The organism is Nocardiopsis suaedae (assembly GCF_027706745.1).
GTDB classification, from domain to species: Bacteria; Actinomycetota; Actinomycetes; order Streptosporangiales; family Streptosporangiaceae; genus Nocardiopsis_A; species Nocardiopsis_A suaedae.
Window position 1 is genome coordinate 1 of record NZ_JAQFWP010000008.1, and the last position, 54918, is coordinate 54918.

The 54918-nt window shown below is 75.6% G+C and carries 51 protein-coding genes and 1 riboswitch (1 of these 52 only partly in view); of the genes, 17 read left to right on the top strand and 34 right to left on the bottom strand.

Going from position 1 to position 54918, the window contains the following annotated elements; genetic code table 11:
* Window positions 1-336: 336 nt before the first annotated feature.
* The 3 genes from O4U47_RS06040 to O4U47_RS06050 all read right to left on the bottom strand — a co-directional run bounded on the left by O4U47_RS06040 (window position 337) and on the right by O4U47_RS06050 (window position 5684).
* Window positions 337-1161, bottom strand: coding sequence for an SDR family NAD(P)-dependent oxidoreductase (locus tag O4U47_RS06040; RefSeq protein ID WP_270676560.1), 825 nt, complete (start codon window positions 1159-1161; stop codon window positions 337-339).
* The gene (locus O4U47_RS06045) at window positions 1158-1685 is read right to left on the bottom strand and encodes an isochorismatase family protein (protein WP_270676561.1); all 528 of its coding nucleotides are present in this window, start codon (window positions 1683-1685) and stop codon (window positions 1158-1160) included. Before O4U47_RS06045 ends, O4U47_RS06040 begins: the two co-directional genes overlap by 4 nt.
* Window positions 1686-2051: 366 nt before the next feature.
* Window positions 2052-5684, bottom strand: coding sequence for a TM0106 family RecB-like putative nuclease (locus O4U47_RS06050; RefSeq protein WP_270676562.1), 3633 nt, complete (start codon window positions 5682-5684; stop codon window positions 2052-2054).
* Between the two features lie 462 nt (window positions 5685-6146).
* Between O4U47_RS06050 and O4U47_RS06055 the strand changes: the two genes are divergently transcribed.
* A complete protein-coding gene (locus tag O4U47_RS06055; protein ID WP_270676563.1) occupies window positions 6147-6848 on the top strand; it encodes a septal ring lytic transglycosylase RlpA family protein in 702 nt (233 codons plus the stop codon).
* Window positions 6849-6945: 97 nt separating this feature from the next.
* On the opposite strand, the gene O4U47_RS06060 is transcribed toward O4U47_RS06055, so the two are convergent.
* The 5 genes from O4U47_RS06060 to nirB form a co-directional block, all read right to left on the bottom strand.
* Window positions 6946-8124, bottom strand: a complete 1179-nt coding sequence (locus tag O4U47_RS06060) for a protein-tyrosine phosphatase family protein (RefSeq protein WP_270676565.1) — start codon at window positions 8122-8124, stop codon at window positions 6946-6948.
* A gap of 2052 nt (window positions 8125-10176) precedes the next feature.
* Window positions 10177-10899, bottom strand: coding sequence for a sirohydrochlorin chelatase (locus O4U47_RS06065; RefSeq protein WP_270676568.1), 723 nt, complete (start codon window positions 10897-10899; stop codon window positions 10177-10179).
* Window positions 10900-11029: 130 nt separating this feature from the next.
* Entirely contained in the window at window positions 11030-12229 is a 1200-nt protein-coding gene (locus O4U47_RS06070) for a uroporphyrinogen-III synthase (protein WP_270676570.1), read from the bottom strand.
* On the bottom strand, window positions 12226-12612 hold the full coding sequence (gene nirD / locus O4U47_RS06075) for a nitrite reductase small subunit NirD (RefSeq protein WP_270676572.1): 387 nt from the start codon (window positions 12610-12612) through the stop codon (window positions 12226-12228). Before nirD ends, O4U47_RS06070 begins: the two co-directional genes overlap by 4 nt.
* Before the next feature lie 2 nt (window positions 12613-12614).
* Window positions 12615-15137 (bottom strand): nitrite reductase large subunit NirB, encoded by a 2523-nt coding sequence (nirB, locus tag O4U47_RS06080; RefSeq protein ID WP_270676573.1) that lies wholly within the window; start codon window positions 15135-15137, stop codon window positions 12615-12617.
* A 188-nt stretch (window positions 15138-15325) separates the two neighbouring features.
* Here nirB and O4U47_RS31250 point away from each other — a divergent pair, with 188 nt between their 5' ends.
* The gene (locus O4U47_RS31250; protein WP_408638936.1) at window positions 15326-15730 is read left to right on the top strand and encodes a hypothetical protein; all 405 of its coding nucleotides are present in this window, start codon (window positions 15326-15328) and stop codon (window positions 15728-15730) included.
* 33 nt (window positions 15731-15763) lie between these two features.
* Here O4U47_RS31250 and O4U47_RS06090 read toward each other — a convergent pair whose 3' ends face one another.
* The 5 genes from O4U47_RS06090 to O4U47_RS06110 form a co-directional block, all read right to left on the bottom strand.
* Entirely contained in the window at window positions 15764-17221 is a 1458-nt protein-coding gene (locus tag O4U47_RS06090; RefSeq protein ID WP_270676575.1) for an FAD-dependent oxidoreductase, read from the bottom strand.
* 64 nt (window positions 17222-17285) lie between these two features.
* Complete coding sequence (locus O4U47_RS06095; RefSeq protein WP_408638939.1) at window positions 17286-19361, bottom strand: molybdopterin oxidoreductase family protein; 2076 nt, start codon at window positions 19359-19361, stop codon at window positions 17286-17288.
* Window positions 19362-19438: 77 nt separating this feature from the next.
* Window positions 19439-20827, bottom strand: coding sequence for an MFS transporter (locus O4U47_RS06100; RefSeq protein ID WP_270676578.1), 1389 nt, complete (start codon window positions 20825-20827; stop codon window positions 19439-19441).
* A 150-nt stretch (window positions 20828-20977) separates the two neighbouring features.
* On the bottom strand, window positions 20978-21520 hold the full coding sequence (locus tag O4U47_RS06105) for a GNAT family N-acetyltransferase (protein WP_270676579.1): 543 nt from the start codon (window positions 21518-21520) through the stop codon (window positions 20978-20980).
* Between the two features lie 213 nt (window positions 21521-21733).
* Window positions 21734-22369: a TetR/AcrR family transcriptional regulator gene (locus tag O4U47_RS06110; RefSeq protein ID WP_270676581.1), complete on the bottom strand. Its 636-nt coding sequence runs from the start codon at window positions 22367-22369 to the stop codon at window positions 21734-21736.
* Window positions 22370-22498: 129 nt separating this feature from the next.
* Here O4U47_RS06110 and O4U47_RS06115 point away from each other — a divergent pair, with 129 nt between their 5' ends.
* Both O4U47_RS06115 and O4U47_RS06120 read left to right on the top strand, forming a co-directional pair.
* Window positions 22499-23458 carry a zinc-binding dehydrogenase gene (locus O4U47_RS06115; protein ID WP_270676582.1) on the top strand — a complete coding sequence of 320 codons (960 nt, stop codon included), beginning with the start codon at window positions 22499-22501 and terminating at the stop codon, window positions 23456-23458.
* Between the two features lie 227 nt (window positions 23459-23685).
* Complete coding sequence (locus tag O4U47_RS06120; RefSeq protein WP_270676583.1) at window positions 23686-23832, top strand: hypothetical protein; 147 nt, start codon at window positions 23686-23688, stop codon at window positions 23830-23832.
* 248 nt (window positions 23833-24080) lie between these two features.
* Here O4U47_RS06120 and O4U47_RS06125 read toward each other — a convergent pair whose 3' ends face one another.
* On the bottom strand, window positions 24081-24875 hold the full coding sequence (locus tag O4U47_RS06125) for an APH(3') family aminoglycoside O-phosphotransferase (RefSeq protein WP_270676584.1): 795 nt from the start codon (window positions 24873-24875) through the stop codon (window positions 24081-24083).
* A 126-nt stretch (window positions 24876-25001) separates the two neighbouring features.
* Between O4U47_RS06125 and O4U47_RS06130 the strand changes: the two genes are divergently transcribed.
* Together O4U47_RS06130 and O4U47_RS06135 are read left to right on the top strand one after the other, a co-directional pair.
* Complete coding sequence (locus O4U47_RS06130; RefSeq protein WP_270676585.1) at window positions 25002-25844, top strand: alpha/beta fold hydrolase; 843 nt, start codon at window positions 25002-25004, stop codon at window positions 25842-25844.
* 124 nt (window positions 25845-25968) lie between these two features.
* Window positions 25969-26769, top strand: coding sequence for an alpha/beta fold hydrolase (locus O4U47_RS06135; protein ID WP_270676588.1), 801 nt, complete (start codon window positions 25969-25971; stop codon window positions 26767-26769).
* A gap of 72 nt (window positions 26770-26841) precedes the next feature.
* On the opposite strand, the gene O4U47_RS06140 is transcribed toward O4U47_RS06135, so the two are convergent.
* The 3 genes from O4U47_RS06140 to O4U47_RS06150 are packed head-to-tail and all read right to left on the bottom strand — an operon-like array spanning window position 26842 to window position 29563.
* Complete coding sequence (locus O4U47_RS06140; RefSeq protein ID WP_270676589.1) at window positions 26842-27753, bottom strand: metal ABC transporter permease; 912 nt, start codon at window positions 27751-27753, stop codon at window positions 26842-26844.
* A complete protein-coding gene (locus O4U47_RS06145) occupies window positions 27741-28565 on the bottom strand; it encodes a metal ABC transporter ATP-binding protein (protein ID WP_270676590.1) in 825 nt (274 codons plus the stop codon). Before O4U47_RS06145 ends, O4U47_RS06140 begins: the two co-directional genes overlap by 13 nt.
* On the bottom strand, window positions 28562-29563 hold the full coding sequence (locus O4U47_RS06150; protein WP_270676592.1) for a metal ABC transporter substrate-binding protein: 1002 nt from the start codon (window positions 29561-29563) through the stop codon (window positions 28562-28564). Before O4U47_RS06150 ends, O4U47_RS06145 begins: the two co-directional genes overlap by 4 nt.
* Window positions 29564-29717: 154 nt before the next feature.
* On the opposite strand from O4U47_RS06150, the gene O4U47_RS06155 reads away from it, so the two are divergent.
* Entirely contained in the window at window positions 29718-30140 is a 423-nt protein-coding gene (locus tag O4U47_RS06155) for a hypothetical protein (protein WP_270676593.1), read from the top strand.
* A 112-nt stretch (window positions 30141-30252) separates the two neighbouring features.
* Here O4U47_RS06155 and O4U47_RS06160 read toward each other — a convergent pair whose 3' ends face one another.
* Window positions 30253-30537 (bottom strand): putative quinol monooxygenase, encoded by a 285-nt coding sequence (locus O4U47_RS06160; protein ID WP_270676594.1) that lies wholly within the window; start codon window positions 30535-30537, stop codon window positions 30253-30255.
* Window positions 30538-30723: 186 nt separating this feature from the next.
* Here O4U47_RS06160 and O4U47_RS06165 point away from each other — a divergent pair, with 186 nt between their 5' ends.
* Window positions 30724-31461 carry a (2Fe-2S)-binding protein gene (locus tag O4U47_RS06165; RefSeq protein WP_270676596.1) on the top strand — a complete coding sequence of 246 codons (738 nt, stop codon included), beginning with the start codon at window positions 30724-30726 and terminating at the stop codon, window positions 31459-31461.
* Between the two features lie 61 nt (window positions 31462-31522).
* On the opposite strand, the gene O4U47_RS06170 is transcribed toward O4U47_RS06165, so the two are convergent.
* From O4U47_RS06170 to O4U47_RS06180, 3 genes are read right to left on the bottom strand one after another with little or no spacing between them, the layout of a single operon-like run.
* Window positions 31523-32419, bottom strand: a complete 897-nt coding sequence (locus O4U47_RS06170; protein WP_270676597.1) for a carbohydrate ABC transporter permease — start codon at window positions 32417-32419, stop codon at window positions 31523-31525.
* Entirely contained in the window at window positions 32416-33369 is a 954-nt protein-coding gene (locus tag O4U47_RS06175) for a carbohydrate ABC transporter permease (protein ID WP_270676599.1), read from the bottom strand. The genes O4U47_RS06170 and O4U47_RS06175 overlap by 4 nt, the downstream gene beginning before the upstream one ends.
* Complete coding sequence (locus tag O4U47_RS06180; protein WP_270676601.1) at window positions 33366-34643, bottom strand: ABC transporter substrate-binding protein; 1278 nt, start codon at window positions 34641-34643, stop codon at window positions 33366-33368. The genes O4U47_RS06175 and O4U47_RS06180 overlap by 4 nt, the downstream gene beginning before the upstream one ends.
* 233 nt (window positions 34644-34876) lie before the next feature.
* On the opposite strand from O4U47_RS06180, the gene O4U47_RS06185 reads away from it, so the two are divergent.
* A complete protein-coding gene (locus tag O4U47_RS06185) occupies window positions 34877-35635 on the top strand; it encodes a MerR family transcriptional regulator (RefSeq protein ID WP_270676603.1) in 759 nt (252 codons plus the stop codon).
* A 75-nt stretch (window positions 35636-35710) separates the two neighbouring features.
* On the opposite strand, the gene O4U47_RS06190 is transcribed toward O4U47_RS06185, so the two are convergent.
* The 4 genes from O4U47_RS06190 to O4U47_RS06205 all read right to left on the bottom strand — a co-directional run bounded on the left by O4U47_RS06190 (window position 35711) and on the right by O4U47_RS06205 (window position 37895).
* On the bottom strand, window positions 35711-36100 hold the full coding sequence (locus O4U47_RS06190) for a VOC family protein (protein ID WP_270676605.1): 390 nt from the start codon (window positions 36098-36100) through the stop codon (window positions 35711-35713).
* 54 nt (window positions 36101-36154) lie between these two features.
* Window positions 36155-36316 carry a hypothetical protein gene (locus O4U47_RS06195; RefSeq protein WP_270676607.1) on the bottom strand — a complete coding sequence of 54 codons (162 nt, stop codon included), beginning with the start codon at window positions 36314-36316 and terminating at the stop codon, window positions 36155-36157.
* A 53-nt stretch (window positions 36317-36369) separates the two neighbouring features.
* Window positions 36370-37272, bottom strand: coding sequence for a hypothetical protein (locus O4U47_RS06200; RefSeq protein ID WP_270676609.1), 903 nt, complete (start codon window positions 37270-37272; stop codon window positions 36370-36372).
* Window positions 37273-37382: 110 nt separating this feature from the next.
* Window positions 37383-37895, bottom strand: coding sequence for a GNAT family N-acetyltransferase (locus O4U47_RS06205; protein ID WP_408638937.1), 513 nt, complete (start codon window positions 37893-37895; stop codon window positions 37383-37385).
* A 128-nt stretch (window positions 37896-38023) separates the two neighbouring features.
* On the opposite strand from O4U47_RS06205, the gene O4U47_RS06210 reads away from it, so the two are divergent.
* Window positions 38024-38434 carry a DUF6463 family protein gene (locus tag O4U47_RS06210; RefSeq protein ID WP_270676612.1) on the top strand — a complete coding sequence of 137 codons (411 nt, stop codon included), beginning with the start codon at window positions 38024-38026 and terminating at the stop codon, window positions 38432-38434.
* A 109-nt stretch (window positions 38435-38543) separates the two neighbouring features.
* Here the strand turns inward: O4U47_RS06210 and O4U47_RS06215 are convergent, their stop codons facing one another.
* The 3 genes from O4U47_RS06215 to O4U47_RS06225 form a co-directional block, all read right to left on the bottom strand.
* Entirely contained in the window at window positions 38544-39230 is a 687-nt protein-coding gene (locus O4U47_RS06215) for a metal-dependent transcriptional regulator (RefSeq protein ID WP_270676614.1), read from the bottom strand.
* A gap of 73 nt (window positions 39231-39303) precedes the next feature.
* On the bottom strand, window positions 39304-39987 hold the full coding sequence (locus O4U47_RS06220; protein ID WP_270676616.1) for a DUF998 domain-containing protein: 684 nt from the start codon (window positions 39985-39987) through the stop codon (window positions 39304-39306).
* A 66-nt stretch (window positions 39988-40053) separates the two neighbouring features.
* Complete coding sequence (locus tag O4U47_RS06225; protein ID WP_270676617.1) at window positions 40054-40677, bottom strand: YetF domain-containing protein; 624 nt, start codon at window positions 40675-40677, stop codon at window positions 40054-40056.
* A gap of 547 nt (window positions 40678-41224) precedes the next feature.
* Here O4U47_RS06225 and O4U47_RS06230 point away from each other — a divergent pair.
* Window positions 41225-44626 (top strand): DNA polymerase III subunit alpha, encoded by a 3402-nt coding sequence (locus tag O4U47_RS06230; RefSeq protein ID WP_270676620.1) that lies wholly within the window; start codon window positions 41225-41227, stop codon window positions 44624-44626.
* A 521-nt stretch (window positions 44627-45147) separates the two neighbouring features.
* On the opposite strand, the gene O4U47_RS06235 is transcribed toward O4U47_RS06230, so the two are convergent.
* Entirely contained in the window at window positions 45148-45897 is a 750-nt protein-coding gene (locus tag O4U47_RS06235; protein ID WP_270676621.1) for a class I SAM-dependent methyltransferase, read from the bottom strand.
* Window positions 45898-45983: 86 nt separating this feature from the next.
* Window positions 45984-46454, bottom strand: coding sequence for a GNAT family N-acetyltransferase (locus O4U47_RS06240; RefSeq protein WP_270676622.1), 471 nt, complete (start codon window positions 46452-46454; stop codon window positions 45984-45986).
* Window positions 46455-46612: 158 nt separating this feature from the next.
* Here O4U47_RS06240 and O4U47_RS06245 point away from each other — a divergent pair, with 158 nt between their 5' ends.
* Window positions 46613-47251: a LysE family translocator gene (locus O4U47_RS06245; protein WP_270676624.1), complete on the top strand. Its 639-nt coding sequence runs from the start codon at window positions 46613-46615 to the stop codon at window positions 47249-47251.
* Between the two features lie 36 nt (window positions 47252-47287).
* On the opposite strand, the gene O4U47_RS06250 is transcribed toward O4U47_RS06245, so the two are convergent.
* Entirely contained in the window at window positions 47288-47704 is a 417-nt protein-coding gene (locus O4U47_RS06250) for a MerR family transcriptional regulator (RefSeq protein ID WP_270676626.1), read from the bottom strand.
* A gap of 75 nt (window positions 47705-47779) precedes the next feature.
* On the opposite strand from O4U47_RS06250, the gene O4U47_RS06255 reads away from it, so the two are divergent.
* Window positions 47780-48571, top strand: coding sequence for a methyltransferase domain-containing protein (locus O4U47_RS06255; RefSeq protein ID WP_270676628.1), 792 nt, complete (start codon window positions 47780-47782; stop codon window positions 48569-48571).
* A gap of 758 nt (window positions 48572-49329) precedes the next feature.
* Here the strand turns inward: O4U47_RS06255 and O4U47_RS06260 are convergent.
* A complete protein-coding gene (locus tag O4U47_RS06260; protein WP_270676630.1) occupies window positions 49330-50190 on the bottom strand; it encodes a LysR family transcriptional regulator in 861 nt (286 codons plus the stop codon).
* Window positions 50191-50331: 141 nt separating this feature from the next.
* Here O4U47_RS06260 and O4U47_RS06265 point away from each other — a divergent pair, with 141 nt between their 5' ends.
* The 3 genes from O4U47_RS06265 (at window position 50332) to O4U47_RS06275 (ending at window position 52185) form a co-directional block, all read left to right on the top strand.
* Window positions 50332-51348: a DMT family transporter gene (locus O4U47_RS06265; protein ID WP_270676632.1), complete on the top strand. Its 1017-nt coding sequence runs from the start codon at window positions 50332-50334 to the stop codon at window positions 51346-51348.
* Window positions 51349-51425: 77 nt separating this feature from the next.
* A riboswitch (guanidine-III (ykkC-III) riboswitch) is annotated at window positions 51426-51490 on the top strand.
* An 18-nt stretch (window positions 51491-51508) separates the two neighbouring features.
* Complete coding sequence (locus tag O4U47_RS06270; RefSeq protein WP_270676634.1) at window positions 51509-51823, top strand: DMT family transporter; 315 nt, start codon at window positions 51509-51511, stop codon at window positions 51821-51823.
* 2 nt (window positions 51824-51825) lie between these two features.
* Window positions 51826-52185 (top strand): DMT family transporter, encoded by a 360-nt coding sequence (locus O4U47_RS06275; RefSeq protein WP_270676635.1) that lies wholly within the window; start codon window positions 51826-51828, stop codon window positions 52183-52185.
* Between the two features lie 206 nt (window positions 52186-52391).
* Here the strand turns inward: O4U47_RS06275 and O4U47_RS06280 are convergent, their stop codons facing one another.
* Window positions 52392-53180, bottom strand: a complete 789-nt coding sequence (locus O4U47_RS06280; protein ID WP_270676636.1) for an SDR family oxidoreductase — start codon at window positions 53178-53180, stop codon at window positions 52392-52394.
* 119 nt (window positions 53181-53299) lie between these two features.
* On the opposite strand from O4U47_RS06280, the gene O4U47_RS06285 reads away from it, so the two are divergent.
* Window positions 53300-53938, top strand: coding sequence for a TetR/AcrR family transcriptional regulator (locus O4U47_RS06285; RefSeq protein WP_270676637.1), 639 nt, complete (start codon window positions 53300-53302; stop codon window positions 53936-53938).
* 99 nt (window positions 53939-54037) lie between these two features.
* On the opposite strand, the gene O4U47_RS06290 is transcribed toward O4U47_RS06285, so the two are convergent.
* A protein-coding gene (locus tag O4U47_RS06290; protein WP_270676639.1) for an ROK family transcriptional regulator crosses the window boundary here: on the bottom strand, window positions 54038-54918 show its 3' portion. Its footprint extends 346 nt past the window's final position; the window shows 881 of its 1227 coding nt (coding positions 347-1227); its start codon lies off the right edge, out of view; the stop codon is at window positions 54038-54040.

Genomic DNA, 54918 nt, shown 5'->3' on the forward strand with positions numbered 1-54918 from the left:
GGGCGGGGCGGGGCGGGGCGGGGCGACGCGGTCGGCACGGTGCTGCGAGCGGGCCCGGTGTGCTCTGAGCATCCTGACCGGTCTCCCGCCCGCCGCCGGCGGCCACAGGCGCCGGAGGTGGCGCCGTTCCCGAAGTCATGACCCCCTTCTATCGTCGCGGAGTGCGCTTCCGCGGGGCGGGCGGCGGCCTCCTGCCGGGGCGGGCGGGGCGGCCCGATTCAGGGAAACGCCTTTGCGTAGGCGCAAAGTCACCTACAGTGCAAAGGGTGGGTGCCCGGGATGCTGGCTCCCCCTCCATCCCGGGGCCCGCTCCTCCGGTGGTGCCGCCGCCCGTCCTCACCGCCCCTCCCCCGTCTCGTGGGCCTCGGGGTCGTGCGCCAGGACGGTGCGCCCGCCGTCCACGGGAACCGTGGCCCCGGTGATGAAGCCCGCATCGGGCGAGAGCAGGTGGGCGATGGCCGAAGCGGCCTCCGCGGCGGTGCCGATCCGGCCCAGGGGGTGCACCCGGCCCATCTGCGCCCGCACCCGCCCGGCCCCCTCCTCGTCCAGGCCGGCCAGGTGGGCCGCGTAGCGCTCGGTGGCCACCGAGCCCAGCGCCACCGCGTTGACCCGCACCCCGTGCGGCCCGTACTCCACCGCCAGCGCCCGCGTGAGCCCTTCGACGGCGGCCTTGGCCGTGGCGTAGGGGGCGCAGCCGGGAACGGCCTGGCGGGCCTGGTGGGAGGAGACGTTGACGATCGCCCCGGCCCCGGCCTCCGACATGCGCCGCACCGCGACCGCGCACCCGGCGACGGCCGGGGCGAGGTTGGCCCCGATCAGGTCCATCACCTGCCGGGCCGGTGTCCGGTGCAGGGAGGCGTCGCGGAAGACGGCGGCGTTGTTGACCCACCCGGCCAGGGCGGTGCCCGCGGCGTTCTGGGCCGCCTCGGCGGCCCGTTCGGCGGTGTCCTGGTCGGCGGCGTCGCCGTGCACCGGCACCAGCCGTTCGGCGCCGGGGTGGGCGGCCGCCCACCCCAGGGCGGCCGGGTCGGCCTCGACCACCGCCACCGCGTCGGCGCCCAGCTGGAGCAGGCGCTCGGCGGTGGCGCGGCCGATGCCGCGTCCCCCGCCGGTGACCACGTGGGCCCCGCCCAGGCGGGGGCGGGCCTGCGGGGCGCTCATCGGGTCTGCGGGGTCAGGGGCAGGCGGTCGGCGGGCAGGACGCGCACGCCCAGGGCGGCCAGGTCCTCCTCGACGGCGCGGGAGATGGCGTGGGCCGAGGCGTCCTCGTCGTAGGTGGCGTGCGCCCCGGAGGCCAGGACGGTGTCCAGGCCCTGGCCGAGGGCGCCGCGGGCGGTGGCGGCGACGCAGTACTGGCTCTGCATCCCGGCCAGGACGGCGGTGCGCACGTGGGCGCGGGCCAGCTCGTCGGCCAGGGCGGTCCCGGCGAAGGCGTCGGGGGCGGTCTTGCGCACGACGGCCTCGCCGGGCAGCGGCGGGTGGACGAGCTCCCAGCCGGGGGTGTGGGGCTCGTCGGGCTCGCCGGGTCCGCCGTCGTTCTGGACGTGGACCACCGCGGCGCCGGCGGCGCGGGCGCGGGCGAGCAGGTCGGCCAGGGCGGGGCCGACCCGGGGCGCGGCGGGCACGGCGTCGGGGCCGTGCAGCATGTTGCGCTGGGCGTCGATGAGGACGAGGGCGGTCGTCACGGCTTCCTCCTGGAGGGCGGGTGCCGGGGGTGGAGGTGCCGTTCCTATCACCGGGGGGCGACAGGCGGGCGGGCGTGTGGCGCGAGCTGGGGTGTTAGCGGGCGGGAAGCCGAACGAAACCGGCGGGGGCGATGCTGGGGGCGGCCGGCGATCCAGAGGGTGGACACGCCGGGGCGCGGATCGGGCGGGGGCCGAAGGGGGACCCCGCCCTTTCATCCGCTCCGCGCGCGCCGGGCCGTGCGGGCGGCTGGGCCCGCCGGTGCGGTCGTTCCGCGGGGCGGGAGGGGGCGGGCGGGGCTCGCCCGCGTGGGGCCCCGCCCCCTTCCGTGCGGGCCGCCGCCAGGGGTGCCCGGTGGGCGGCCGGCGCTATTCGGCCGGGGGCGGCCAGGGGGCCGCCTGGGCGCACAGGCCCGAGAAGCCCGAGAGCACCCGCAGCTCCTCCACCGTGCGGGGCGCGGCCTGGGCCAGCTGCGGCGAGTAGACCAGGAGCGCCACCACCTGGGCGCGGGAGAGGGCCACGTTGAGCCGGTTGCGCGAGAGCACGAAGTCCAGCCCGCGGGACAGGTCGGCGCCGCTGGAGGCGGTCATCGAGCAGATCACCGCCGGGGCCTCCTGGCCCTGGAAGCGGTCCACGGTGCCCACCCGCACCTGTTCCATCCCGGCCTCGGCCAGGGCCCGGCGCAGCGCCCGCACCTGCAGGTTGTAGGGCGCCACCACCAGCACGTCCTCGCCGGTCAGCTCCCGTTGGGCGGTGGCGCCGGGCTCGTGCACGGTGCGCCCGACCAGGTGGGCGGCGGCCTGCACCACGGCCTCGACCTCCTCGGGGCTGTGGCTGGTGCGGCCCTGGTGCTCGACCGGGCGGGCGTACAGGCCCGGCCGGACCCCGGCCACGGTGCGCTCGGCGGCGCTGGGGTGGGCGCGCAGCAGGCCGCGGTAGGCCAGGCGGGAGACGGGGGCGCACACGGCGGGGTGCATGCGGCGGGTCTGGTCCAGGAAGTAGCCGCGCGAGGCGTCGATGATCTCGGCCTCGCCGACCAGGTGCTCCAGGGCCGAGGCGTCGGCGCCTTCGCCGTGGGAGCCCTGGACGACCTGCGGGAGCTGCTGGGGGTCGCCCAGCAGCACCAGGTTGCGGGCGGCCGCGGAGACGGCGAGGGTGTCGGCCAGGGCGAACTGGCCGGCCTCGTCGATGACCAGGACGTCGAAGGGGTCGGCGGCCACGGCCTCGTTGGCGAAGGTCCAGGCGGTTCCGCCGGCCAGGTGGGCGCCGGGGTGGGCGGCGCGCCAGGCGGCCAGGGCCTTGACGGTGGCGGGCTGCTCCCAGCGGGCGTCGGGGTCGGGCTTGCCGGAGGGGCGTTTGGCGCAGGGCAGCTCCCGGCCGTGTGCGCGGGCGGTGTGCAGGGCGGCGGACAGCACGTTCTCCACGGCCTTGTGGCTGGTGGAGCAGACCCCGACGGTGCGGCCGGTGGCGATGAGGTGGTCGATGAGGCGGGCGGCCAGGTAGGTCTTGCCGGCTCCGGGTGGGCCCTGCACGGCCAGGTAGGAGTGGTCCAGGGCGTCGACGGCGGCGATGGCGGCGGCCACGGTGTCGCCGCCGTGGTCGGCGGGGTCGGGCAGGGCGGGCAGGTGGGCCAGGCGCGGGGGGCGGCGCCGGAGGAGGTCGGTGCCGGGGCCGTCGGGCAGGCGGGGCAGGTCGGGCAGGACGCCTTCGGTGAGCGACCACAGGGCGGCGTCCTTGGGGGCCGAGCGCACGGGGGCGCCGGGCAGGACGGCGGCGGGGGCGCGGGCGTAGGTCTGCTGGGGGTCGCTGGTCTCCTCCAGGGTGAGGGTGTCGGCTCTGGCGGCGGTGACCTGGGCGTCGACGGCGTCGGCGGGGCATCCGGGGGTGGCGGCGTAGAGCAGGCGGACCCGGTCGCCGGTGGTGAAGGGGTGGGGGCGGGCGGGGTCGGCGCGCGCCTCGATCTCGCGGCGGGACTTGCGCTGTCGGCCGGCGGGCTCGGCCCATTCGCCGGTGCGCACGCGCACGGGGACCAGGCAGTCGTTGTCGGCCTCCAGCTCCTCCATGGGGGCGGTGAGGCGGCGGAAGAAGTCCCACCAGGCGGGGTTCTCCTCGCGGCGGTAGTAGCCGGCCAGGGAGGCGAGCAGGGCGCGGGAGTGCTGGTCGGGGTCGCGGCGGCGGGGGTCGTCGGCGACGCCGTCCAGGAGGGGGGCGGTCAGGGCGCGCAGGCGCGCTTCGGCCTCTTCGCGGCGGCGGCGGTTCTCCTGGGCGCGTTCGTCGGCGTCGTCGGGGGCCAGTTCGCCCTGGGCGGCGGGGCGGGTGTCGATGCCGTTGTCGCGGCGCAGGTCTTCGAGCCAGTCGCGCAGGCGGGCGGTGGAGGCGCAGTCGTCGTGGTTGTAGTCGGCCAGGTCGGACAGGATCTGCGCGGCGCGGGCGGTGTCGCCGTCGGCGGCGGCGCGGGCGTGTTCGGCGTAGGCGTCGATGCTGGAGACGGCGGTGGTGACGTCGCCGCTGCGGGTCTGGGGCAGGTAGAGGGGTTCGAGGTATTTGATGGAGTAGGAGCGCTGGGAGACGCGCAGGCTCTTTTTGACGACGGTGTACAGGTCGACCAGGCGGCGGTGGCGCAGGAGCTCGTCGACCTGGGCTTCGCGGGTGCCGAAGGCGGCGGCCAGGAGTTTGAGGCGGTCGGCCTCGTAGGAGGCGTAGTGGTAGACGTGGGCGCCGGGGTCGCGGTCGATGCGTTCGCACACGAAGTCGACGAAGTCCTCGAAGGCGCGTTTTTCCTGGGCGCGGTCGTGGGCCCAGAAGGCGTGGAAGCGCTCGGGGGCGTCGGGGGTGTCGGCGGCGGGCCCGGTGCCGGGGTCCTCGGGCAGGTCGCGGGCGACGGCGCCGAAGAGGTATTCCAGGCCGCGGCCCTGGGGGCCTTCGTAGTAGGGGTAGCCCTCCATGTCGAAGAAGACGTCGCCGGGGCTGGGCGCGGGCAGGGAGGCCAGGCCCTCGGGTGAGTGGACTTCGGCCAGGACGGTGCCGCGGGGGTCGGTGTCGGTGCGGGTGGCGTCCTGGCGGACCTGCAGGGCGGCTTGGGCGCGCAGCCGGTCGAAGGTGTGCGGGGGCAGCGCGGGCGGGCGCTGTTCGGCCTGGGCGGCGGCCAGGGCGTCGATGGTGGTGATGCCGGTGTCGGCGAGTTTGCGGGTCTGGTCGGTGCGGATTCCGGCGACCAGGGTCAGGTGGCGGGCGCGGGCGCGGCCCTCGGTGCACAGGGCGGCGTAGCCGCAGGAGTCGCAGGCGGGCCGGGGTGGGCCCCACAGGGGGTCGGGCAGGGTGATGGCGGCCGCGTCGAGGGGGCCGCCGCCGGGGGCGGTGAGGCGGTCGGCCAGGTGGGTGCGGACCTGGTGCAGGACCGGCAGGAACTCGGGGGCGCGGTGGGTGTGGGCGGTGCCGTCGCCGGTGAGCAGGTGCATGTGCTCGGGGGCGGGGGCGCCGGCCTCGGTGACGGAGGCGGCGTAGGCGGCCAGCTGCAGGACGGCGCCGGGGCCGGGGTGGCGGGCGAGCTTGGTGTCCCAGGGCTCGTAGGTGTGTGGGCCGGTGCGGGGGCGGGTGCGGCCGGTGGCCGGGTCCACGGCGGTGCTGACGAGGAAGTCGGCGCGGCCGTGGAAGGCGACGCCGGGGCGCAGGGGGTGGTAGAAGGCGGCCTGGTAGAGGACGGGGGCGCCGTCGTCCATGGCCTTGCGGGTGGCCTGGGCGGCGCGGAGCATGTCGGCGTGGGTGGGGCGGGGGTCCTCGATCTCGACGAGGGCGTCGCCGAAGAGCGTGCGCAGGCGCTGGAGTTCGGCGCGTTCGTGCTCGTGGCCCTGGCGGGCGACCAGGGGGTCGATGTCGGCGGGGGCGGGTGCGCCGGGGACGTGGGCGGCCAGTGCGGCCTTGAGGCGGCTGCGGTGGTCGCACTCCATGGAGTCGACCAGGTCGGTGGGCGAGATGACCCATCCGGTCTCGTTGCGGAACACCTGGCCGCTCCCTCCCCGGCTGCTGCTTCGCGGGGAATTGTGCCACGGTGGTGCGCCGTTTGAGCGCTGTTCACACGCGCGGCGGGGCGGGCGGGGTGTTTCGGGCGGGCGCGGCGGGTGCGCGGGGGTGGGGGCGGACACGGTGCCGCGCGGCGGGGGTCACGGCGGTGTCACCGTCGGCGCCGGGGGTTTCACCGGGCGGAGCGGGCGAGGGTGACATGTTGCACAAACCCGGGTTTTCGGTTCTCGTTACCCGACCGTGATGGTTAGGGTCGGTCCCCGTTGGTCTTCACCCCCTTTGCGTACACGTGACCAGCTCTTTCCGGTCGCCCCTTGGATCCCGGGCGGCCCAGCTGCGCCGGCGCGCCCCTCGGTTCCGGGAGGCGCCGGACGAGCGGTCCCGGCGGTTTCCGGGCCCCGCGCAGCCGCCTTTCCGTGTTCCCGTTCAAAGGACGATCTGCCGTGGGCAGTCATCAGCCCGACCGTGTCTCCGTGTTCCAGCGCCTGAAGAGCAAGCGCGCCCTGGTGGCCACCGCCGCCTCGGGCGCGGTGCTGGCCGCCGGCGGTGTCGCCGGCGCCGCCGTGGTGGGCGGCGCCCAGCCCCAGGACCTGGACAGCGCCGCGAAGGTCCCTGCGGCCCAGACCTCCGAGCAGGGCGCCGAGGCCCAGCAGGCGCCCCAGGCCGACCCCGGGAAGGTCGACCAGGAGCGCGACAAGGCCAAGGAGCAGCGCGAGGAGGCCGCCTCGCGGGCCGAGGGCGCGGCGAGCGCGACCGCGGCCCAGGCCGAGGAGGAGAAGCAGGAGCCCGCCCGGGAGGAGTCCTCCGGCGGGGGGTCCTCCCAGGAGTCCTCCGGCTCCTCCGAGGGGCTCCAGCCCACCGGCGAGGGCGGCGCCTGCGAGGCCTCGATGTACAGCGACCCCCAGCCCACCGCCAGCGGGGGCACCTTCGACCCCTCGGCGATGACGGCGGCCCACAAGTCGCTGCCGTTCGGCACCCAGGTGGAGGTGACCAACCCCTCCAACGGCAAGTCGGTGGTGGTGTCCATCAACGACCGCGGCCCGTACGTGGCCGGGCGGTGCCTGGACCTGTCCACCGCCTCCTTCGAGACGATCGCCAGCGCCAGCCAGGGCGTGGTGGACGTGGAGTGGCAGGTCGTCGGCTAGGGTCGGCCGGTTTCTCCGTCGGGCGTGTGCGCCCCCGGGGCCGGGGGCGCACACGCCTTCGCCGTCTCGGGGGCCGGTCCCGCAGGGGTTGGCGGCCTCACAGGGGCGGGTAGCGCCGGTCCGGGGGCGCGCCGCCGGGGAACAGGGCGGCGGCCGGGTCGGGCATGTCGACGCCGTTGAGGGCGGCGGCGGCCCGGGCCAGGGCGGGGGTGTGCAGGTGGCCTCCGGTGGCCTCGATGATCCGGCGCAGCGCCTGCACCACGTCGGCGCCGCAGGCCAGGGTGGCGTAGTGGGCGGCGACGGCGGGGGTGCGGGACTGGCCGGCGGCGCAGTGCAGCAGCACGCGTTTGCCCTCGGCGCGCAGGGCCGCCACGGCGCCGGCGGCCTCGTCGAGCACGAAGTGCAGGTTGGGGTTGACGCCGGGGCCCTGGGCGTCGGCGAGCCAGACCTCGACCCGGTCGCGGGCGGGCAGGTGCGCGGGGGCGTCGGCGGGGCCGGTGCGGTTGAGCGAGACCACCGCGTCCACGTCGGGGCCCGCGCGCAGGTGGGCGATGTTGCCCAGCAGCACCCCGGGGTCGTGGGGGTGGGGGGTGCAGAAGGGCGTGTTGACCGAGCGCGCCTCCCCGGTGGGCTGGGCGGCGGCCTCGGGCCAGGTGCCGGGGTCGCTGCCGCGGGCCAGGACGATGGCGCGCTCCAGCAGGGAGCGGGGGGCGACGATGTCGGCCAGGCGGCGCTGGGCCTCCAGGGGGATGCCCGAGGCCCCCCACCGTGCCCCGGCCATGGCCCCTGCGTACATGGCCGCTTCGTCGCCCCCCGCGGCGTAGGCCCGCCAGACCGCCTCGACCAGCTGGGAGCAGGGGAAGACCGCGCGGGCGGGCTCCAGGGGCGGGGCGGGGGCGCGGGCGGCGGCGCGCCAGCCGGCGCCCATGGGGCTGTGCGGGGGCACCGCCGGGTCGGGGTCGGGGACGGTGCCGTCGGCGGCGATGGAGCGCAGGGCCAGGGCCCAGGCGCGGTCGGCGGGGGCGTCGACGGCCTTGTGGACGGTGGCGGGGTCGGCCACGCCCTCCAAGGCGGTGGCGATGAGCCAGGACAGCAGGGCGGGCCCGGCGCCGTCGCCGTCGGGGTGGGTGGCCTCCTGGGCCATGGCGGGAGGGGCGCCCACGATGCACGCGGCGGCCGCGGCGCCGACCCAGGCTCCGGCGCAGCGGTCGTAGCGGGGGTCGTCGCGGTGCCAGAGGGTGTGCTCGTTCCGGTCGTCGGCGGGCTCGGCGGGCATGGAGGGGCTCCTCGGGGTCACTGCCGCGGCACGTTGTGTCTATGCCCTCTAGAGAGGAGCCCACCAGCCGATAGCCGCATCCGGCCACGAACCGCCGTCGATCCCCCGAATCCGGATATACAAGACGCCCGAAAGCGGAGGGAACAGGCCGCCCGGAATGCGGGCGGCCCTTGCGGCGGCGCTGCCGGGGGGCGGGTTCCTCACGGTCCGGGGCGGCGGCGGCTCGGCCGGTCCCCCGCTGACGCGCTCCGGCCGGGCGGCGGGTCGCCGGGGTGCAAGGTGCGGGGCGGCGACGACGCAGGTCAGCGACCCTTACGGCAGCGTTGTCGGCTGTGCTGCGTGTGCGTGGTCACCGTAGTTGGCGACGACGGCGTGAGCGGGGCGGTTCCCCGGGCCTGCCTGCCGTCCGCCGGGCCCCTCGCGGTCCGGGCGCGCGGCGCGGCCGGGCAGGGCGCGTGCTCGCCCGCGTTCGTGGCGGCCGCCGCCCCGGTGCGCCCTTCCCGCGATGATCTCGACGGAAGTGCTGTCATTCCGGCGGTATTGGCAGCACTTCCGTCGAGATCATCGCGCGAGTGGCGACACGGTGGGCACCCTTGTCGATCTCGGGGAAGTCGGGGTTGAAACGGACATCATAAGAACGGGTTCCCCGAGATCATCACGGAGGGGGCCACCAGGGCGCGCATACCGGGCATACCGGGCGCGGCGGGGAGGGGGCGGGCGATCCCGCGTCGCGAAAGGGACGTTTCCCGCGTGATCGAGTGGCGGACCCGCCACGCGGGATGGCCCCGGGCCGCCCGTGGCGTCCGGAAGGCGGGTTCCGGCCCGGCCCCTACCTGTCCGGTGTCCGGTTTGCCTGGTTCTCGGGGTGTCGGGGCCCGCCCCTCGCCCTGTTCGACGCCCGGGGCGGCGGCGCGGGCGGCGGGGGTGCACGGTCATCGCGATTCCAGAACACGTTCTGCGCCCGAGAGGGCCCCAAACGGCACTCCGGGGCTGTTTACCGCCCCTGTCGTCACTGCGGGTAGCCGATATCGGCCCCGAGCGGACCTCGGGCGCCCGACGGGGCGCCCGGGTGCCCCCTGCGCCTGCCCGGACGCCCGAGGTGAACGCCCCAGGTAGGCATGAACCGGGCATTCCGTTTGCAGAACCTGTTCTGGAATCGTCGACTTCGTGCGCCCGGGGCTCGCGCGGGTGTCGCTGAGCGCGCTTCACGGTCCTCGCACCCCTTAACGCGGAGTGTTCACCCAGGTCAGCGCCTCGCCGACTTCAGGGTGGGCCTGGCGGGGGCGGGTCCGGGCGTCGGAGAGTGCGAACCATGGCTCCTGCGTCTCACCATGCCGGAGGTTCTCCGTCGAGGGGTGCACGTTGGTTGAGACGGCGCCCCGGCGGCCGCCGCGAACGCGAACACGCCTCACCTTCGCGGCCATGCCCGGACCGGAGATTTCCGTCGGAGGGGTGCACGTCATCCGGACACCTCGCCCAACAGGTGAGACCCCCGCCCCGGAAACCGGGCATATCGGCCCCCTTTGCGCCCGTCGGCCGATCGAGCGCGGTGAACGAACCACCTGGTGGGTGATCGCGTGGTGGAAGCACCACCCCCGCTGCCCTCGGACCATCCGACAGCACCGGCGAGGGCCGCCGACCCTCGCCGTCGCCACCTTCGCCCCGCACCCCGGAGCCCGCCTCCCGGGCGGTGCCCGGGAGTGGGGGACCAGCCGAGCCGCCCGGCCACCCGGACCGCGAGTGGCCCGCCGCCCGGCAGGCAGGCCCGGGGGACCGGCCCGCTTGCGCCGTCGCCGCCAACCACGGGGAACCACGCACTCACCCGGCGGCCGACCGACCGGCAGGTAGGGCCGCCGCCCTGCGTCGTCGCCGCCCTCTCCCTCGCGCCGCGGCGGCCCGGCGGACGGCCGGGGCCCGGAGTGGGGTACCAGCCCAGTCGCCGGGCCGAGAGGCACCCGGGGCCTGGAAGCCGGGCCCCGGGGCCGCTCGCCCCGCGCGATGTTCCACGGGCAGGGACCCCCTACGCGGGGACGGGGGCGGGGTCGGCGCCCCTCACCCCGCCTGCGGGACCAGGGTCCGCTCCCCCGTCCCGGCGCATACGGCCGCGTACCGGTCGGCCAGGACCTCGGCCACCGCCGGGTCCGGGCAGAGCGGGCCCGCCACCGTGTCGGCGCCCGCCTCCTCCAGGCGCCCTTGGAACAGGCCCGGCGCCAGCAGCCATGAGGCCACCGCCACCCGCCCGGCCCCCCGAGCGCGCAGGGAGGCGACCGCCTCGGCGACGGTGGGCGCGGCCGTCGCCGCATACCCCGGCTCCACCGGCGCCTCCACCAGCCCCGACAGCGCCCGGGCGGCCCGCTCGACCTCGGCCAGCGCCCCCGGGTCCGAGGAACCGGCCGCCGCCAGCACCACCGGCTCCCCCCTGCGGTGCCCGGCCCGGGCCAGGCGCCGGGCCGCGGCCGCCACCAGGCGCGGGTCGGCGCCCAGGGCCCGGGCCACGGGCGCCTCGGACCGCCCGACCCGGGCGAGCTGTTCGGGGATGTCCACCCGCACGTGGTAGCCCGAGGCGAGGAAGGCCGGGACCACCACCAGGGGCCCGTCGACGGCGGCGGCGACCTGGCCCACGTCGGGCTCGCGCACGTCGGCGAAGGCCAGGCGCACCGGGGCCCCGGAGGCCGCCGCGGTGGCGGCGGCCAGGCGGCGTGCGGTGCGCGCCCCCTCGGGGTCGCGGGTGCCGTGGACGGCCAGCAGAAGGGCGGGGGCGGTGGTATCGCTCATGTGGGCCTCCAGAACGGGGACGTCGGTCCGTGGTCGGGTGGGCCGGGCCCCATTGCCCGGGAGGCGTCGGATGGTCGGCGGGATGGTATGCCGTATGCGGGACCGCCGCTCCGACCGGTGCGGCCGGCCCTCACTCACACGGCATGGCGTCCAGGGCCAGGCGGTAGCCGCGCTTGACCACCGTCTGGATCATCCTGGGGTCGCCCAGCGCCGTGCGCAGGCGGGCCACGGCCGTCTCCACCGCGTGGGCGTCGGCCTCCGGGCCCAGCGCCGCCAGCAGCTCCGAGCGGTGGCGCACCCGGCCCGGCCGGTCGGCCAGCTCGCGCAGCAGCCGCATCGGCGCCGGGGTGACCGGGCGCAGCTCCCCGTCGACCTCGGCGGCGCGGCCGCGCACCCGCAGCACCCGGCCGGCCACCGGAAGCTCCGGGCTGGTGCGCGGCAGCTCCTCGGCCAGGCGCCGCACCAGGGCGCCGATGCGCCCGCGCGCGGGCCAGTGCACCGGCACCCGCTCGGCGGCCAGCGGCGCCGCGGTCACCGGCCCCACGCACATGGCCATCGGCCGCCCCGCGCGCAGCGCCCGCAGCAGGGCCCGGTCGGCGCCGGTGGCGCGGGCCCGCTGCAGCAGCCCCGCGGCGGCCGGGGCGCTGGTGAAGGTCAGCGCGTCCAGGCCGCCGCCGCAGGCGGCCTCGATGAGCCGGTCCAGCGGCGCGGGGTCCTCGGGGCCGGTCCACCGGTACACCGGCACCTGCACCACCTCGGCCCCGGCCATGCGCAGCGCCGCGCAGAAGTCGGGCAGCGGCTCGCCGTGCAGCTGCACCGCCACGCGCAGCCCGGCCACGCCGCGCTCCAGCAGGTGGTCCAGGACCTCGGCCGAGGACTCCGAGGGCGGCGACCACTCCTCGGTGAGCCCGGCCGCGCGGATGGCGCCCTTGGCCTTGGGGCCGCGGGCCAGCAGCCGCGACGAGCGCAGGGCCGTGGTCAGCGGCTCGGCCAGCCCCCAGGTCTCGCAGGCCTCCAGCCAGCCGCGGAACCCGATGCCGGTGGTGGCCACCACCGCGTCGGGGGGCCGCTCGATCAGGGCGCGCGAGACGTCGGCCAGGCGCTGGTCGTCGCTGAGCGGCACGATGCGCAGCGCCGGGGCGCACACCACCTCGGCGCCCTTGCGGGCCAGCATGGCCGCCAGTTCCTCGGCGCGGCGGTTGGCGGTCACCCCGACGGTGAAGCCCTCCAGCGGCGCGGGCCCGGCCCCGGGCCCGGCCGTGGGGGCGGGGCCGGGGCCGGGCGGTGCGGCGTCGGGGTGCTGTTCGGCGGCCGCGGCGGGCGGCGTCACAGGGCGCCCCCGTCGGGGCCGTGCGCGGTGCCGACCTCCACCCGCCCGTCGCGCTCGCGCACCGGGTAGGTGGCCAGGCCCGGCCCGCCCCCGTCCACGGGCAGGCCGGTGCGCAGGCTGAACACGTGCTTGAGCAGCGGGGAGGCGACGGTGGGCTCCCCGGCGCGGTCGCCCATGATGCCGCGGGCGATGACGGCGGCCCCGGTGAAGGGGTCGATGTTGGAGACCGCGTACAGGTGCCCGGCCGCGGAGCGGAACACCGCGGCCTGCTCGCCGCCGGGCAGCAGGGCGGCCGCTCCGCGCTCGGCGGCCAGCAGCGCGCTGGGGCACACGGCGGTCCAGGCGTCGGCGGCGGCCGGGGTCTCGGTGGTCAGTACGGACATGGTCAGGCCTCCACAGCGGTCGCGGCGGTCGCGGTGTTCGCGGGTTCGGGCATCCCCAGCGGCACGGGCGCCGCGGGTACCGGCTGGTCGCGCACGGTGTCGAAGGAGATGGTCGGGTCGGGGGTGCCGGGGGCGTTGGCGAAGGACACGAACCGGGCGAGCTTGTCGGGGTCCTCCAGCACCCCGCGCCACTCGTCGGCGTAGCCGCCGATGTGGGCGGCCATGTCGGCCTCCAGGTCGGCGGCGATGCCCAGGGCGTCGTCGACGACCACCTCGCGCAGCCGGTCCAGCCCGCCGTCCAGGGACTCGATCCAGGCGGCGGTGCGCTGCAGCCGGTCGGCGGTGCGGATGTAGTACATGAGGAACCGGTCCAGGTAGCGCACCAGGGTGGCCGAGTCCAGGTCGGAGGCCAGGAGTTCGGCGTGGCGGGGGGTGAAGCCGCCGTTGCCGCCGACGTAGAGGTTCCAGCCCTTGTCGGTGGCGATGACCCCGAAGTCCTTGCCGCGGGCCTCGGCGCACTCGCGGGCGCACCCCGACACCGCCCCCTTGAGCTTGTGCGGGGAGCGCAGGCCCCGGTAGCGCAGCTCCAGGTCGATGGCCATGGTGACCGAGTCCTGCACCCCGTAGCGGCACCAGGTCGAGCCCACGCAGGACTTGACGGTGCGCAGGGCCTTGCCGTAGGCGTGGCCGGACTCGAAACCGGCGTCGACCAGGCGGGCCCACACGGCGGGGAGCTGTTCGACGCGCGCTCCCAGCAGGTCGATGCGCTGGGCGCCGGTGATCTTGGTGTAGAGGCCGAACTCGCGGGCGACCTCGCCGATGACGATGAGCCGCTCGGGGGTGATCTCGCCGCCGGGGATGCGCGGCACCACCGAGTAGGTGCCGTTGCGCTGCATGTTGGCCAGGAAGTGGTCGTTGGTGTCCTGCAGCCCGGCCTGTTCTCCGGCGAGGATGTGCCCGTTGCCCAGGGAGGCGAGGATGGAGGCCACGGCGGGTTTGCACACGTCGCAGCCGTGTCCGGTGCCGTGGCGGGCGATGAGCTCGGAGAAGGTGGTGGTGCCGGTGGCGCGCACGATCTCCATCAGGTCGGCGCGCGAGTGGGCGAAGTGCTCGCACAGCGCCCGGGACTGCTCGACCCCGGCGTCGGCGAGCAGGGTCTTGAGCATGGGCACGCAGCTGCCGCAGCTGGTGCCGGCGCAGGTGGCCTTCTTCAGGTCGGGCACGTCGCGGGCCCCGGCGCCGATGGCCGCGCCGATGTCGCCCTTGGTGACGGCGTTGCACGAGCAGATCTGGGCGTCCTCGGGCAGCGCTCCGGGCCCGGCCCCGGCGCCGGAGGAGGCCGGGGAGATCAGCTCCAGGGGGTCGCCGGGCAGCTCGCGCCCGACCAGGGCGCGCAGGGTGCCGTAGGCCGAGGCGTCGCCGACCAGCACCCCGCCGAGCAGGCGGGTGGCGTCGTCGGAGACGACGAGTTTGGCGTAGCGGCGGGAGGCGGCGTCGTTGACGACCACGTCCAGGGCGCCGTCCTCGCCGCGGCCGTGGGCGTCGCCGAAGCTGGCCACGTCCACCCCCATGAGCTTGAGCTTGGTGGAGGTGTCGGCGCCGGTGAAGGCGGCGGTGCCGCCGAGCAGCCGGTCGGCGGCGGTGTCGGCCATGGCGTTGGCGGGGGCGACCAGGCCGTAGACGGTGCCGTGGTGGCTGGCGCATTCGCCGACGGCGTAGATGTGGGGGTCGCTGGTGCGGCAGGCGTCGTCGACGGCGGCGCCGCCGCGCGGTCCCAGCTCCAGCCCGGCCCGGCGGGCCAGGTCGTCGCGGGGGCGGATGCCGGCGGAGAAGACGACGATGTCGGCGGGCAGCACCTCGGTGCCCAGGTCCAGGCCGGATGCGCGGCCGTCGGGGCCGGCGGTCACGGCGGAGGTGGCGGCGCCGGTGTGGGCGGTGACGCCCAGGTCGGCGACCATGCGGGCGAGCAGTGCCCCGGCGCCCTGGTCGACCTGGGCGGGCATCAGGTGCGGGGCGAGTTCGACGACGTGGGTGTCCAGGCCGAGCAGGCGCAGGGCGTTGGCGGCCTCCAGGCCGAGCAGGCCGCCGCCGACGACGGCGCCGGTGGCGGCGCCGCGGGCCGAGGCGGTGATGGCCTCCAGGTCCTCGATGGTGCGGTAGGGGTGGCAGCCGGGCAGGTCGGCGCCGGGCACCGGGGGGATGAAGGGGGTGGAGCCGGTGGCCAGGACCAGGGCGTCGTAGCCCAGGGTGGTGCCGGTGTCGGTGGTGACGGTGCGCCGTTCGCGGTCGATGGCGGTGACGCGCTCGGCCAGGCGCTGGTCGGCGCGGCCGGTGAGGTCGCCCAGCAGCAGGTCGTCCTCGCTCGCGCCGTCGAAGTAGCTGGAGAGGGCGACCCGGTCGTAGGCGGGGCGGGGCTCCTCGCCGATGACGGTGACCTGCCAGGCTCGGTCGGTGTCGGCGCGGGTGAGGGTGTCGACCAGGCGGTGGCCGGCCATGCCGTTGCCGATGACGATGAGTCGTGCCATGGCTCGTGGGTCCCCTTCCTGTCGGTGGCGGACCGGGTGGGTGGTTCGCCCTCCACGTAACCCAGGGCGCGTTTCTGGCCGGTCAGCCGTTTGTGACCGGAGTGTTTCGTTGTCCTGTCACCCCTGGCCGGGGGCGGGTGAACGGGTCCGGGGTGTGACCGAGGTGACATGGCCGTAGCGTGGGCGGCATGGAGCAGGGGCGGGGGCGGGAGTGGCCCGAGGAGGGGTACCGGGCGTGCCTGGAGGGCGAGAGGCGGGCCTATGCGTGGGTGGTGAGCGCCTACGGGGGCCGGTCCGAGGAGGAGGCGTGGGCGGCGGCGCTGGAGTGGTATCCGTACGAGCCGCCCGGGACGCGCAACAGGGGCCTGGTGTTCCACGATGAGGCGTGGCACTGGGCGATGCTGGAGCTCAAGGGGCGGTACTACTGGGCGGACCACCCCGAGCTGCTCACCCCTCCAGCGGAGTACCGGGCGCTCGAGTTCACCACCGACTTCCCTTTCCCTGTCTCGTTCGTCCCCCACTGGCTGGTCGCGGACGACCCCGCATGGCGCAAGCACATCGGCGGCCCCGCCGATGGCGGAGCCGCCGACTGAGTCAGGGGCGGACGTCCAAGCCCCGGGGCGCGGCTACCCCACCTTCGCCGCGCCCGTGGCGCCGTCCATCGCCTTGAGGATCGCGTCCACGTCCCGGGTGCATCCCCCGCAGCCGGTGGTGGCCCGGGTGGCCTGGGCGACCGCCGGGCGGGTGCGGGCCCCGTCCAGCCACGCCTGCTCGATGTCGGTGCGGGTCACCGCGTTGCACCGGCACACGTGCGCCTCGCCGGGCCCGCCGGCGGCCTCGCCGTCGCCCTGCCCCGCCGCGGGCAGGCCCTGCAGCAGCGCCAGCCGGTCCTCGGGCACCGCCGCCGCCTGGTCGAACAGGCGCGACACCTCCGGGGCGGCCTCGGGGAAGCCCAGCAGCACCGCCCCGGTCACCTTGCCCTCGGCCACGTCGAGGCGGGCGTAGCGCCGCTTGGCCGGGTCACTGACCACCACCGACTCGGCGCCCTGGTCCCCGTCGGTGGCGCCCATGGCGGTCAGGTCGATGCCGGTGGCCTTGAGCCGGGTGACCGGGCGCGCCCCGGTGTAGCGGGCCGCGGTGTCGGTGCCGGTGAGCAGGTCGGCCAGCACCCGCGCCTGCTCGTAGCCGGGCTGCACGAGCCCGGCGCCGCCGCCGGGGTGGGCGGCGCAGTCGCCGATGGCGTGCACGCGCGGGTCGCCGGTGGACAGCCGGTCGTCGACCTCCACCCCGTGGGAGGAGGCCAGGCCGGCCTTCTCGGCCAGGTCCACGGCCGGGCGCACCCCGGCGGTGACCACCACGGCGTCGCCGGGCAGCACGGTGCCGTCATCGAGCACCAGCCCGGTGCCCGGGCTCCACCGGTCGGCCACCCGCCAGGCGTGCACCCGCACCCCCAGGTCCTCGTAGGCGGCGGCGAGCACGCCCGCGCAGGCGCGGTCGATCTGGCGGCGCATGATCCAGGGGGCGGCCTCGACCACGCTGACCCGCACCCCCGAGGCGGCCAGTGCCCGGGCGGTCTCCAGGCCCAGCACGCCCCCGCCCAGCACGACGGCCGGGGCGCCGGGGCGCACCAGGTTCTCCAGGCGGCGGTGGTCGGCCAGGTCGCGCAGGGCGGTGACGCCCTCGGCGGGGGTGCCGTCGGGGGCGGCCAGGCCGGGCAGCGGCGGCAGGGCGGCGCGGGCGCCGGTGGCCAGCACCAGGTCGTCGTAGTGCAGGCGCTCGCCGGTGTCCAGGCCCACGGTGCGCGCGGCGGTGTCCAGGCCGGTGGCGGCGGTGCCGCGCAGCCGGGTGATGCCGGGGCCCTCGGGTTCGGGCAGGGCGATGTCGGCGGGGGTGTAGGCGCCTTCGAGCAGGCCCGGCAGCAGGACGCGGTTGTAGGCTGGGCCGGGTTCGGCCCCCACGACGGTCAGGTGGACGCGGTGCCCCTCCGGGTCGCGGCGGGCGACCTCCTCGGCGAAGCGCGCCCCGGTCATGCCGTTGCCGACCACGACGATGCGGCGGGCGGGGCGGGTGCTGCGGCGGGTCACGGGTGGAACCTCCAAGTGCGGGGCGGCTTCGGGCGGGCTCGGGGCGCGGCGGGTGCGGGCGGGGTCAGCCGGGGGCGGCCCCGGCGGTGGCGGCGGCCCCGGCTGCGGCCTCCGGGGCGGGTGCGGGTTCGATGCGCACGGCGGCGACCTTGAACTCGGGCATCCGGCTGACCGGGTCCAGCGCGGGGTTGGTCAGGTCGTTGGCGGTCTGGGCGCCGCCGTAGTGGAAGGGCACGAACACCGTGTCGCGGCGGGCCGAGGCCTCCAGGCGCACCCGGGCGCGCATGGTGCCGCGGCGCCCGGTCAAAAGCGCCCACTCCCCCGCGGCCAGACCGTGCCGGGCGGCGGTGTCGGGGTGGACCTCCACCCACGCGGCCGGGGCCGCCTGCGCCAGCTCGCCGATGCGCCGGGTCTGGGCGCCGGACTGGTAGTGGCCCATGGTGCGGCCGGTGGTCACCACCAGGGGGTAGTCGGTGTCGGTGGCCTCGTCGGCCGGGGTGTGGCCCACCGGGTGGAAGCGGGCGCGCCCGTCGGGGTGGGCGAAGCCGTCCAGGAACAGGCGGGGTGTGGAGGAGGCGGGGCCGGGGGCGGGCCAGTGCACCTCCTCTCCGGCCTCGATGCGCTCGGGGGCGGCGCCGGAGTAGTCGGCCGCCCCTCCGGCGCTGGCCCGGCCCAGCTCGGCCAGGACGGTGTCCGCCTCGGCGGGGAACCGGGCGGGGTCCTGGCCGAGCCGGGCGGCCAGGTCGGCCAGGACCTGCAGGTCGGTGCGCACCCCGGGCGGGGGGTCCATGGCGCGGCGGCGCCGCAGCAGGCGGCCCTCCAGGTTGGTCATGGTGCCCTCCTCCTCGGCCCACTGGGCCACCGGCAGCACCACGTCGGCGCGCTCGGCGGTCTCCGACATGACGAAGTCGGCGACCACCAGCAGGTCCAGGGAGCCCAGCCGGTCGCGCACGCGCGAGGCGTGGGGGGCCGAGACGGCGGGGTTGGAGCCGAACACCAGCATGGCCTTGGGGCCCGCGCCGGTTCCCAGGGACTCCAGCAGTTCGAAGGCGCTCACCCCGGCGCCGGGGATCTCCTGGGCGTCCACGCCCCACACGGCGGCGACGTGCTCGCGGGCGGCCTGGTCGGTGATGGAGCGGTATCCGGGGAGCTGGTCGGCCTTCTGGCCGTGTTCGCGTCCGCCCTGGCCGTTGCCCTGCCCGGTCAGACAGCCCCACCCCGACCCGTCGCGGCCGGGCAGCCCCAGGGCCAGGGCCAGGTTGATCCAGGCCGAGGCCGAGTCGGTGCCCTTGGCGTGCTGCTCGGTGCCGCGGCCGGTGAGCACGTAGGCGCCCTGCCCGCGGGCGGCGTCGCCCAGCAGCCGGACGGCGGCGCGGATCTGACCGGCGGGCACGCCGGTCTCCAGTTCGCAGCGCTCGGGCCACCAGGCGGCGGCGCGGCGCCAGGCGGCCTCGAAGCCGGTGGTGCGCTCGGCGATGTAGCCGTCGTCGAGGAGGCCCTCCAGTTTGGCGGCGTGCAGCAGCCCCAGGGCCAGCGCGGTGTCGGTGCCGGGACGGGGCGCCAGGTGCAGGCCCCCGCCCTCCAGGGCGACGCGGGCGGTGGCGGTGCGGCGCGGGTCGACCACGACCAGGGCGGGCGCCGTCAGGTGGCCCATCAGCGGGGGCATGGTCTCGGCGGGGTTGGCCCCGGCCAGCAGGACGGCCCCGGCCCCGCCCAGGTCGGTGACGGGGAAGGGAAGGCCGCGGTCCAGGCCGAAGGCGCGGCGGGAGGCCGCGGCGGCCGAGGACATGCAGAACCGGCCGTTGTAGTCGATCATCCGGGTGCCCAGCGCCAGGCGGGCGAACTTGCCCAGCAGGTAGGACTTCTCGTTGGTCAGCCCGCCCGAGCCGAACACCGCCACCGCGTCGGGGCCGTGCTCGGCCCGCAGGGCGCGCACGCGGTCGGCGACCAGGTCCAGGGCCTGGTCCCAGGTGGCCTCGGTGAGCTCGCCGCCGCGGCGCACCAGCGGGGTGGTCAGCCGCTCGGAGGAGGAGAGCAGTTCGGCGGCGGTCCAGCCCTTGCGGCACAGCCCGCCCCGGTTGACCGGGAAGTCGCGGGGGCGGGTGGCCCACCCCCCGCCGTCGGCGGGCTCGACGTACATCGCGCACTGCAGGGCGCAGTAGGGGCAGTGGGTGGCGGTACCGGCCTGCGGTGCCGGGCCCGCGGCTTCGGCGGGGTTCACCGGGCCACCTCCGCGTCGGCGGCCCCCGAGGAGGCGGCGGCGCGCGCCGCGGTGGGGCGGCGCAGGTAGACGGCCCAGGTGATGCCCAGGCACACCAGGTAGTAGGCCAGGAAGGCGGTGTAGGCGGGCACCGCTCCCCCGGTGGCGTCGAAGGACTGGCGGAAGACGAGGTTGATGCCGACCCCGCCCAGGGCGCCCACGGCGCCCACCAGGCCCAGGGCGGCCCCCGAGACGCGGCGGAAGTGCTCCTCGGCGGCGCGCCGGTCGGCCCCGGCCGAGGCGCGTCCGGCGGCGCGGGCGGCGTAGATCGCCGGGATCATCTTGTAGGTGGAGCCGTTGCCGATGCCGGTGAGCACGAACAGCACGATGAAGGCGCCGGTGAACACCATCAGGGAGCCCGAGGCGGAGGCGGCGATGATCAGGCCGGTTCCGGCGGCCATGGCGGCGAAGTTGAACAGGGTGACGCGGGCGCCGCCGAACCGGTCGGCCAGCAGCCCGCCCACGGGGCGGATGAGCGAGCCGATGAGCGGGCCGATGAAGGTGACCGCGGCGGCCTCCAGGGGGGTGCGGCCGAACTGGTTCTGCAGCAGCAGCCCGAAGGCGAAGGAGTAGCCGATGAAGGAGCCGAAGGTGCCGATGTACAGCAGCGACATGATCCAGAAGTCGCGGTCCTTGGCGGCGGCGACCTGGGCGCCGGCGTCAGCGCGGGCGTTGCCCAGGTTGTCCATCCTGCGGGCCGAGACGAAGGCGGCCACCAGCAGCAGGGGGATGTAGGCCGCGGCCAGCAGCCATCCCCCGGCCACGCCGACGGCGGCGATCACGGCCAGCCCGGCCAGCTGCACCACGGCCACGCCGACGTTGCCGCCGCCGGCGTTGATGCCCAGGGCCAGGCCCTTCTCCCGCTCGGGGAAGAAGGCGTTGATGTTGGCCATGGAGGAGGAGAAGTTGCCGCCGCCGACCCCGGCGGTGGCGGCGAGCAGGGCGAACAGCCAGAAGGGGGTGCCGGGGCTCTGGATGAGCACGACGGCCAGGCCGGTGGGCACCAGCAGGGTCAGCACCGACACCACGGTCCAGTTGCGCCCGCCCAGCATCGGCACGGCCAGGGTGTAGGGCACCCGCAGCACCGCCCCGACCAGGGAGACCAGGGAGACGAGCAGGAACTTCTGGGCGGGGGTGAAGTCGAACCCGGTCTCGGGGACCATGAACAGGGTCAGCACCGACCACAGGCTCCAGACGCAGAAGCCCAGGTGCTCGGCGAAGACCGAGGCCCACAGGTTGCGGCGGGCGATACGGCGGCCGTCGGCCTCCCAGAATCGGCGGTCCTCGGGGTCCCAGTGGGCGATCCAGCGCCCGCCGGGGCGGTGTGCGGTGTCTCGGCTCGTCACGGCGCTGCCTTCCGGTCGGTCTCGGCCATCGTCGGGTTCGCCGTCGACGCTAGAAAGCCGCCGTTGCCGGGACATGTCATGTCGTAACGCAGGGGAAACAGGGATCTCACCGCCGGGTGGCGGCGCTGGTGAGGGCGGGGGTGCCCGCCCTCACCGGCAGGGGTGGGCGCCGGGTGCCCGGCGGCGCCAGATCCGCTCCCCCTGCTGGTGTTCGGCGGTGGGGGCCATGCCGCACGAGCGGGCCACGCGCTCGGAGGGCAGGTGGCCGGGGGCGATGGCGGCGGTGAGGCATCTCACGCCGTTGCGGGCCGGCCAGTCGGCCATGGCGCGGGCGGCCTCGGAGGCCAGGCCGCGTCCCTGCCAGGGGGTGCCCACCACCCAGGCCAGGGCGGCCGAGGGGTGGTCGTGGCCGGGGGCGGCCGCGTCGGGTGCGGTGCGCACGGTGGCCTGGACCGTTCCCGCGGGTTCGGGGGCGGTGATGATCCAGTTGAGCCAGGCCTCGTTCGGGTCGGGCGGCCCGGCGAGCATGGCGGTGTAGCGGCGGCGCAGGTCGGCCCGGGTGGGAGGGGCGCCGCCGATGCGGGTGTAGAGGGCGGGGTCGGCCAGGACGGCGGCCATGGGTTCGGCATGGCCGGTGCGCAGCGGCTCAAGGAGCAGCCGCCGGGCGGCGATGGGTTCGGCGCGAAGGGTCATGGCCACTGAGCATCGGGGTGCCGCCCGGCGGCGGCAAGGGGCCGTCAGCGCGTCCGCGTCACGGGCGTTGCCGGTGGTGGGGTCCAGGATCGGCTGAATGCCCTGCCCGCGCAGGCGCCCCTGTCCAGCCTGGCTCCCTATCGCCGATGCGGCCGCCGAGTACGGTGCGCGGCGGGAGGCGGAGGAACGCGAGGACGCCCCGGAGTCCGGTCGCTAGACGAACCTGAGCACGTTCAGAGGGGCCAGGTCCGGGACCGGGGGCAGGGGGCCGTTGCCCGGGGCCGCCTCGAAGGAGCGGACCACCAGCGCGGCGAAGCGCCGGGCCGCCGCCGCGCGGGCGGGGGCCGAGGGGGCGTCCACCCCGCGCAGGGCCATGAGCACCAGGAACAGGTCCTCCACCGCGAAGTCGCGGCGCAGCCGTCCGACGGCCTTGGCGCGGCGCGCCAGTTCGGCGACGGCCTTGAGCGCGTGCGTGCGCTCGGCGGCGAAGTCCACGGAGTCGGGGTAGGTCGCCAGGAACGCGTCGGTGAAGCCCCGGTCGCGGGCGTGCATCTCGAAGATGCGCTCGATCAGCAGGCGGAACCCGTGCCAGGCGTCGGGGTCGGCGCGCGCCTGGTCGAGGTGGGCGCGGCACAGGCGGGCCTGTTCGGCGAAGGCCTCGGCGGCCAGGTCCTGCTTGGTCGGGAAGCGCCGGTAGAGCGTGGCGGGGCTGACCCCGGCGCGTCGGGCCACCGCGCGCATGGGCACGTCCAGTCCTTCGGCGGCGAACAGCGTGCGGGCCGCCGCGAGGATCCGTTCGCGGTTGTCCCGGGCGTCGGAGCGCAGGTTGTGAGGCAAACGGTCGGTCACCTGCCTCACTTTAGGCAAGTGGACGGGGGCGTCCGCATAGCGTCCGCAGGGGCGGAGGCGCGGGTGCCGTGAGGTGCGGGCCGGGCGGGTCTTCGCGTGCACGCATTTCCCACGGTGAGGAGACGATTCATGCGAGCGGTCGTGATCGAGCGGTTCGGGAGCCCCGACGGTGTGGCGGTCGTGGACCTGCCCGACCCGGCCCCGGGGCCGGGGCAGGTGGTGGTCGACGTCGAGGCCGTGGGGCTGGGCGGCGTCGACGCGCTGATCCTGGGCGGGGGCCTGTCCGCGGCCTACGGCTTCGCCGAGGGCCACGTGCCCGGGGGCGAGGTGGCGGGCACGGTGGCGGCGGTCGGTGAGGGGGGCGACGCCTCGCTGGTCGGCCGCCGGGTGTGGGCGCCCACCGGGACGGGCGGCGGGTGCGCCGAGCGGGTGAGCGCCCCGGCAGAGGAGGCCGTGCCGCTGCCGCCGGGGCTGTCAGGGGCCGGTGCGGTCACGCTGGGCGGGCCGGGGGCGGTGGCCCGCTTCGGGCTGGCCCGTGCGGGCCTGGCCCCCGGCGCGTCGGTGCTGGTGCGCGGCGCGTCCGGGAGCATCGGGATCGCGGCGGTGCAGCTCGCGGTGCGGGCCGGTGCGGAGGCGGTGGCGGTCACCGCCTCCTCGCCCGAGCGGGGCGACCGGCTGCGCGGGCTCGGTGCGACCCATGTGCTGGACCGTGCCGGGGGCGGCGCCGGACCGCAGGGCTTCGACGCGGTCCTGGACGTTGCGGCCGGTCCGGACCTGCCGGGGTTCCTGGGGCGGCTCAACCCGAACGGGATCCTGGTGGCGGTGGGCATCATGGCGGGCATGCCGCCCGCGGACTTCGGCGCGGTGCTGCTGGAGGGGTTCCGCCGGTCGCTCACGTTCGCGACGTTGAGCACCGACACCGTGCCCGTGGCCGAGCGCAACCGGGTCCGCGCCGCCCAGTTCGCCGACGCGGCCCGGGGCGGGCTGCGCACGGTGGTGCACGAGGTGATGGCGCTGGACCGGGCGGCGTCGGCGTTTCGCCGGATGGCCGACGGGGAGGTGTTCGGCCGCATCGTGCTGGAGCCGTAGCCGCCGGGGGCGGGGCGTCCCCTCGGCTTCCGGCGCATCCTCCTGTGACGCCGTGTCGTGGGTGCTCCTTGTCGATCGTCATGGAGGACCGGTGACGCGGACCACTGCCCGTAACCCCGAGGCGGTGGGCGATGGTGGCGGCATATCCTTCACAGCCGCCGCCGGCGCCTTGACGCGCTCGACCCCGGCCTCAGAACGCGTCCTCGCCCCCCGGCCTGGCCCGCGGCATGGTGCTGCTGCTGATCGTCCCGGCCCATGTGCCGTGGTCCCTCTACAAGCACGGGACCCGTCCCCGGCGGGAGGACTACGACCGCCGCACCGCCTACCTCCTCGACAGCATCCGCGCACAGGGGGCCGAACCCGGCCGGTCGTGACGGCGCCACGAGCAGGGGGCTCCCGCCCTACGGCCGCCCCGACCTCTTCCGGCCAGTGCGCACACGGCACCACCGGGCGCGACGCCCCCCCGCACACCCGGGCCGCGGAGCCGTTCGACCCCCTGCCGCCGTCGCGCCGCCGTGCGCCCACTGTTGTGCGCCCGACCCCCGGCGGGAGGGGCGGTCATCGGCCGAGAGGACGTGGCCGCGGCCCGTCTAGAAGAAGGCCCGTCTAGAAGAAGGCCCGTCTAGAAGAACTCGTCCAGCAGGCGGTAGAACGCCAGGCGGCCGGGGTCGATGCGGTCGTCGCCGTAGTGGTGGGCGAACGCGCGGGCGAAGGCGGCCCCCCAGGCCGGGCCGCCCTCCAGCTCGCGCAGGGCCGGCGCCACGTCCAGGTGGCGGTCGGCCACCCCCAGGCGGCCGGGGTCGACCACGCCCGTCCACTCCAGGGTCGCCGGGTCGACCAGCACGTTGTCCAAAGTCAGGTCCCCGTGGCAGACCACCCGGTCCGCCTCGGGCTCGGCGGGCACCGACCGCTCCAGCTCGGCCAGCGCCTCCCGCGGGCCCAGCCCCTGCCGCTCGTCGTCGAAGTCGGCGGGGTCCACCCGCTCCGCGCGCACGTTCTCCCGCGCCTGGGCGAGGGTGCGGTCCAGCCCGCGCGGGAACGGGCACCGTCCCGCCGGCAGGTCGTGCAGCCGCCGCGCGAGGCGGGCCACGGCCGCCACCACAGGGGCGCGCAGGTGCGCGGGCCAGTCCCCCGAGGCCGGGCGGCCGGGCACCTGCGCCGACACCAGCCACCCCGCCCCGGCGTCCTCGCCGCACTCCAGGGGTTCGGGGGCGGCCACGCCGGCGCCGATCAGCCAGCGGGCGCGCTCGGCCTCGGCGCGCAGCGCCGCGGGGTCCGCGCCGATCTTGACGTACAGCGTCGCGCGGCCGCGCCCCGTCAGGCGCCACACCCGGTCGCCGGAGTCCCCTTCGGCCACAGGGCTCCAGCGGTACAGCAGGTGGCGGCGGCGCAGACGGCGGCGGACGGTCTCGATCACCCGCGCCACGTTACCGGCCGCCGGAAAAAGGTCCCCTGCGCGCCGATGAGTTCCGCACGCGGCCCGGGTCTGAAGGGGTGAGAACGGCGCCCGGAGCGGGCGCCCCCCTCCGAAGGGAAACGGGCCATGAACGCGACCCCCTCCACCGACACCTCCGCGGGCGGCCGTATCACCGCCAACGGCGTGGACATGTACTACGAGGTCCACGGGCAGGGCGAGCCGCTGGTGCTGCTGCACGGCGCCCTGGTGGGCATCGGGTCGTGCTTCGGGGCGCTCCTGCCCGAGCTGGCCCGGGACCGCCGCGTGATCGCCGTGGAGATGCAGGCGCACGGGCGCACGCCCGACGTCGACCGGCCGCTGCGGGTGGAGCACCTGGCCGAGGACGTCGCCGCGCTCGTCGAGGGCCTGGGGCTGGGCGAGGCGGACGTGCTCGGCTACAGCCTGGGCGGGGCCGTGGCCTTCCAGCTCGCGCTGACCCGCCCCGAGCTGGTGCGCCGCCTGGTGCTGGTGTCGGTGTCCTTCCGCGCCGAGGGCATGTACCCCGAGGTGGCCGCGGGCATCGGCGAGCTGACGCCCCAGGACCTGGAGGGCACCCCCTTCCACGAGGAGTACGTTGCGGTGGCCCCCGACCCGGGCGGCTGGGCGGGGCTGGTCGAGCGCGTCAAGGAGATGGACGCGCCCGGCAACGCCCCCGAGTGGACGCCCGAGCAGGTGTCCTCGCTCGCCGCGCCGACGCTGCTGGTCGTGGGCGACTCCGACATCGTGCGCCCCGAGCACGCCGCCGCCATGTTCCGCCTGCTCGGCGGGGGCGTGCCCGGCGATCTGACCGGGCTGCCCGCCGCGCGCCTGGCGGTGCTGCCCGGCACCACCCACATCGGCGTCATGGGGCGCGAGGAGTACCTGGCCCCCATGGTCGCCGAATTCCTGGCCGCGGGCGCCGACGCCGCCGAAGGGGCCGGACCCTCCTGAGGCCCCGCGGCCCCCCCGGGGCGCCGGCGGCGCCGCGGGTGCGGGCGTCCCCGCCGCCCGCACCGGCGCCGCACGGGTCGCGCCCCTCCCCTTTTTCGATACGAGAACCGACAGGAGAAGACCGATGGATGTGGCCATCTCACGCGACGGCACCCGCATCGCCTATGACCGGCGGGGATCGGGCCCGGCGCTGATCCTGGTCGACGGTGCCCTCGGGCACCGGGCGTTCAATCCCCACGGGGCGGCCCTGGCCGGCCTGCTCCAGGACGCCTTCACCGTGTACACCTACGACCGGCGGGGCCGCGGCGACAGCGGCGACACCGCCCCCTACGCGGTCGAGCGCGAGATCGAGGACCTCGAGGCGCTGATCCGCGACGCGGGCGGGCGGGCCCACCTGTTCGGCATGTCCTCGGGGGCGGTACTGGCGCTGGACGCGGCCGCCCACGGGCTGGCGGTGGAGGCGCTGGCGCTGTACGAGCCGCCCTTCATCGTGGACGGGTCCCGCCCCCCGCTGCCGCCGGACTACGCGGTCCGGGTGGGGGCGCTGGCCGCCGAGGGGCGGCGGGCCGAGGCGGTGGAGTACTTCATGACCGCCGCGTTGGGCCTGCCCGCCGAGCTGCTCGGGGGCATGCGCGAGGACCCCTCGTTCGCGCGGATGGAGAAGGTGGCGCACACCCTGGCCTACGACGCGGCGGTGATCGGCGGGACCATGTCCGGGGTGCCGCTGCCGCCGCACCGGTGGGCGTCGGTGACGGCGCCGGTGCTGGTGGCCGACGGCGGCAAGAGCGAGCACACCTTCGCCGACGGCGCCGACGCCCTGGCGGCGGTGCTGCGCGACGTGCGGCGCGCCACCCTGGACGGGCAGACCCACGACGTGGACCCCGAGGTGCTGGCTCCGGTGCTGCGGGACTTCTTCGCCCACTGACGCCGGGGACGCCGGTCCCCTCACGGGGTGCGGCGGCGGCCCGGGAGGCGGCGCCTCCCGGGCCGCCCGGGGTCAGGGGACGGCGGTCCCGGCCGGGGCGCGTCCGGCCCGGGCCGCGCGGGCCTGCCGGGCGCGGCGCAGCGCCCCGGCGGCCACGCCGTGGTGCGGGGCGAACAGGTAGGCCAGGGCGAAGGCCAGGGCCTGCACCGCCACCACGGCGCCGCCGGTGGCCGCGTCCAGGTGGAAGCTCAGATAGGTGCCCAGCACCGAGGCGGTCACCGACACGGCCACCGCGATCGCCAGCATGCGCTCGAACCGGTCGGTGAGCAGGTAGGCGGTGGCACCGGGCACGATGACCATGGCCACCACCAGGATGATGCCCACCGCCTGCAGGGCCACCACCACGGTCACCGCCAGCAGGCCCAGCAGCAGCGCCTCCAGGCGGCGCGGGCTGAGCCCGATGGCGTGGGCGTGCACCCGGTCGAAGGCGTACAGGGTCAGGTCGCGGTGCTTGGCCAGGACCACCGCCAGCACCACCGCCCCGGCCGCCAGCACCTGGACGATGTCGCCGTCGGAGACGCCCAGCACGTTGCCGAACAGGATGTGCATCAGGTCGGTCTGGCTGGGGATCTTGGACACCAGCAGCACCCCCACCGCGAACATGGCGGTGAAGACCACGCCGATCACGGCGTCCTCCTTGACCCGGGAGGTCCGGTTGACCACGCCGATCAGGGCGACCGACCCGGCGCCGAAGACCAGCGCCCCCACGGCGAAGGGCAGGCCCAGCATGTAGGACAGCACGACGCCGGGCAGCACGGCGTGCGAGACCGCGTCGCCCAGCAGCGACCAGCCGATCAGCGTCATCCAGCACGAGAGCACGGCGCACACGGTCCCGGCGACCACGCTGACCAGCATGGCGCGCCACATGAAGTCGAACTGCAGCGGCACGGTGAACCACTCGGCCAGCGCGTTCAGCGCGTCCACGGCGACTCCCCCTCCTGTGCGCCCCCGGTGGGCGCGGCGGGCGCGGCGGGTCCTGCGGGGCCGAGGCCGAAGGCGCCGGCCAGGCGCTCGGGGGTGAGGACCTCCTCGGGCGGCCCGTCGGCCAGGACGCGGCGCTGCAGCAGCACCGCCCGGTCGCAGAAGCCGCCCACACCGGCCAGGTCGTGGGTGGACACCAGCAGGGTGCGGCCCTCGGCGCGCATGGCGCCCAGCACGTCGGTGATGGTGGCCTCCGACCCCTTGTCGACGCCGGCGAAGGGCTCGTCGAGCAGGAAGACGTCGGCGCCCTGGGCGATGCCGCGGGCCACGAAGGCGCGTTTGCGCTGGCCGCCGGAGAGGGCGCCGATCTGGCGGTGGGCCAGGCCGGTCAGGCCGGTGCGCTCCAGGGCGGCGTCCACGGCGTCGCGGTCGGCGCGGCGGGGGCGTCGGGTGGGGCCCATATGCCCGTAGCGGCCCATCATGACGACGTCGGCCACCCGCACGGGAAAGGCCTGGTCGATGCGCTCGCTCTGCGGGACGTAGGCGACCAGGCCCTCCTTGCGGGCCCGGTCGGGGGTGCGGCCGTGCAGGCGCACCTGCCCGGCGGCCAGCGGCACCAGTCCGATCAGGGCCGAGAAGAGGGTGGACTTGCCCGAGCCGTTGGCGCCCAGCAGGGCGCACACGGTGCCCGGGTCCAGGGCCAGGTCGGCGCCGTCCAGGGCGAGCACGTCGCCGTAGCGGACGGTCAGGCCGCGGGCGTCGATCGCCGGGGTGCGCACGTCGGCGGCCTCGGGCGTGCGGGCGGGTGCGGTCACGGGGTCGGTCCCCCTTCCTCGGGTTCCTCCTGGCCGGGGCCGCCGGGGGCCGAGGGGGGCGGGTCGGCGGGCTCGCCGGTCAGGCCTTCGACGATGGTCTGCGCGTCGTGGCCGAGCAGGTCCAGGTAGGTGGGCACGGGGCCGTCGGGGCGGGACAGGGAGTCGACGTAGAGCTGCCCGGCGAAGCGGGCGCCGCTCTCCCGGGCGACCTGGCGCTGGGCCTTGTCGTTGACGGTGGTCTCGCAGAAGACGGCGGGGACCTCGTTGTCGCGGACGAACTCCACGGCCGAGGCGATCTGCCGCGGGGTGCCCTGGGAGTCGGCGTTGACGGCCCACAGGTACTTCTCCTGCAGCCCGGTGTCGCGGGCCAGGTAGGAGAAGGCGCCCTCGCAGGTGACCAGGGCGCGGGAGCCCTCGGGCAGGTCCTGCAGCTCGGTCTGCAGGTAGTGGCCGACCTCGGCGACGCGGTCGGTGTAGGCGCGGGCGTTGGCGGCGTAGTCGTCGGCGTGGTCGGGGTCGAGCTCGGTGAGGGCGTCGCGGATGTTGGCGATGTAGACCGCGGCGTTGTCGGGCGACATCCAGGCGTGGGGGTTGGCGCGGCCCTCGTACTCGCCCGCGGCGATGGGGATGGTCTCCACGCCGTCGGTGAGGGTGGCGGTGGGGGCGTCGATGCGTTCGGTGAACTGGGCGAACCAGGCCTCCAGTCCCAGCCCGTTGTCGAGGACGAGGTCGGCGTCCTGGGCGCGGACGAGGTCGTCGGGGGTGGGCTGGTAGCCGTGGATCTCGGAGCCGGGGCGGGTGATGGACTCCACCTGCAGGTGGTCGCCGGCGACGTTGCGGACCATGTCGGCGATGACGGTGAAGGTGGTCAGGACTTTGGGGCGGCCGTCGCCGCCGTCGGCGGGTGCGGCGCAGGCGGCGGCGCCGAGCAGGGCGGCGGTGAGGGAGACCGCTCCCCACAGGCGGGGTGAGGAGTATCGACCGAGAATGTTCGGCATGCCCAACTTTTACCACAGGTGAGCTGAACTCGCTGTTTCGGGCGGTGGGCGTTCTGCGTTGCGGCGGTCCCGGGCGCCCCGGCGAAGCCTGCGACCCTGGCCGCGGCCGCCGGTCTCTGCCAGGATGCGGCCATGCACACCGACCGAAAGGCCGATGCCGCGTAGGCGGCCGGGACGAGTCCATGCCGAGGAGCGCGTCCGCCGGGAGCTGCGCCGCCGGGCACGAAGAGGCGAACACGACACCATCGACGGGCTGTCGGCGAAGACGATGGCGCAGACCCGCCGGGTCGAAGTGCTCGACCCGCGGCTGCATCCGGGGTTCACCCGCGAGGCGCTGTGCCTAGGGGAATGGTCCGCCCGATCTCTCAGCACCTGGACGGTGCTGGACGCACTGCGGGGCCACACCGTCATCGGGTGCGGGGTACGGGGGTGCTGCATTGACCCCGTGGGGGACCGGGAGCTGCTGTCGGTGGTCGTCCACGCGTTGAGACGTCCTCAGGCACACGAGCTGCGCGCCAGGATCAAGCGCCTGGACGATCTCTACGGCTTCACCGACGATGTGTTCCCCTCGATGTGAGCGGCAGTGCCGAAGGGCCCGCGGCCCCCGCGCCGCGCAGGAGGGGCAGGGGGCGGCCCCCTCCTGCGCGGCGCGACCGGGAGGCGGCCCACCAGAGCGTGAGGGGACGCCGTCAAGGGGCCTCCACCCCCGACACGCGGTACTTGTACACACTGGCGTCGCGGATGAGTGAGGCCTGCTCGTCGGGAACACCCTCGCCGCGGAACGCCGCCAGGTGGGCGTCGGACTCCCAGCGCTCGTAGATGTCGATGCGCCCGGGGTCCACCAGGTCGGCGCTCAGTGAGAAGTCCAGGCATCCCTCGGCCTTGCGCGCCTGGTCCACGACGTCGGCGCAACCGCGCAGATACTCCTCCCGGTCCCCGGGGTCCACCGTGATGTGTCCGGCGATGATGAGCATGGCACCTCCCGAATCCGTACTCGCACGCCCTGTCGGTACCAGGCCGCCACCGGTAGGACTCGGCGCGCCGCGCCAACTCATCGGTGTCGAGGACCGGGGGGACGGAGGCGTCCCCCCGGAGGGCGGATCTAGGCTGTCCTGGCCGGGCGGGGCGTCCGGGGAGCGACGACGGGAGGGGCGGTGGCCGTGGCCGCGGGGCAGTCGGGGTCGGAAGGGCTGGACCGGGCGCTGGACGAGGCCGCCCGCATCAACGCCTTCTTCGCGGTAGAGCGCTCCCCCGCCGGACGCGTGCGGCCCATGGAGGACCTGTGGGCCGACGGCGCGTTCCTGGCCGCCCGCATCGACGCGGTCCGCGAACGCCTGGCCTCGCGGGCCGGGCGCCCGCTCGGCGACGTCGAACCGCGTGTGGCCGCCTCGATCTTCTTCCAGGGCATCGCCTCGCGGCTGCTCTCCCCCGCCGCGGCCGCGGTGCTCATCGGCGGCGTGCTCCCCGGCCGCCGGGCCCTGGGCTGGTACGCCGACGGACCGACCCTGGCCCTGGCGCGCACCGGCGCGCCCGGGGTGCGGGTCGGCCACGGGGACGGGGAGGCCGACGCCCTGGCCGGGCACGTGCTGGAGGGAATGCTCGCACCGCTGCTTCAGGCGGTGCGCGAGCACGTCAAGGTGGCGCCCCGGCTGCTGTGGGGCAACGCCGCCTCCTCCCTCGGCGGCACGGTGGCCGCCCTGGCCGCCGCCCGCCCGGCACTGGCCGGGCGGGCCGTCCGGCTCGGTGAGGCGCTGATGGACCGCCCGCCCCTGCACGGCCTGGGCGGCCCCGGCGCCGGGGCCACGATGGCCGACTCGTTCGTGCGCCGCACCTGCTGCCTGTACTACCGCATCCCCGGCTGCGGGAAGTGCGGCGACTGCGCGCTGCTCGAACGCTGACCGCCGGAGGGTCCGGGCCGCCTCCGGCGGGGACCGGTGCACGGGCGGCCCGGCCGCGCCCTCACCCCTTCAGCGCCCCGGCCATCAGGCCGCGCATGAAGTAGCGGCCCAGCACCAGGTAGATCACCAGGGTCGGCAGCGACGCCAGCACCGCGGCGGCCATCTGCTGGTTGTAGGGCACCACCATCGACCCGGCCACGTTGTTCAGCTGCACCGTCACCGGCCAGCTCCCCGGGCCGGTCAGGAACACCGCGAACAGGAAGTCGTTCCACGCCGAGGTGACCTGCCAGATCAGCGCCACCGCGAACGCCGGGGCCGACACCGGCAGCACCACGTGGGCGTAGGTCCGCAGCAGCCCGGCCCCGTCCACCCGCGCCGCCTCGATCAGGGTCTGCGGCAGCGAGGCGTAGAAGTTGCGGAAGATCAGCGTGCAGATCGGGATGCCGTAGACGGTGTGCGCCAGGATCAGCGGGAACAGCCCGCCCATCAGGCCGGCCCCCACCAGCAGCTGCTGCAGCGGGATCATCACCGCCTGGTAGGGGATGAACATCCCGAACAGGAACAGGGTGAACACCGTGTCGGCGCCCGGGAAGCGCCACTTGGACAGCACGTACCCGTTCAGCGACCCCAGCAGCGACGCGGCCGCGGCGCTGGGCACCACCAGCTTGACGCTGTTCCACAGCCCGGCGCCCAGCGCGTCCCAGGCCGCCGACCACCCCTCCAGGCTCCACGTCCGCGGCGGCAGCCACGCGCGCTCGGCCCCGGCCTCGGCGAAGGGCTTGAAGCCGGTGACCACCAGCACGTACAGCGGTAGCAGGAACAGCACGGCCAGCAGCACCAGCACGGTGAACCGCACCGCCGGGCCGACGCGGCCGCCGCCCGGCGCGCGCCCGCCCCCGGACCGCGGCGCGGCGGCCGCTCCGGTCCGGTCCCCGGTCCGCCGCCCGGCGCCGCTCATCGGCCCTCGCTCCGTTCCCTGCGCACGGTCCACACCAGGTAGGGCAGGACGAGGGCGGCCACCGCCAGCAGCATGTAGGCGGCGATCGCCGCGCCCTTGGCCGGGTCGCGCACCTCGAAGACGGTCGTCCACATGTACACCGCCGGCACGTCGGCCACGATCTGCTGGCCCGCGATCGCGATGACCAGGTCGAACACCTTCAGCGACATGTGCCCCAGGATGATCACCGCGGTCAGGGTGACCGGGCGCAGCTGCGGCAGCACCACGTGCCGGTACACCCCCCACTCCGAGCAGCCGTCCACCCGCGCCGCCTCGCGCAGCTCCTCGGGCACCCCGCGGAACCCGGCCAGGTACAGCGCCATGATGTAGCCGGACAGCTGCCAGACCGCGGGCAGCGCCATGGCCGCCATCCCCAGGTTCGGCGCGGTCCACCACTCGTTGACCAGGAAGTCCAGACCCAGGTGGACGAACAGGGCGTTGAGCCCGGTGGCGCGCTCGGCCGGGGCGGGGTTCATCAGCCAGCGCCACACCACGCCGGTCGCGATGAAGGACACCGCCATCGGCGCCAGGAACAGCGTCCGGAAGACCGCCTCCCCGGCGATGCCCTTCTCCAGTAGCAGGCCCAGCAGCCAGCCCAGCACCAGCGCGCCGCCGACGAACACCGCGGTGAACACCGCGGCGTTGGCGACCGCGCCGGGCCACCGGGCCTCCTGCCACAGCCCGGCCATGTTCTCCAGGCCGACGAAGGAGGCGTCGTCGATGGGACTGTGCTTGTCGCTGAGGGCCAGGCGGGCGTTCCAGCCGATCATCCCGTAGACGAACACGGCGATCAGCAGGATGGACGGGGAGACCAGCAGCAGGCCCGGCAGCCAGGCGCGCACGCGGGCGCGCCCGGCCGACGGGCGGCGCCGGGCGGGTGCGCCCGCCCGGCCGGTGGCGCGCGCGCTCATTCGGTCTGCGCGGCCTGGGAGGCCTCGTTCAGGGCGTCCTGGAGTGCGTCGGTGTCGCCGTCCTGGAGGTACAGGCCCACGGCGGTGTCGATGGCGTTCTTCCACCGGTTGTCGGCGGCCACGCCGTGCCAGAAGGACCCGGCCAGCTCGGGGCCGGACTGCCACTCCTCCAGGGCCGCGGACAGGTAGGGGCTGTCGGCGTACTGCTCGGGGTCGGCGTCCTCGCGGGCGGGGATGGAGCCCTTGAGGGGGTTGAACGCGTCCTGGCCCTCCCGGCTGGCGGCCAGCTCCAGCCAGGCGTCGGCGGCCTCCGGGTTGGGCGCGCCCACCGGCAGGGTGAAGCTGTCGGACAGCCACAGGTAGGTGCCCTCGGTGCCGGGCGAGGCGGCCCAGTCGTAGTCCTCCCCGGCGGTCATGCCCAGCTCGTCGAAGTACCCGGCGGCCCAGTCGCCCATGACGGTGAAGGCGGCCTCGCCCTCGGCGACGCGCCGGGAGGCCTCCTGCCAGTCCTCGGAGGCCGACTCCTCCTGGGTGTGCTCCAGGACGGCCTCGAAGTCGGCCAGGGCGGCGGCGACCTCGGGGGTGCCCCAGTCGGCGCCGGGCTCCCACAGGGCGTTGTAGCCCTCCGTGCCCAGGGAGCCGAGCAGGACGCTCTCCAGCAGGTGGTCGACGGTCCACTGGGCGCCCACGGCCATGGGGACGGCGTCGGTCTCCTCCTCGACGGCCTCCAGGCCGGCGATGAGGTCGTCGAGGGTCTGCGGCGGCTCCTCGATCCCGGCCTCCTCCAGCACCGAGGGGTTGAACCACAGGACGTTGGAGCGGTGGATGTTGACGGGGACCGAGTAGACGCTGCCGTCGTAGCTGATCTGCTCCAGGAGCTGGTCGGGCAGGGCCTCGCGCAGGCCGTGCTCGTCGTAGAAGCCGTCGAGGGGCTCCAGGTACCCGGCCTCGATGTAGTCCTGGAGCTCGGCCCCGGCGTGGCCCTGGAAGGAGTCGGGCGGGTCCTGGCTCTGCAGCCGCCCCTCCAGCACGGCCTGGGCGTTGGTCCCCGACCCTCCGGCGACGGCGGCGTTGACGAACTCGGTGTCGGGGTGCCGTTCCTCGTACATCTCGATGAGGGCGTTGAGGCCGGCTTCCTCGCCGCCGCCGGTCCACCAGGAGAAGACCTCGACCTGGGCGGCGTCCCCGCCGCCGCCTGTGCCCCCGCCGCAACCGGAGGCCGCCAGGGCCGCTGCCAGGGCCGCCGCGGGGGCCGTCGTCCAGCGTCTGCGCATGCCGCTCCCTCCCCGGGCGGCGCCCCCTGCACCGAACCACCCGGAAAATGTGCCGTGGATCACTGTCGATGCGTCCGCAATCCATTCACTCGCGGGGTCGGTTGTCAATAGTCCAGGTTTGAACCTCACGCGGCGTGAGGACTTAGCGTCGTCGCCACGGCACCGCGAAGGGGCGTCTCCCGGCGCTCCGGGATGCGGGCACCGGCGGATACGGGACAGGAGGCGGCGCGGGCATGGACGGCGAGGACCGCACGTGGAAGGTGGGCGAGCTGGCCCGGTCGACCGGGCTGACGGTGCGCGCACTGCACCACTACGACGCCGTCGGCCTGGTGCGGCCCTCGGCCCGCACCGCCTCCGGCCACCGGCTCTACACCGGGGCGGACGTGCGGCTGCTCTACCGCACGCTGGCCCTGCGCGACCTGGGGCTGTCCTTGGAGGAGGTGCGCTCGGTGCTCGAAGGAGGCGGTCCGGGCCTGGGCGAGCTGCTCGCCGACCAGCTGGAACAGGTCGAGCGCCGCATCAGCGCGCTGCACGCCCTACGGGGCCGCCTGTCGGCGGTGGTGAGCGCCTCGCGCGGCGGCCCGCCCCTGGAGCCGGAACGGTTGATGCGCGTGATCGAAGGGATGAGCGGAGTGGACGAGACGATGCGGACCTACTTCAGCGAGGAGCAGATGCGGGCCCTGCACCGGAGGCGCGAGGAGCGCGGCGAGGAGGCGGTGGCCGCCGACGTGGCCGCCTGGCCGGAGCTGATCGCGGCCGTGGGCCGGGCCGTGGAGGAGGGCGCCGACCCCGCCTCGGAGCAGGGGCGGGAGCTGGCCGAGCGGTGGATGCGGCTGCTGGAGTCCTTCCACGGCGGTGACGAGGGGCTGAAGGAGTCGCTGTACCGGATGCGGGAGGACAACAGCGAGGAGATCGCCGCCGAGCACGGCGGGCCGACCCCGGAGATGATCGACTTCATCACCCGCGCGAACGCGGCGCGGGAGGCCGGGTAGGCGCTGTCGCCGGGCCGGGGCGCCTGTTCCCACCCCCGGCCCCACGCAGTTCGCCGACCGGACGCACCGGCCCCGTCAGGGGCGGCGGCCCGCCAGGACGCAGAACTCGTGGTCCTCCGGGTCGAGCAGGACCACCCAGCTGTCGTCCGCGCCCTGGCCCACGTCGGTGCGGCGCGCGCCCAGGCCGAGCAGGCGGTCGACCTCGGCGGCCTGGTCCCGGTCGGAGGGGCTGACATCGATGTGCAGCCGGTTCTTGACGGTCTTGCCCTCGGGAACCCGCGCGAACGTGATCACCGGCGGCACCGGGCCGCTGCGGCTCCCGTCGCCGGGCGAGGCCTTCGGGCCGACCGTGACGACCCCCTCGTGCTTGTCGAGCACCTCGTAGTCCAGGACCGCGCACCAGAACCCAGCGAGGCCGTCGGGGTCGGAGCAGTCGACGGCGAGCTCGGTGAACCTGCTGGTCATCTCGGGGGCCTTCCCGGTCGGAGACGGAACCGGGGGGCGGGGCACCCCCCGGTATCAGGAGTCGCCGAACACTACCTCGACGGAGTCGACCACCGCGGCGCGCCGGAGCCGGAGTCCGAGGGTGTCGCCGTCGATACAGGTGACAATCCGCTCGCGGGCGAAGGCAGGGAGGTCGATGCCCCGGGTGTCCAGAACGGCGATGATGGCCCGGGCCAAGGTCTTGAGCTCCCCCTTCAGTTCGTTTTGGGCGTGGCCCTCTGTCGCTTCTGTCAGCGGTCGGCGAAAAGCTCTTCGGTAGACCTGACGAGGGCGGCGTGCCGGAGCCAGGTGTTGAGGGTGTCGCGGTCGGTGCAGGAGGTGATGCGTTCACGGGTGGAGGAGGGGACTCCAATGCCCCGGCTCTCCAGGACGGTCATGACGGCCTGGGCCAAGGTCTTGAGCTCCCCCTTGAGCTCCCCCTTGAGCTCTCCCTCGGCTTCGCCGTCCGCGAAGCCGCGGCGGAAGAGGTCGCTCTTGTACTCGTAGGTGCCCGTGCCCATGATCTCCTCCAGGTACTCGCGCGCCTTGCGGGGCAGTGCCGCCAGCACGTAGTCAGAATACAGACTCGTCATCGACCGATCGATGGTTTCCAAGGCCGCCAGCAGCGCGTGCAGGGCGGCCTGCTCCTCCTCGCTCTCGGGGTCCTTCACGTTGTGGGCGGCCGCGATGATCGCCAGCTCCGGGTGGGCCCGCGCCCGTTCGGGGTCCGTGACCGGGGGGAGGGCCTTCATCAGGAGCGGCAGCGGGCGGATCTCCCCGCACCCCAGGTCGATCGGGGTGCCGCACCACTGGGACACCCCCTCCTTGGGGACCAGCACCACCAGCCTGACCGGGCAGCGCAGCCGCGCGCGCAGGTTGGCGACGTACACCGGCCAGCTGAACTCTTTATCGTCATCCTTTTTGAGCTGGTTCTCGACGATGATCGCCATTTTCGGAACATCGTCGTCTTCGCACACCACTGCGGAGTCGATCCGGTATTCCACCGCCGCGGTCGTCGTCGCGTCTCCCGATTCGCACCGCACGCGCCCGAATTTGGGCATCGGCACCCGCTGGGCGGATTCGAGCAGTTCCACAGCAACTTCCGGCCGGTGGCGGATGATGTCGAGGGGGAACTCGCGTTCGAGGGAAGGCATGCGAGGAGGATAGAAGCCGGCGGCGAGGCGCGTTCACAGAAAGAAGAAATGTCGCCTCTTGCGTCGATATGCGCTCCGCCGCCGACCCGGTGCTGGAATTCCAGGATGAATCAGCGCACCAGTTCCTCGGCCAGCAGGTCCATCAGCAGGCCGTCGTGGAAGGTGCCGTCGGCGCCGCGCTCGTAGCGGCGCATCACCCCCACCGGGCGGAACCCGGCCTTGATGTAGCTGCGGATCGCCGCGGTGTTGTCGGCCGCCGGGTCGATGGTCAGACGGTGGTGGCCCTCCTCGTCGACCAGGTGGGCGGCCAACGCGCGCACCGCGTCGGTGCCCAGCCCCTTTCCGTGCACGGCGGGGTCCAGGTAGATGTCCATCCCGGCGTGCCGGTACTCGGGGTCCTCCTCGGCCCACCACTGGATCGCGCCGATCGTGCGGCCCCCGTGCTCGACGGCCAGCGTGCGCGATTCGGGGTCGGCCAGCTCCTGGGCGACCTTGGCGTCCAGGTCCTCGCCCGCTCGCCACCAGGCCTGCACCTCAGGGGAGCGGCGGATGGCGGCCAGTGCGGGGACGTCGTCGTCGGTGGCGGGTCGCAGGGTCACGTGGGCACCTTGCAGCACGGTCATGATCACCGAACCTATAGGGGCCCAGACGCCCGGGCCAGGGCCGGGCCCGCCCCGTTCCCCCGTGCGGGGCGCCCTCTCCCCCGTGCGGGGGATCACCGGGCCGGGCGCCGGGCGCCAGGCTGGTCCCCATGAGCACTTCAGCGCGTCTCACCGTTGCCGGGGGCTGGAGCATGGCGGCCATCGCGCTGCTGCACACCCTCTTCTTCCTCCCCCACCCCTATTGGGGGGAATGGCTTTCGGGCGAGCTGTGGAGCCACGGGGCGGCCACGGAGTCGATGCTGGGCTTCTGGGCGCTACCGGGCGGCTTCGTGGTCCCCTTGGCCGTACTCGGCCTCCTCGTGGCCAGGACGGGGCGCCGCGGCGACGCGGTGCCGGCCTACGCGGGATGGGCGATCGGCCTGTGGGCCCTGGGCTGCGCGGCACTGGTCGGGCCCAGCGGGTTCCTGCTGGGGCTGGTCCCGGCCGGGCTGCTCATCGGGGCCGGCGCGGCGCGGCGCTCGGGCGGGCGGCGCCGGGGCGCGGAGGCGTCCCGCACCTAGCGTGGCGCCGCGGTCGTCCCCGCTCGGGGGCGTGCGGTCCGCCCTTCCCGCCGGGAGGGCGGACCGCACTCGTGCGTGAGCGGGGCGCGGGCGAGCGGGCCGACCGGGGTCAGTCCGGGGCGATCCACAGCGCCTCGGCGGCCACCAGCCCCAGCGAGCGCTCCTCGGCGCCGCCGGTGCCGATGCGCACGATGAGCGAGCCCCCGTAGGGCTGGCGCTCGACCACCTCCACGCGCATGCCGATGCCGATGTCCTGCTCGGCCAGGTAGCGCAGCAGCTCGGGGTCGGAGTCGTTGACCCGGACGATGGTGCCCACCGCGCCGGCCTCGGCGTCCGAGAGCAGGCCGGTGGCGCGGTTGACCACCCGCCCGTCGCGGGTGGGGATGGGGTCGCCGTGCGGGTCGGCCACCGGGTCGCCCAGGTGGGCGGCGATGCGCTCGACGAACTTGTCCGAGACGGCGTGCTCCAGCTCCTCGGCCTCGTCGTGCACCTCGTCCCAGGAGTAGCCCAGCGCCTCCACCAGGTAGGTCTCCAGCAGGCGGTGGCGGCGCAGCACCGCCAGGGCGGCCTTGGTGCCGGTCTCGGTCAGGCGCACCGACCCGTACCGGCGGTGGTCGACCAGGCCCAGGTCGCCGAGCTTGCGCAGCATCCCCGACACCGAGGAGTTGGACACCGACAGCCGCTCGGCCATCGCCGAGATGGTGACCGGGCCGCTCCCCCTCTCCTGCAGGTCGTAGATGACCTTGACGTAGTCCTCGACCGAGGTGGACGGCCGCTCCGCCGGTGCTGACTCCATGCCTCCAACGCTACCGTGAAACCCTTGTGTGCCCTGTTCGGGCGGCTTGGGGCGGGGACGGCGCCCGGTGGGCTCAACCGCCCCCGGCCCCCTCCCGGGGCCCCGCGGGCTCGGCCCGCAGCAGAACCAGCGCCACCGCCGTGGTCCAGCCCAGCAGGACCACGACGCAGGCGCGCTGGTAGAGCCCGGCCACCCCGACCAGGGCGGGGTCCTGCTGGAACCCCGCACTGAACAGCTGGAGGAGGACGATCCCGGCGACCGCGCTCAGCAGGGAGTAGGCGCCCAGCAGCGGTCGGCGCGTGCGCAGCGCCCAGACGGCGAGCACCACGCAGGCGGCGGGGAGCCCGAGGAAGACCGGCATCGCGGCGGCGTCGTGGAGGACCCCGACCGGGGTGTACTCGATGGCGTCGGGGGCGCCGGGCGGGTAGCCGCTGACCGGGTCGGTGACGAAGGCCCCCGAGCCGAGCAGGCCCACCCCGGCGGCGCCCACCAGCCAGGCGGCGGCGCGGGCGCGCCCGGCGAGCAGGGCCGAGCGGTGCATGCCCGCGGCCAGGGCCAGCAGTAGGGCCCCGGCGACCAGGAAGTTCGCGGTCTGGACCCATCCGGCGCCGGTGAGGGCGAGCGAGCTGACCGGGTGGCGGAGCTGGTCGTAGTCGGGGCGCAGCGACCCGGCGGCCGTGAACACCGCGATGAACAGCGGCCCGGCGAGCGCGCCTCCGACCAGGAGCCCGCGCGTGAGGGTGGGGGCGGATGCCATGGCGACCTTTCCTCCTCGCGGTCCGGGGCGTCGTGTCGCCCGGCGGTGTCACCGTCGAACGAACCGCTAGCGGCGGCCGTTCCGCCCGCCCTTCTCCTCTCCCTCCTCTCCGCCGCCCCCGGGGCCGCTTCCGGTCCTCTCGCGGAGCAGGTCCTCGATGCGGGAGAGGCGCTCCTCCAGGGCGTCGATCTGGCCTGCCGTCGCCGAGCGCTTGGCGTGGTGCAGCTCGACCCGCAGAGTGCCCTGGGGCTCGAGCATGACCCGTTTGGCGTCGCCCACGTCCGAGCCTCCGTCGCGGCGCACCACCTGTTCGACGTCGGCCTTGCGCACCCCCAGGCGCCACATGGTGCGCCGGTCGTACCGGCCGTCGCGCACCAGCACGTTGGTGCGGCCCTCGAACAGCCGCCAGGCCCAGTACCAGCGGGTGCGCACCCGCACCATGGCCCAGTCGGCGGCCATGAGCACCACTGCGCCGATCACGCCGCCGGTGACCGAGAAGTCCGGACCGATGACGGCGTCCTGCACCACGTTGGACAGCAGCAGCACCACGACCAGGTCCATGGTGTTGAGCTGGGCGAGGTCGCGGCGGCCCACCAGGCGCAGCAGCAGGTAGACGGCCAGGTAGACGAGGACGGTCCGGACGGCCTTCTCGGCCGTGGGGATGTCGGGGACGAAGATGTCGTGCCACACGGGGGTGCCTTCCGTTGCGCCTGCTCGTGCGCGGTGGGCCCTCCGGCCGCGCCCGGCCCCATGCTGCCCGGTGGCGGTCGGCCCGGCCGGTGGACGCGCCGTGGAGAGGCGCGCGGGGGCGGAGGGCGTCCGCCGGCCCGTGCTCAAGCGGCACGGGCCCCGGGGCGTTCGGCCCCGGGTTGGGTTCGGTCGTGCCCGGCCCGCCTGTACACCGGTGGCGGCGCCGACCGGAACCGGTGTCCGTGGGGTTCCTGTGGCGTCTGAAACCCCTGTGGTTGCGGGCCTCCCGGCGTCCCCGGCCCCGCGGGCACCGCTCTCTCCCCAGGTCACAGGTGCAACGGGCGCACCACCTGCGTTAGTATTCGTACAGAAGTTCGATTTCGGCCTGTCTTCCCCGTCGTGTGCCGGTCTGCGTGCTCTGGGCGGTTCGCCGTCCGGTCCCGCGCCGCACCTCCGGGCCGCGCGCCCGTCCCGGGCGCCGATCCGCGATGGGGAGGAACGCGATGCCGGTGGGGCCGCGGACAGGCCGGGCACGAGGGGCGCGCCCATGACCGCCGCCGCGCCCGCGCCCTTCGCCCACCTGGACGTGTCCTCCTCGGCCTCCATGCGCCACGGCACCTCCCACCCCGCCGTGCTGGCCGAGCGCGCCGCCGAGCTGGGCATGGACATGCTCGGGCTGACCGACCGCGACGGCGTGTACGGCGCCGTGGCCCACCTCAAGGCCTGCCGCGACGCCGGGATCCGCCCCGTCCTGGGGGTGAACCTGGCCGTGGCCGCCCCCGACGGCGGCCGCCTCACCCTGCTGGCCCGCGGCGCCCGCGGCTGGGCCTCCCTGTGCCGGCTGGTCACCGACGCCCACGCCGCCGCCGGGGCCGACCCCGGTGCCGTGCCCGCCGTCTCCCCCGCGTCCCTCGCCGCCCGCTCCGAGGGCCTGGTGGCGCTGCTGGGCCCCGATTCCGACGTCGGCCAGGCCGCGGCCCGGGGCCACCGCGAGCGCGCCCGCCGCCTGCTGGAGCGCTGGAGCGCCGCCGCCGAGACCGCCGTGGAGGTCGTGGACCACCTGGGCCCGGGCCACCGCCGCCGCGCCGCCGCCCTGCTGTCCCTGGCCCGCCAGAGCCGCACCCTGGCCGTGCTCGGCAACGCCGTGCGCTACCCCCGCCCCCAGGACGCCGAGGTCGCCCAGGTCATCGACGAGGCGCGGCGGTGGCTGCCCGGCGGCGCGCCGCCGCAGGGGCCGGCCACCTCGCAGGCCTACCTCAAGAGCACCGAGGAGATGCTCCAGGTCGCCGAGCGGGTCTGTGGGCCCGACCCGGCCGAGGCGCGCCGCCTGCTCGCGCACACCCGCGCCCTGGCCGCCTCCTGCGCCCTGGACCCCGAGGCCGACCTGGGCCTGGGGCGCCCGCACATGCCGCACGTGGCCGACGCCCGCGACCGCCTCTGGCGCGCCTGCGAGGTGGGCCTGGACCGGCGGGGCCTACGCGGCGACGAGCGCGCCCGCTCCCGCCTGGCCTCCGAGCTGGAGACCATCGAGAACAAGGGGTTCTCCGCCTACTTCCTGACCGTCGCCGACATCGCCGAGCGCATCCGCGCCCGCGGCATCCGCTGCTCCATCCGCGGCTCGGGCACCGGCAGCCTGGTCAACCACCTCATCGGCATCTCGGCGGTGGACCCCCTGGCCAACGGGCTGCTCATGGAGCGCTTCCTGTCGCCCGGCCGCAAAGGGCTGCCCGACATCGACCTGGACGTGGAGTCGGCCCGCCGCCTGGAGGCCTACGAGGCGGTGTTCGAGGGCTACCCCGACGCCGCCTGCGTGTCGATGATGGAGACCTACCGCGCCCGCAGCGCCATCCGGGACGCGGGCGCGGCCATGGGGCTGCCGCCGCACGAGGTGGACGTGCTGGCCAAGGCCTTCCCCCGGATCCGGGCCCGGCAGATCCGCCAGGCCTGCGAGGACCTGCCCGAGCTGCGCACGGGGCGGCTGGGCGAGCACCCGGCCCGCGCGCTGTTCCGCCTGGCCGAGCGGCTCGACGGGCTGCCCCGGCACGCGGCCATGCACCCCTGCGGCATCGTCGTGTCGGACGCCTCCCTGCGCGACCGGGCGCCGCTGCAGCCCAGCCGCACCGGCTTCGACATGGTCCAGTTCGACAAGGACGACGTGGAGGAGATGGGCCTGATCAAGCTCGACGTGATCGGGGTGCGGCTGCAGTCGGCCATGGCGCACGCCCTGGACGAGGTCGAGCGCACCGGCGGCGGGCGGGTCGACATCGACGCGCTTCCCGACGGCGACCCGGCCACCTACGCCATGATCCGCTCCTCGGCCACCCTGGGCTGCTTCCAGATCGAGTCGCCCGGGCAGCGCGAGCTGGTCGGCAAGCTCAAGCCGAAGGACATGGGCGATCTGATCATCGACATCTCGCTGTTCCGCCCCGGGCCGGTGGGCAGCGACATGGTCGCCCCCTTCCTGGCCGCCCGCCGCGAGGCCGCCGAAGGCGCGCCCGGGAGCCGGGTGCGGGGCCCCGACCTGGTCTCCCCCGTGCTGGCCGAGGTGCTGCGCGAGACCGGCGGGGTGGTCGTCTACCACGAGCAGGTGCTGATGATGCTGCACCTGATGACCGGGTGCGGGCTGGACCAGGCCGAGGTGATGCGCCGCCGCCTGGGCACCGAGGAGGGGCGCGAGCAGGTGCGGGGGCTGTTCACCCGGATGGCCCTGGAGTGCGGGCGGCCCGCCGAAGAGGTCGAGCGGGCCTGGGAGGTGCTGGCCTCGTTCGGCTCCTTCGGGTTCTGCAAGGCCCACGCCGCGGCGTTCGCCCTGCCCACCTACCAGTCGGCCTGGCTCAAGCGGCACCACCCGGCCGCCTTCTACGCCGGGGTCCTCACCCACGACCCGGGCATGTACCCCAAGCGGGCGGTCATCGACGACGCGCGGCGGTTCGGGGTGCCGGTGCTGGGGGTGGACGTCGACCGGTCGGGGCGCACGTGGCGGGCCGAGCGCACCCCGGAGGGGCGGTGGGGGGTGCGGGCCTCGCTGGCCGACGTCAAGGGGATCTCCTCGGCCGAGGTCGACGCGGTCGCCGCCGGGGCGCCCTACGCCTCGCTGCGCGACTTCACGGCCCGGGCGGGCGTCTCGCGGGACGTGCTGGACCGGCTGATCGAGGTGGGGGCGCTGGACCGGGTGGGCGCCGGACCCGGCGGGGAGCGGGTCAACCGCCGCGACCTGCTGCTGCGCGCCGGGGAGCTGGAGCGTGTGGGCCGGTCGGGGCCGGGCGGGGGCCAGCTGGGCCTGGCGGTGGAGCCGGGGGCGGAGGCGCGGGCGGCGGGGCTGCCGGAGATGACCCCGGCCGATGAGGTCCAGGCCGAGCTGCGGGTGCTGGGCTACGACGCGAGCCGCCACCTGCTGGACTGCTACGCCGAGGTGCTGGCGGCCCTGGCGGCCCGGCACGGGGCGGTGCGCGCCCGCGACCTGGCCCGCGCCCGGCACGGCGATCCGGTCCTGGTGCTGGGGGTGAAGGTGGCCACCCAGACCCCGGCGGTGCGGTCGGGGCAGCGGATCATCTTCACCACCCTGGACGACGCCACGGGGCTGGTGGACCTGACGTTCTTCGAGTCGGTGCAGGACCGGTGCGCGGCCACGGTGTTCGGGTCCTGGCTGCTGGCGGTGCGCGGCCGGGTGCGCAGGGCGGGGCCGGGACTGCCGACGGTGAACGCGACCGAGGCCTTCGACCTGGAGGAGCTGACCCGCCTGTGGCACGAGGAGGGGCCCGGGGCCATGGACGCCCACCTGCGCCAGGGGCCGGGCCGCGGCCGACTGGCCGGGGTGGGCGGCCGCCGGGTGCGCTACGCGAGCGGGTTCACCCTGACCCCGTACGCGGAGACCGGCCCCCCGGGCGGCGGCGCCGACGCGGCCCCGAGGAAGCTGTGGCACGCCAGCCCGGGAAGCACGGGCAGGTGAGCGCTCGCCGTCTTGGGATCCTCCCCCTCTCTAGGAGGCAGGAGGAGGCTCAGGTGACGGGGCCGGCGGCTCCTGCGGCAGCGCTGTCGGGCGGCGGGGGTGTGCGCGGTCGCCGTGTTGGGCGGCGACGGCGACATCCGGGCGGATCCCCGGCCCCGTCTGCCGTCCGGCGGGCCCCTCGCGGTCCGGGAGGGCGGCACGACCGGTGCGCCCGTGCCCGGCGATGATCTCGACAAGGGTGCTGTCGAAACCGCCGGAATGGCAGCACTTCCGTCGAGATCATCGCCGATTTCACGACACGGGATGCCCCCCTCCGACTGTCCGTTATGCCCGGTAAGCGACGCTCGGGCGGCCACGTACCTCCGCCACCGCGCTCCCCGGACCACCGGCGGCCCGCCGGACGCCGCGATCGCGTTCAACTCCGACCCGGAGGACTGCTACCGCGCCGCCGCGCGCTGGATCGGCTGACACCGGCGGAAGACCGGCCGCGGCCTCTGGCCGGGGCCACCGGCCGTTCGGAGTCACGTTCGGCCGATGGTCCCGACGTGCGGGCGCCGCGCCACGAACACGAGCTCGCGGCCCGGGCGGTCGGGCGCGTCGCGGATGTCCTCGACCGTGAACCCCTGGGCGAGCAGTCCGGCCACGACCTCCTGCCGCTCACGGAAACGCAGCGTCGAATCCGAGGTCAGAACCCGGCCGTCCAAGGCGAACGCGTAGGTCGTGCGGAACTCCACCAGCGGCAGGGCGACGCGGGTGACCTCGATCCAGGTCTCGACGACACCGATCCCCGCGACGTCCGCGACGCCGTGCGTCCGCCCGCGCGTCCACCCCTCCCATGCGCGGAAGGCCGGGTCCCGTGTCTCGAACACGAGGCGTCCTCCGGGGACCAGCACCTCGTACACCCGCTGCAGGGTCTCCCGCCAGGCCTGGGGATCCACGATGGACTGGGCGGCGTTCCCCGTCATCGTCGCCAAGTCGGCGCCCACCGCCGGGAGCGCGGACGCGTCGCCGTGGATCCACCGCACGCGGCCGCTCCCCGCCTTTGCGCGGGCCACATCGATGGACGCCCTGGCGGGGTCGAGGCCGACGACCTCGATCCCGCGGTCGGCGAGGAGGAGCGCGAACACCCCGGTCCCGCAGCCGAGGTCCAGCACGCAGCGCGCGCCGAACTCCTCGGCCGCCACGAGGTGGGCGTCCAGGTCTTTACGGCCGCCTTCGACGGCATCGTAGACCGCCGCCAACCGCGGATCGCCGAAGCACTCGTCGACCATGGGGCGGAGGATACGCCCGGCGCCTCCGGCACCGAAACCGGTTTTCGGGCGGATCGGTCCCGGATGGCCGAAGAGGGCGGCTCCTGTCAGTCGGCCGGCGGGGGGAGCGGCTTCTTGAAGCCCACGTGGGTCGGCTCGTAGTCCAGGCGCTCGTAGAAGCGGTGGGCGTCCTCCCGCGTGCGGTCGGAGGTGAGCTGGACCAGCGCGCACCCCCGTTCGCGGGCCTGGGACTCGGCCCACTCCATCATCCGGGCGCCGATGCCCCTGCCCCGCAGGTCGGTCCGCACGCGCACCGCCTCGACCAGGGCACGGGTGGCGCCGCGCCGCGACAGGTAGGGGATGAACGTGATCTGCAGCGTCCCCACGATCCGCCCGTCCTCCTCGGCGACGGCGAGGAGCTGGTGGGGGTCGGCGTCGATCTCCTGGAACGCCTTCAGGTAGGGCGTCAGGTCCCCGGAGGTCTCCCGGCCCCGGCCGATCACATCGTCGGTCAGCATCCCGACGATCTCTGCCACGTCCTCGGCCTGCGCCCGCCTCATCCGCAACGGCTCCGACATGCCTCTCCCCCGCTCGTCCTCGCCCGGCCTGGGCCCCGTGAACGGCGTGAAGCCTACCCCTGCCCGATCCCCTGCCCGGACGGGGCCCAGGTCCGGGCCCGCCCCGGCGCCGGGAAAAGGGATGGAGCCGTCGTACCCCGCCGTGCTCGAATGGCCGGATGACCGACCCCCGCCTCCTCGCGGCGTTCGCCGTCGCATCCGTGCTGATCGTCCTGGCCCCCGGCCCCAGTGTGCTGTTCGTCGTCGGCCGCGCCCTGGCGCACGGGCGCCGCGTGGCCCTGGCCAGCGCCGCGGGCAACGCGATCGGGGCCTACGCGCTGGTCGCGGCCGTCTCGCTCGGCCTCGGCCCGCTCGTGGAGCGCTCTGTCGTCCTGTTCACCGTGCTGAAGCTGGCGGGCGCGGCCTACCTCGTCCACCTGGGCGTGAAGGCGTGGCGCGAGCGCGGGGCCCTGCGGGCCGAGGTCTCCGCAGGCGCCCCCGAGGGGCGACTGCCGCGCCTGCTGTGGGAGGGCTTCGCCGTCGGCGCGGCCAACCCGAAGACCCTGGTGTTCTTCGCCGCCGTGCTCCCGCAGTTCGTCGACCGCGCCCAAGGGCACGTGGCGCTGCAGATGCTCCTGCTCGGCCTGGTCTTCAGCGCCATCGCGGTGGTCTGCGACAGCGGCTGGGCCCTGGGCGCCTCGACGGCGCGGGCCTGGTTCGCCCGCTCGCCCCGCCGCCTGTCGGCGATCGGCGGTGCGGGCGGGCTGTGCATGATCGGCCTGGGTGCCACCGTCGCCGCCACCGGGCGCAAGGATTGACATCCATAGGGGCATCGACGGGGCGGGGCGGCGGCCTCAGGGCCGCACGCCCTCCGCCGACTCGGCGATGACCCGGCGGAAGCGCGGACAGGTCACCACGTCGTCGTGCTCGCAGGCCAGTGCGCCCTCCAGGAGTTCGGCGGCCCGGTTGAGCACGGCGATCCGCTCCCGCAGCTCGCTCAGCCCCTCGGCGAGCACGCGCTGCCGTTCCCCGCCGCCGTGCGCCCCCAGCACGGCCCGCATCCGGTCCAGCCCGAGCCCGGCCTCCTTGCCGCGCAGGATCATCGCGATCCGCACCAGGTCCTCGCCGCCGTACACGCGGCGCCCGGCGGCGTCCCGCCCCGGAGCCAGCAGGCCCTCGTCCTCCCAGTGGCGCAGCACGTGCGGCCGCAGCCCGAAGCGCGCCGCCGCGTCCCCGATCGGCAGCGCTCGGCCGCCCTCGCTTGCCTTCATGCCGACATTAACTCGCATGATCGGGCCTCCGGAGAAGAGCCGGCGGGCGCCGCCCGCCCGGACCGAGGAGGACCTGTGGCCACCACCGACCGGATGACCGACCCCGCCGCGCGCGATGCCGAGGAGACGGAAGACCTCATCGCCGCCCTGGACGCCTTCGACACCGTCCCCGAGGCCGCCGCCCTGCGCGAGCGGTCCCACACCCTGCTCGCCCCGCCGGCCGGGGGCACCGTGGTCGACGCGGGGTGCGGCGCCGGGCGCGCGGTGGCCGAACTGGCCGGGCGGGGCGCCGTGCCGGTGGGCATCGACGCCGACCCCCGCATGGTCGCGGCCGCCCGTCACCGGGTGCCCGGAGCCGACGTACGGGTCGGAGACGCCGCCCTGCTCCCGCTGGCCGACGGGTCCGCGGCGGGGTACCGGGCGGAGAAGGCGCTGCACGCGCTGGCCGACCCGGCCCGCGCGGTGGCCGAGGCCCATCGGGTGCTCGCCCCGGGCGGCAGGGCCGTGCTGCTTGGCCAGGACTGGGACGGCTACCTGATCGATGCCGACGACCCGGACCTGACCCGGCGCGTCATCGCCGCAACCGCGCGCGGCGTGCCCTCCCCCGACAGCGCCCGGCGGTTCCGTGCGCTGCTGGCGGACGCGGGCTTCACCGGCGTGGAGGCCGAGGCGCACGTGCTGCTGCTGACGGACCCGGTGTTCCTGCCGATCGTCGCAGGGGCCGCCCACGGGGCGCACGCGGCCGGGGCGGTGAGCGCCGACGAGGCCGAGAGGTGGATCGACGACCAGCGGAGCCGGGCCCAGGAGGGGCGCTTCTCCGTCGCGATGTGCTTCTTCCTGGCGGTGGGGGTTCGACCGGAGGACTGACGGCGGGGCGGGGTGCGGCGGTCACCTCCCATGGCAGGGGGCACTCCCTCGGATGAGGGCGCCCGCGGAACTCTCGGCGGCGGCCGGGGCCGCCGCTGGTCGGGCGCTGGTCGGCGGCCCCCGGCCCCGGCCGCCGGAGGTGACACCACTCCGGCGGGCGCCATCCGTTCACGGCTCCCGCCGGTCCAGTGGGGGCCCTGGGAGGACGCCGGGGTGGTGCTTAGGGCATACCGGGAACGGGATTCCGGTCCAGGCATCCAGCGGGTCGCCTCCGCTGGAGTGGTGTCATTTCCATCGGACCGGATCAGCGTTGTGGGCACGGTGCTGAGGGCGGGGCGGACCGCCTTCAGCACCGACCGGCGTCCCGCCGGTCGGTGGACGACCCGAGGCCGTAGTCGGACGGTGGCCACGGCTGCTCAAGGTTCCACCGCTCCAGCGGACACCGTCTTCTAGGGGGAGACCCCACTCGACGCCCCCGGCAGCCCCGTCGCGCACGCTTCCAGGGCACCCGTGTCGTCGCCCCCTGCCCTGCCCCCTGACCGGCCGCCGGATGGCCGGGGCGGTACGACTGTCACGACCCTGCGCCGCGTGCCCTCCCCCCCCCGGATCTAGATGGCGCCCCGCCGGTAATGAGCCATGCCACCCCTGCGGTGCCGTCATCCGCGCCGCGTGTTTGGCCCGGCGCCCGGCGCCCGGGGAGCGGGAAGCGTGCGTGGAACCGGGCCGGAGGCCGAGTACCGGAGGCCGAGTACCGGGGGTCAGTACCGGTCCGCCCCCGTGATGCGCCTCGCCGTCTCGACGAAGTCCGCCAGTGCCGGGTGGGCCGCGTCGCGGCGCCACACCAGGTGCACCTGGACGGCGGGGGCGTCCTCCAGCGGCATGTACACGATCTCGGCGTGCCGCCGGGTCATCGCCACCGACCCCAGGGTGACCCCGATGCCCGCACCCGCCGCGATCAGGTCGATCCAGTCGTCGACGTTGGCCGTGTCGCCCACCACGCGGGGGCGCGGCCCCGCGCCCCACATGCCGGGGTCGGTGGTGCCGGTGACCGTGTTGACCAGCAGCCCTTCCCCCGCCAGGTCGGCCAGGCGCAGCGTCTCCGCCCCGGCCAGCCGGTGCCCGGCGGGCAGCGCCGCCCACCGCTCCTCGCGGTGCAGCCGCACCCCGGCGTACCCGCGCCCGTCCGGGACCGACCCGCGCACCACGCACGCGTCCACCTCCCCGGCCTCCAGGCGGGCCGTCGCGTCGTCGCGGCGCACCAGTTCGAGCGGGTGGTCCGGGTGCTCCTCGCGCCAGGCCCGCAGCAGCGGGGTGGTGAAGGGGCCGAAGGCACCCCAGGCGTGCCCGGTCCGCAGCGGGCGCCCGGCCGGCGCCCGGACCGCCTGTTCGAACGCGTCCAGGGCGCGCTGCGCCCGGTCCCGGAAGGCCTCTCCCTCGTCGGTCGCCTCGACGCCCCGGGGCGAGCGGCGCAGCAGTGCGGCGCCCACGTGCTGTTCCAGGTCGGACAGGGTGCGCGAGAGGGCGGGCTGGGTGATGTGCAGGCGCCGGGCGGCCCGTGTGATGCTGCGCTCTTCCACGGCCGCCAGGAACGCCCGCAAGTGGCGGATCTCGACCCCCATGCCCGCAGAGCATACCCCCATCGGGAAACGGCATTTCCTGCGGCCCCCGGTGAATGGCTAGAAAAGGAATCCGGGGTGCGGAGTGCTCCGCGCCCACCTTTTTCGCGCTCTCCCGGCCCTTTTGCCCGAAGAGGAGCCCCCATGGCCGCCTCCGCCTCCGTCTCCGCCGCCGCGTCCGTGCGGGCGGCCGCCGCGGCGGCCCCCGCCGTGTTCGTCCTGCTGTGGGCGAGCGGGCCGCTGGCCGTGCAGGCCGGGCTGCCGCACACCACCGTCCCCGCGTTCCTGTTCCTACGGGCGGCGGGCGCCGCCGCGCTCTCATGGGGCGTCTGGGCGCTGGTCGGCGACCCCCTGCCCGCAGGGGTGCGCGCCTGGCTGCGCCTGGTGGCGGTCGCCCTGCTCATGCAGGTCGTCTACCAGGGCTTCTTCTTCCTGGCGCTGGCGGCGGGCGCGCCCGCCGCCACGGTGATCGTGATCGTCGCCCTGCAGCCGGTGCTGACCGCCGCCGTCGCCGCGTGGGCCTCCGGTGGCCGCGGCCCGGCGCTGTGGGCCGGGCTGGCCCTGGGGGTGGCCGGGGCGGCGCTGACGGCCGGGGCCGGGCTGGGCGAGTTGTCCGGCGGCGACGGCGGTGCGCTGGGGACGGCGTGCGCGTTCGCCGCGCTCTTGGGCATCACGGCCGGGACCCTGGTGCAGGGGCGCGCGTCGGGGACGGGGCTGTGGGCGTCGCTGGCCCTGCAGAGCACGCTCAGTGCGGCCGTGTTCGCGGTGGTCGCGCTGGCGGGCGGGCGCATGCGGTTCGACTGGGAGCCGGGCCTGCTGGCGGGCGCGGGGTGGATGGCCGCCGTGGTGTCGGTGGGGGCGACGGCACTGCTGTACGCGATGGTGGCGCGCGGCGAAGCGACCGGGGTGACCGCGCTCTTCTTCTGCGTGCCGCCGGTGACCGCCCTGCTGGAGTGGGCGGCGCACGGCCGCGTGCCGGGACCGCTGGAGGCGGCGGGGATGCTCTGCGCGGCCGCGGCGATCGCCGCCGTGCGGCGGGGGCCGGCGGCCCGCCCGGCGCGGCCGGGGATACGGCCGGAGGTGCGGCCGGGGGCGGACCGGAAGGCCGACGGCGCCGCCGCTCCCGCACGGCGGAATATCCGCCCCGCCCGCCGATGGTGACGCAATTCTCCATTGTCATTCGCGTCCCGGGGCCTTTTCCGCTTGCCGCCGCCGCGGCGATGTCGTATATCTCTTCACAGGGGCCCGGCGATCGGGCCCGCGGACGAGGGAGCCGTACCCGCTCGACGACAAGACGGCCATGGAATGAGGTCGGAATTTCATGGCGTGGTTCGTGCTGGTCGTCTCCGGGGTCCTGGAGGCCGTGTGGGCCTCGGCCCTGTCGGCCTCCGAGGGGTTCCGCCGGCGGCGCCCGACGGTCCTGTTCTTCGTCGCGCTCGCCCTGAGCATGGGCGGGCTGGCCTGGGCCATGACGTCCCTGCCGACCGGGACCGCCTACGCGGTCTGGGTGGGCATCGGCGCCACCCTGACGGTGGTGTGGGGCTTCGCCACCCGGCAGGACCGGGCCTCGACGGGCAAGGTCCTGCTGCTGCTCCTGCTGGTCGGCTCCATCATCGGACTGAAGGCGGTGAGCTGAGCATGCCGTGGATCGTTCTTCTCGTCAGCGCGGTGTTCGAGGCCGTGTGGGCCACCGCCATGGGCATGTCCGACGGGTTCAGCGAGCCGGTCCCGACCGCGGTGTTCGCGGTCGCGCTGGCGGTGAGCATGGTGGGCCTGGGCTGGTCGGTCAAGCACATCCCGATCGGGACCGGGTACGCGGTGTGGGTCGGTGTCGGCGCGGCGCTGACGGTGGTCTACGCGATGGCCACCGGGGCCGAGCCGGTGTCGGGGGCCAAGATCGTGTTCATCGGCGGCATCATCCTGGCCGTGGTCGGCCTGAAACTGGTCCCGGGCAAGAAGGCCTCCGATGAAAAGGCCCGGCACGGCGTCGACGCCTAAGACCCGTATCGCTCGATCGCCGAGGGACCGACCGTGTCGGCTCCGCACGGATCGCCCGCCGGGACCGTCCACACAGCGGAGGCGAGGTCGTGCGGCCGGGCCATGCCGAGCATGGCGTGCTGGATACGGGCGGCCGCGGACGCCCCCTTCGCCCCCTCGGGCAAGACGGGTGTCCGCGACCGCTGACCCCGTACCGCGATGCCGGCTCAAGCCGCCGTGTCGGCTTCGGGCTGGAGGGCCGGGCCGAGCAGTAGGCCCCCGTCCAGGACGAATTCCGAGCCCGTGGCGAAAGACGCCTCCGGGGAGGTCGTGAAGAGCAGCAGCCGGGTGATCTCCGAGGGTTCGGCGAGGCGGGGGATGGCGAAGGGGTCGGGCGCGTAGACGTCGGCGATGGCCGGGTGGCCTGCCGCGGCGGGTTCGTTGATCAGCGGTGTGGAGACGACGCCGGGGTGCAGGGAGTTGACCCGGATGCCGTCCCGCCCCAGTTCCAGGGCGGCCGTCTTGGTCAGCCCGCGCACGGCCCACTTGCTGGCGGTGTAGGGGGCGTAGTAGGCCGTGCCGCCGTGGGCCATGATCGAGGCGATGTTGACGATGGTTCCGCCGCCGCCCCTGCGCATGGACGGAGCCACGGCCCTGATGCCGAGGAACTGGCCGGTGACGTTGACGTTGAAGGCCTGCTCCCAGGTGCGGAGTTCGGTGTGCTCGATCGGGGCCGCCGGGTTCTGCACGCCCGCGTTGTTCACCAGGACGGCGACCGGCCCGAAGCGGTCTTCGGCGTCCCGCACCGCCGCCGCCCAGTCGTCCTCGCTGGTGACGTCCAGGTGGACGGACAGGGCCCGTGGGCCGAGCCGGGCGGCGAGGTCGCGGCCGGCGTCGTCGTCGCGGCCGGCGATGACGACGTTCGCCCCCTCGTCGTGGTAGCCCCGCACATGGCTGCTGCCCATGCCCCCGGTGCCGCCCGTGACGATGACGGTCCGTCCCTCGAAGCGTCCCATGCTGCTTCCCTCCAGGCGTGCGTAATGGTGAGTCGAGTGACTCACCTCCTCTCTCAAGGTAGGGCGGGACCAAAGGCGAGTCAAGTGACTCACCTCGGAGTGGGGGCATACTGGGGGCCATGACGGCACAGCCTTCGGAGTACCACCGGCGCGTGGCAGCGCAGAAGCGGACGTCCATCATCGAGGCGGCGACGGAGATGTTCCTCGACTCCGGCTACGACGGCACCTCGCTGGCCCGCATCGCCGAGGCGGCCGGGGTGTCCAGGGCGACGCTGTTCAAGCGGTTCGCCACCAAGGCGGCCCTGTTCGAGGCGATCGTCACCGAGTACTGGAAGGTCGGCGAGGAGGAGGCGCCCGTCCCCGAGCCCGGGAACCTCCGCGCAGGGCTGGAGGCCATCGGGCGCCGGTACGCGGCGCTCCTCTCCCAGCCCGGCATGGCCGCCCTCTTCCGCATCGTCATCGCCGAGGTGCCGCGCTTCCCCGAGCTCGGGGAGACGCAGTTCAGGCTCGGCAAGATGCCCTACTTCGAATCGGTCCGCCGCTACCTGGAGGCGGAGAACGCCGCCGGTACGGCCCGGCTCGACGACGCGGAGACGGCGGCGACCCAGTTCCTCGGGATGATCTCCAACTTCGTGTTCTGGCCGCGGATGCTGCTCGCACGCTGGGAGCCCGACGACTCCGCCATCGCCGACGCGGTCGACCAGGCGGTGCTGACCATGCTCGCCCGATACGGCGCGCCGGAGCCCGGCGGCGCCTGAGGCGCCGGGTGTGCCACCGGTCCGCGCGGCCACCCGGTGCCTCCCGCGCGGGCAGGTCCGCGGCCCCGTCGGGCGCGCGGAGCCAGGCGCCCCCGGCCGTCAGCTCCGGCCGGCCGCCTTCTCCGGCTCGGGCTCGCCCGACCGTTCGGCGATCGCCGCGTTCACCGCCTCCGGCGCCAGGACGTGGTCGAGCACCATCGCCGCGCCGCCGCGCAGGCCCGCCTCGCCGCCCGAGCGGTTCGGCACGATGCGCAGCTGGCGGCTCGCCAGCGCCGTCGCCCGGCGGAACACCGTCTCGCGCACCCCGGCCGCCAGCGGGTCGAAGGCGGTTCCCAGGTGCCCGCCCAGCACGATGACCTCCGGGTTGAGCAGGTTCACCGCCCCGGCCAGCACCTCGCCGACACGCCGCCCGGCCTCGCGCACCAGCGCCACCGCGTCGGCGTCGCCGTCGGAGGCCATCGCCGCCAGCCCCTGCACGCCCGCCGCCTCGCGGCCGGCGCCGGAGAAGCGCGCGAGCAGCGCGGGGCCCCCGGCCACCGCCTCCAGGCAGTCGGTGTTGCCGCAGCGGCAGGCGGTCCCGCCGCCGTCGGGCACGGGGATGTGCCCGATCTCCCCGGCCGCCCCCAGGGTGCCGCGCACCAGCGCCCCGCCGGAGATGATCCCGGCGCCCACCCCGGTGGAGACCTTCACGAAGACCAGGTCGTCGGCGTCGGGGTAGTCGGCGGTGTGCGACCCCAGCGCCATCACGTTCACGTCGTTGTCCAGCAGCACCGGCACCGGGAAGCGCTCGGCGACCAGCGGGGCGATGTCCACGCCGCCCCACCCGGGCAGCACGGGCGGCTCCTCGGCCCGGCCCAGGGCGAAGCGCACCGTGCCGGGCAGGCCGATGCCGACCCCGCGCGCCTCGTGCGGGGCGCGCCCGCACTCGGCCAGCAGGCGCTCCCAGGTGCCCAGCAGCCAGGGCAGGGCGGTGTCGGGGC

Bases quoted from the DNA above. Each gene is read 5' to 3' on its own strand.
- O4U47_RS06040 (WP_270676560.1), bottom strand. From the start codon at position 1,161: ATGAGCGCCCCGCAGGCCCGCCCCCGCCTGGGCGGGGCCCACGTGGTC.
- O4U47_RS06060 (WP_270676565.1), bottom strand. From the start codon at position 8,124: ATGCCCGCCGAGCCCGCCGACGACCGGAACGAGCACACCCTCTGGCAC.
- O4U47_RS06065 (WP_270676568.1), bottom strand. From the start codon at position 10,899: ATGAGCGATACCACCGCCCCCGCCCTTCTGCTGGCCGTCCACGGCACC.
- nirD (WP_270676572.1), bottom strand. From the start codon at position 12,612: ATGTCCGTACTGACCACCGAGACCCCGGCCGCCGCCGACGCCTGGACC.
- nirB (WP_270676573.1), bottom strand. From the start codon at position 15,137: ATGGCACGACTCATCGTCATCGGCAACGGCATGGCCGGCCACCGCCTG.
- O4U47_RS31250 (WP_408638936.1), top strand. From the start codon at position 15,326: ATGGAGCAGGGGCGGGGGCGGGAGTGGCCCGAGGAGGGGTACCGGGCG.
- O4U47_RS06095 (WP_408638939.1), bottom strand. From the start codon at position 19,361: ATGTACGTCGAGCCCGCCGACGGCGGGGGGTGGGCCACCCGCCCCCGC.
- O4U47_RS06105 (WP_270676579.1), bottom strand. From the start codon at position 21,520: ATGACCCTTCGCGCCGAACCCATCGCCGCCCGGCGGCTGCTCCTTGAG.
- O4U47_RS06115 (WP_270676582.1), top strand. From the start codon at position 22,499: ATGCGAGCGGTCGTGATCGAGCGGTTCGGGAGCCCCGACGGTGTGGCG.
- O4U47_RS06120 (WP_270676583.1), top strand. From the start codon at position 23,686: ATGGTGCTGCTGCTGATCGTCCCGGCCCATGTGCCGTGGTCCCTCTAC.
- O4U47_RS06130 (WP_270676585.1), top strand. From the start codon at position 25,002: ATGAACGCGACCCCCTCCACCGACACCTCCGCGGGCGGCCGTATCACC.
- O4U47_RS06135 (WP_270676588.1), top strand. From the start codon at position 25,969: ATGGATGTGGCCATCTCACGCGACGGCACCCGCATCGCCTATGACCGG.
- O4U47_RS06150 (WP_270676592.1), bottom strand. From the start codon at position 29,563: ATGCCGAACATTCTCGGTCGATACTCCTCACCCCGCCTGTGGGGAGCG.
- O4U47_RS06155 (WP_270676593.1), top strand. From the start codon at position 29,718: ATGCCGCGTAGGCGGCCGGGACGAGTCCATGCCGAGGAGCGCGTCCGC.
- O4U47_RS06160 (WP_270676594.1), bottom strand. From the start codon at position 30,537: ATGCTCATCATCGCCGGACACATCACGGTGGACCCCGGGGACCGGGAG.
- O4U47_RS06170 (WP_270676597.1), bottom strand. From the start codon at position 32,419: ATGAGCGGCGCCGGGCGGCGGACCGGGGACCGGACCGGAGCGGCCGCC.
- O4U47_RS06175 (WP_270676599.1), bottom strand. From the start codon at position 33,369: ATGAGCGCGCGCGCCACCGGCCGGGCGGGCGCACCCGCCCGGCGCCGC.
- O4U47_RS06180 (WP_270676601.1), bottom strand. From the start codon at position 34,643: ATGCGCAGACGCTGGACGACGGCCCCCGCGGCGGCCCTGGCAGCGGCC.
- O4U47_RS06185 (WP_270676603.1), top strand. From the start codon at position 34,877: ATGGACGGCGAGGACCGCACGTGGAAGGTGGGCGAGCTGGCCCGGTCG.
- O4U47_RS06190 (WP_270676605.1), bottom strand. From the start codon at position 36,100: ATGACCAGCAGGTTCACCGAGCTCGCCGTCGACTGCTCCGACCCCGAC.
- O4U47_RS06200 (WP_270676609.1), bottom strand. From the start codon at position 37,272: ATGCCTTCCCTCGAACGCGAGTTCCCCCTCGACATCATCCGCCACCGG.
- O4U47_RS06205 (WP_408638937.1), bottom strand. From the start codon at position 37,895: ATGACCGTGCTGCAAGGTGCCCACGTGACCCTGCGACCCGCCACCGAC.
- O4U47_RS06210 (WP_270676612.1), top strand. From the start codon at position 38,024: ATGAGCACTTCAGCGCGTCTCACCGTTGCCGGGGGCTGGAGCATGGCG.
- O4U47_RS06215 (WP_270676614.1), bottom strand. From the start codon at position 39,230: ATGGAGTCAGCACCGGCGGAGCGGCCGTCCACCTCGGTCGAGGACTAC.
- O4U47_RS06220 (WP_270676616.1), bottom strand. From the start codon at position 39,987: ATGGCATCCGCCCCCACCCTCACGCGCGGGCTCCTGGTCGGAGGCGCG.
- O4U47_RS06230 (WP_270676620.1), top strand. From the start codon at position 41,225: ATGACCGCCGCCGCGCCCGCGCCCTTCGCCCACCTGGACGTGTCCTCC.
- O4U47_RS06235 (WP_270676621.1), bottom strand. From the start codon at position 45,897: ATGGTCGACGAGTGCTTCGGCGATCCGCGGTTGGCGGCGGTCTACGAT.
- O4U47_RS06240 (WP_270676622.1), bottom strand. From the start codon at position 46,454: ATGTCGGAGCCGTTGCGGATGAGGCGGGCGCAGGCCGAGGACGTGGCA.
- O4U47_RS06245 (WP_270676624.1), top strand. From the start codon at position 46,613: ATGACCGACCCCCGCCTCCTCGCGGCGTTCGCCGTCGCATCCGTGCTG.
- O4U47_RS06250 (WP_270676626.1), bottom strand. From the start codon at position 47,704: ATGAAGGCAAGCGAGGGCGGCCGAGCGCTGCCGATCGGGGACGCGGCG.
- O4U47_RS06260 (WP_270676630.1), bottom strand. From the start codon at position 50,190: ATGGGGGTCGAGATCCGCCACTTGCGGGCGTTCCTGGCGGCCGTGGAA.
- O4U47_RS06265 (WP_270676632.1), top strand. From the start codon at position 50,332: ATGGCCGCCTCCGCCTCCGTCTCCGCCGCCGCGTCCGTGCGGGCGGCC.
- O4U47_RS06270 (WP_270676634.1), top strand. From the start codon at position 51,509: ATGGCGTGGTTCGTGCTGGTCGTCTCCGGGGTCCTGGAGGCCGTGTGG.
- O4U47_RS06275 (WP_270676635.1), top strand. From the start codon at position 51,826: ATGCCGTGGATCGTTCTTCTCGTCAGCGCGGTGTTCGAGGCCGTGTGG.
- O4U47_RS06280 (WP_270676636.1), bottom strand. From the start codon at position 53,180: ATGGGACGCTTCGAGGGACGGACCGTCATCGTCACGGGCGGCACCGGG.
- O4U47_RS06285 (WP_270676637.1), top strand. From the start codon at position 53,300: ATGACGGCACAGCCTTCGGAGTACCACCGGCGCGTGGCAGCGCAGAAG.